This window comes from Streptomyces sp. NPDC050422 (assembly GCF_044458665.1).
Lineage (GTDB): Bacteria > Actinomycetota > Actinomycetes > Streptomycetales > Streptomycetaceae > Streptomyces.
Genome location: NZ_JBITIE010000012.1, coordinates 169,828 through 225,128, shown reverse-complemented (window position 1 = coordinate 225,128; position 55,301 = coordinate 169,828). Strand labels below are relative to the sequence as shown.

General features: G+C 69.4%; 54 protein-coding genes, 1 tRNA gene and 1 pseudogene (2 of these 56 only partly in view). 23 read left to right on the top strand and 33 right to left on the bottom strand.

Translation table 11 applies throughout. The features are described from left to right. Positions 1–1,375, top strand: partial view of an MFS transporter gene (locus tag ACIBJG_RS20920; RefSeq protein WP_399309227.1) — the 3' portion only. 152 nt of this gene lie to the left of the window's left edge; 1,375 of the gene's 1,527 nt are visible here — the last part of the coding sequence; its start codon lies beyond the left edge, outside the window; it ends in the stop codon at positions 1,373–1,375. Here ACIBJG_RS20920 and ACIBJG_RS20915 read toward each other — a convergent pair. The 4 genes from ACIBJG_RS20915 to ACIBJG_RS20900 all read right to left on the bottom strand — a co-directional run bounded on the left by ACIBJG_RS20915 (position 1,355) and on the right by ACIBJG_RS20900 (position 7,137). Beyond that, complete coding sequence (locus ACIBJG_RS20915; protein WP_399309225.1) at positions 1,355–3,031, bottom strand: AMP-binding protein; 1,677 nt, start codon at positions 3,029–3,031, stop codon at positions 1,355–1,357. The genes ACIBJG_RS20920 and ACIBJG_RS20915 overlap by 21 nt on opposite strands. Before the next feature lie 26 nt (positions 3,032–3,057). Then, positions 3,058–3,648, bottom strand: a complete 591-nt coding sequence (locus ACIBJG_RS20910; protein WP_399309223.1) for a lytic polysaccharide monooxygenase — start codon at positions 3,646–3,648, stop codon at positions 3,058–3,060. A 158-nt stretch (positions 3,649–3,806) separates the two neighbouring features. After that, entirely contained in the window at positions 3,807–5,705 is a 1,899-nt protein-coding gene (locus ACIBJG_RS20905) for an SPFH domain-containing protein (RefSeq protein WP_399309221.1), read from the bottom strand. A 25-nt stretch (positions 5,706–5,730) separates the two neighbouring features. Continuing rightward, entirely contained in the window at positions 5,731–7,137 is a 1,407-nt protein-coding gene (locus ACIBJG_RS20900; protein ID WP_399309219.1) for a peptidoglycan-binding protein, read from the bottom strand. Positions 7,138–7,321: 184 nt separating this feature from the next. Here ACIBJG_RS20900 and ACIBJG_RS20895 point away from each other — a divergent pair. The 3 genes from ACIBJG_RS20895 (at position 7,322) to ACIBJG_RS20885 (ending at position 11,790) form a co-directional block, all read left to right on the top strand. Next, positions 7,322–7,395: transfer RNA gene (locus tag ACIBJG_RS20895), tRNA-Lys, on the top strand. Between the two features lie 550 nt (positions 7,396–7,945). Next, a complete protein-coding gene (locus ACIBJG_RS20890; RefSeq protein ID WP_399309218.1) occupies positions 7,946–9,859 on the top strand; it encodes a glycosyltransferase in 1,914 nt (637 codons plus the stop codon). Next, positions 9,856–11,790 carry a galactose oxidase-like domain-containing protein gene (locus tag ACIBJG_RS20885; protein ID WP_399309216.1) on the top strand — a complete coding sequence of 645 codons (1,935 nt, stop codon included), beginning with the start codon at positions 9,856–9,858 and terminating at the stop codon, positions 11,788–11,790. The genes ACIBJG_RS20890 and ACIBJG_RS20885 overlap by 4 nt, the downstream gene beginning before the upstream one ends. Positions 11,791–11,826: 36 nt before the next feature. Here ACIBJG_RS20885 and ACIBJG_RS20880 read toward each other — a convergent pair whose 3' ends face one another. The 6 genes from ACIBJG_RS20880 to ACIBJG_RS20855 all read right to left on the bottom strand — a co-directional run bounded on the left by ACIBJG_RS20880 (position 11,827) and on the right by ACIBJG_RS20855 (position 17,956). Next, positions 11,827–12,867 (bottom strand): glycoside hydrolase family 6 protein, encoded by a 1,041-nt coding sequence (locus tag ACIBJG_RS20880; protein ID WP_399309378.1) that lies wholly within the window; start codon positions 12,865–12,867, stop codon positions 11,827–11,829. Between the two features lie 353 nt (positions 12,868–13,220). Continuing rightward, positions 13,221–13,961, bottom strand: a complete 741-nt coding sequence (locus ACIBJG_RS20875) for a class F sortase (protein ID WP_399309214.1) — start codon at positions 13,959–13,961, stop codon at positions 13,221–13,223. 1 nt (position 13,962) lies between these two features. Next, entirely contained in the window at positions 13,963–14,523 is a 561-nt protein-coding gene (locus ACIBJG_RS20870; RefSeq protein WP_399309213.1) for a hypothetical protein, read from the bottom strand. A 123-nt stretch (positions 14,524–14,646) separates the two neighbouring features. Further along, positions 14,647–15,435 (bottom strand): HAD-IIA family hydrolase, encoded by a 789-nt coding sequence (locus tag ACIBJG_RS20865; RefSeq protein ID WP_399309211.1) that lies wholly within the window; start codon positions 15,433–15,435, stop codon positions 14,647–14,649. A 118-nt stretch (positions 15,436–15,553) separates the two neighbouring features. After that, positions 15,554–16,636, bottom strand: coding sequence for a hypothetical protein (locus ACIBJG_RS20860; RefSeq protein WP_399309209.1), 1,083 nt, complete (start codon positions 16,634–16,636; stop codon positions 15,554–15,556). A gap of 150 nt (positions 16,637–16,786) precedes the next feature. Next, positions 16,787–17,956 (bottom strand): ROK family protein, encoded by a 1,170-nt coding sequence (locus ACIBJG_RS20855; RefSeq protein WP_399309207.1) that lies wholly within the window; start codon positions 17,954–17,956, stop codon positions 16,787–16,789. A 56-nt stretch (positions 17,957–18,012) separates the two neighbouring features. Between ACIBJG_RS20855 and ACIBJG_RS20850 the strand changes: the two genes are divergently transcribed. Together ACIBJG_RS20850 and ACIBJG_RS20845 are read left to right on the top strand one after the other, a co-directional pair. Then, complete coding sequence (locus ACIBJG_RS20850; RefSeq protein ID WP_399309205.1) at positions 18,013–19,176, top strand: Gfo/Idh/MocA family oxidoreductase; 1,164 nt, start codon at positions 18,013–18,015, stop codon at positions 19,174–19,176. Beyond that, entirely contained in the window at positions 19,173–19,652 is a 480-nt protein-coding gene (locus ACIBJG_RS20845; protein WP_399309203.1) for a heme-degrading domain-containing protein, read from the top strand. The genes ACIBJG_RS20850 and ACIBJG_RS20845 overlap by 4 nt, the downstream gene beginning before the upstream one ends. A gap of 275 nt (positions 19,653–19,927) precedes the next feature. Here the strand turns inward: ACIBJG_RS20845 and ACIBJG_RS20840 are convergent, their stop codons facing one another. The 4 genes from ACIBJG_RS20840 to ACIBJG_RS20825 all read right to left on the bottom strand — a co-directional run bounded on the left by ACIBJG_RS20840 (position 19,928) and on the right by ACIBJG_RS20825 (position 22,757). After that, entirely contained in the window at positions 19,928–20,788 is an 861-nt protein-coding gene (locus ACIBJG_RS20840; protein ID WP_399309201.1) for a fumarylacetoacetate hydrolase family protein, read from the bottom strand. Between the two features lie 136 nt (positions 20,789–20,924). Then, positions 20,925–21,695, bottom strand: coding sequence for a YidC/Oxa1 family membrane protein insertase (locus tag ACIBJG_RS20835; RefSeq protein ID WP_399309199.1), 771 nt, complete (start codon positions 21,693–21,695; stop codon positions 20,925–20,927). A 130-nt stretch (positions 21,696–21,825) separates the two neighbouring features. Then, positions 21,826–22,161, bottom strand: coding sequence for a DUF6412 domain-containing protein (locus tag ACIBJG_RS20830; RefSeq protein WP_399309197.1), 336 nt, complete (start codon positions 22,159–22,161; stop codon positions 21,826–21,828). Between the two features lie 65 nt (positions 22,162–22,226). Then, positions 22,227–22,757: a winged helix-turn-helix transcriptional regulator gene (locus ACIBJG_RS20825; RefSeq protein WP_399309195.1), complete on the bottom strand. Its 531-nt coding sequence runs from the start codon at positions 22,755–22,757 to the stop codon at positions 22,227–22,229. 144 nt (positions 22,758–22,901) lie between these two features. Between ACIBJG_RS20825 and ACIBJG_RS20820 the strand changes: the two genes are divergently transcribed. Next, the gene (locus ACIBJG_RS20820) at positions 22,902–24,305 is read left to right on the top strand and encodes an MFS transporter (RefSeq protein ID WP_399309193.1); all 1,404 of its coding nucleotides are present in this window, start codon (positions 22,902–22,904) and stop codon (positions 24,303–24,305) included. 10 nt (positions 24,306–24,315) lie between these two features. On the opposite strand, the gene ACIBJG_RS20815 is transcribed toward ACIBJG_RS20820, so the two are convergent. From ACIBJG_RS20815 to ACIBJG_RS20805, 3 genes are all read right to left on the bottom strand, one after another. After that, a complete protein-coding gene (locus ACIBJG_RS20815; RefSeq protein ID WP_399309191.1) occupies positions 24,316–25,821 on the bottom strand; it encodes a sodium:solute symporter in 1,506 nt (501 codons plus the stop codon). Further along, complete coding sequence (locus ACIBJG_RS20810; RefSeq protein WP_018105675.1) at positions 25,818–25,976, bottom strand: DUF3311 domain-containing protein; 159 nt, start codon at positions 25,974–25,976, stop codon at positions 25,818–25,820. The genes ACIBJG_RS20815 and ACIBJG_RS20810 overlap by 4 nt, the downstream gene beginning before the upstream one ends. A gap of 63 nt (positions 25,977–26,039) precedes the next feature. Beyond that, positions 26,040–26,732, bottom strand: coding sequence for a class E sortase (locus ACIBJG_RS20805; RefSeq protein WP_399309376.1), 693 nt, complete (start codon positions 26,730–26,732; stop codon positions 26,040–26,042). A 219-nt stretch (positions 26,733–26,951) separates the two neighbouring features. On the opposite strand from ACIBJG_RS20805, the gene ACIBJG_RS20800 reads away from it, so the two are divergent. Further along, positions 26,952–27,953: an SEC-C metal-binding domain-containing protein gene (locus tag ACIBJG_RS20800; RefSeq protein WP_399309189.1), complete on the top strand. Its 1,002-nt coding sequence runs from the start codon at positions 26,952–26,954 to the stop codon at positions 27,951–27,953. A 51-nt stretch (positions 27,954–28,004) separates the two neighbouring features. On the opposite strand, the gene ACIBJG_RS20795 is transcribed toward ACIBJG_RS20800, so the two are convergent. Further along, entirely contained in the window at positions 28,005–28,544 is a 540-nt protein-coding gene (locus ACIBJG_RS20795; protein WP_399309187.1) for a hypothetical protein, read from the bottom strand. Positions 28,545–28,745: 201 nt separating this feature from the next. On the opposite strand from ACIBJG_RS20795, the gene ACIBJG_RS20790 reads away from it, so the two are divergent. Continuing rightward, positions 28,746–29,249, top strand: coding sequence for a GNAT family N-acetyltransferase (locus ACIBJG_RS20790; RefSeq protein ID WP_399309185.1), 504 nt, complete (start codon positions 28,746–28,748; stop codon positions 29,247–29,249). A 52-nt stretch (positions 29,250–29,301) separates the two neighbouring features. On the opposite strand, the gene ACIBJG_RS20785 is transcribed toward ACIBJG_RS20790, so the two are convergent. Continuing rightward, positions 29,302–30,027, bottom strand: a complete 726-nt coding sequence (locus ACIBJG_RS20785) for a S1 RNA-binding domain-containing protein (RefSeq protein ID WP_399309183.1) — start codon at positions 30,025–30,027, stop codon at positions 29,302–29,304. Positions 30,028–30,120: 93 nt separating this feature from the next. Further along, positions 30,121–30,684 carry an NADPH-dependent FMN reductase gene (locus ACIBJG_RS20780; protein ID WP_399309181.1) on the bottom strand — a complete coding sequence of 188 codons (564 nt, stop codon included), beginning with the start codon at positions 30,682–30,684 and terminating at the stop codon, positions 30,121–30,123. Positions 30,685–31,056: 372 nt separating this feature from the next. On the opposite strand from ACIBJG_RS20780, the gene ACIBJG_RS20775 reads away from it, so the two are divergent. From ACIBJG_RS20775 to ACIBJG_RS20765, 3 genes are all read left to right on the top strand, one after another. Next, on the top strand, positions 31,057–31,587 hold the full coding sequence (locus ACIBJG_RS20775) for an SMI1/KNR4 family protein (RefSeq protein WP_399309179.1): 531 nt from the start codon (positions 31,057–31,059) through the stop codon (positions 31,585–31,587). Positions 31,588–31,816: 229 nt separating this feature from the next. Next, positions 31,817–32,332 (top strand): hypothetical protein, encoded by a 516-nt coding sequence (locus ACIBJG_RS20770; protein WP_399309177.1) that lies wholly within the window; start codon positions 31,817–31,819, stop codon positions 32,330–32,332. A gap of 89 nt (positions 32,333–32,421) precedes the next feature. Further along, a complete protein-coding gene (locus ACIBJG_RS20765) occupies positions 32,422–35,568 on the top strand; it encodes a DUF3427 domain-containing protein (RefSeq protein ID WP_399309175.1) in 3,147 nt (1,048 codons plus the stop codon). Positions 35,569–35,586: 18 nt separating this feature from the next. Here the strand turns inward: ACIBJG_RS20765 and ACIBJG_RS20760 are convergent, their stop codons facing one another. Then, entirely contained in the window at positions 35,587–36,114 is a 528-nt protein-coding gene (locus ACIBJG_RS20760) for a hypothetical protein (protein ID WP_399309174.1), read from the bottom strand. Positions 36,115–36,587: 473 nt separating this feature from the next. Here ACIBJG_RS20760 and ACIBJG_RS20755 point away from each other — a divergent pair, with 473 nt between their 5' ends. Both ACIBJG_RS20755 and ACIBJG_RS20750 read left to right on the top strand, forming a co-directional pair. Then, on the top strand, positions 36,588–38,345 hold the full coding sequence (locus ACIBJG_RS20755; protein ID WP_399309172.1) for a DUF262 domain-containing protein: 1,758 nt from the start codon (positions 36,588–36,590) through the stop codon (positions 38,343–38,345). A 90-nt stretch (positions 38,346–38,435) separates the two neighbouring features. Continuing rightward, positions 38,436–38,574: pseudogene (locus ACIBJG_RS20750) on the top strand (IS5/IS1182 family transposase); the annotation flags it as partial. Between the two features lie 480 nt (positions 38,575–39,054). Here the strand turns inward: ACIBJG_RS20750 and ACIBJG_RS20745 are convergent. Then, the gene (locus ACIBJG_RS20745; RefSeq protein ID WP_399309170.1) at positions 39,055–39,249 is read right to left on the bottom strand and encodes a DUF397 domain-containing protein; all 195 of its coding nucleotides are present in this window, start codon (positions 39,247–39,249) and stop codon (positions 39,055–39,057) included. Further along, entirely contained in the window at positions 39,249–40,094 is an 846-nt protein-coding gene (locus ACIBJG_RS20740; RefSeq protein ID WP_399309168.1) for a helix-turn-helix domain-containing protein, read from the bottom strand. Before ACIBJG_RS20740 ends, ACIBJG_RS20745 begins: the two co-directional genes overlap by 1 nt. A 329-nt stretch (positions 40,095–40,423) precedes the next feature. On the opposite strand from ACIBJG_RS20740, the gene ACIBJG_RS20735 reads away from it, so the two are divergent. Further along, positions 40,424–40,960, top strand: a complete 537-nt coding sequence (locus ACIBJG_RS20735; RefSeq protein WP_399309166.1) for an ATP-binding protein — start codon at positions 40,424–40,426, stop codon at positions 40,958–40,960. Between the two features lie 71 nt (positions 40,961–41,031). On the opposite strand, the gene ACIBJG_RS20730 is transcribed toward ACIBJG_RS20735, so the two are convergent. After that, positions 41,032–41,280 carry a helix-turn-helix transcriptional regulator gene (locus ACIBJG_RS20730; RefSeq protein WP_399309164.1) on the bottom strand — a complete coding sequence of 83 codons (249 nt, stop codon included), beginning with the start codon at positions 41,278–41,280 and terminating at the stop codon, positions 41,032–41,034. Positions 41,281–41,646: 366 nt separating this feature from the next. On the opposite strand from ACIBJG_RS20730, the gene ACIBJG_RS20725 reads away from it, so the two are divergent. After that, complete coding sequence (locus ACIBJG_RS20725; RefSeq protein ID WP_399309162.1) at positions 41,647–42,705, top strand: hypothetical protein; 1,059 nt, start codon at positions 41,647–41,649, stop codon at positions 42,703–42,705. A 217-nt stretch (positions 42,706–42,922) separates the two neighbouring features. Here the strand turns inward: ACIBJG_RS20725 and ACIBJG_RS20720 are convergent, their stop codons facing one another. Together ACIBJG_RS20720 and ACIBJG_RS20715 are read right to left on the bottom strand one after the other, a co-directional pair. Continuing rightward, the gene (locus tag ACIBJG_RS20720; protein ID WP_399309161.1) at positions 42,923–43,423 is read right to left on the bottom strand and encodes a DinB family protein; all 501 of its coding nucleotides are present in this window, start codon (positions 43,421–43,423) and stop codon (positions 42,923–42,925) included. A 39-nt stretch (positions 43,424–43,462) separates the two neighbouring features. After that, on the bottom strand, positions 43,463–44,089 hold the full coding sequence (locus tag ACIBJG_RS20715; RefSeq protein WP_399309159.1) for a class I SAM-dependent methyltransferase: 627 nt from the start codon (positions 44,087–44,089) through the stop codon (positions 43,463–43,465). An 87-nt stretch (positions 44,090–44,176) separates the two neighbouring features. Here ACIBJG_RS20715 and ACIBJG_RS20710 point away from each other — a divergent pair, with 87 nt between their 5' ends. Beyond that, the gene (locus tag ACIBJG_RS20710; protein ID WP_399309157.1) at positions 44,177–44,785 is read left to right on the top strand and encodes a helix-turn-helix domain-containing protein; all 609 of its coding nucleotides are present in this window, start codon (positions 44,177–44,179) and stop codon (positions 44,783–44,785) included. Positions 44,786–45,074: 289 nt separating this feature from the next. Here ACIBJG_RS20710 and ACIBJG_RS20705 read toward each other — a convergent pair whose 3' ends face one another. Further along, positions 45,075–45,386, bottom strand: coding sequence for a hypothetical protein (locus ACIBJG_RS20705; RefSeq protein ID WP_399309155.1), 312 nt, complete (start codon positions 45,384–45,386; stop codon positions 45,075–45,077). Between the two features lie 558 nt (positions 45,387–45,944). On the opposite strand from ACIBJG_RS20705, the gene ACIBJG_RS20700 reads away from it, so the two are divergent. The 3 genes from ACIBJG_RS20700 to ACIBJG_RS20690 all read left to right on the top strand — a co-directional run bounded on the left by ACIBJG_RS20700 (position 45,945) and on the right by ACIBJG_RS20690 (position 48,477). After that, complete coding sequence (locus ACIBJG_RS20700) at positions 45,945–46,640, top strand: hypothetical protein (RefSeq protein WP_399309153.1); 696 nt, start codon at positions 45,945–45,947, stop codon at positions 46,638–46,640. 124 nt (positions 46,641–46,764) lie between these two features. Further along, positions 46,765–47,646, top strand: coding sequence for an MBL fold metallo-hydrolase (locus tag ACIBJG_RS20695; RefSeq protein ID WP_399309151.1), 882 nt, complete (start codon positions 46,765–46,767; stop codon positions 47,644–47,646). 51 nt (positions 47,647–47,697) lie between these two features. Further along, on the top strand, positions 47,698–48,477 hold the full coding sequence (locus ACIBJG_RS20690) for a hypothetical protein (protein WP_399309149.1): 780 nt from the start codon (positions 47,698–47,700) through the stop codon (positions 48,475–48,477). A gap of 212 nt (positions 48,478–48,689) precedes the next feature. Here the strand turns inward: ACIBJG_RS20690 and ACIBJG_RS20685 are convergent, their stop codons facing one another. The 4 genes from ACIBJG_RS20685 to ACIBJG_RS20670 form a co-directional block, all read right to left on the bottom strand. Then, the gene (locus ACIBJG_RS20685) at positions 48,690–49,256 is read right to left on the bottom strand and encodes a GNAT family N-acetyltransferase (protein ID WP_399309147.1); all 567 of its coding nucleotides are present in this window, start codon (positions 49,254–49,256) and stop codon (positions 48,690–48,692) included. Between the two features lie 414 nt (positions 49,257–49,670). Then, positions 49,671–50,285, bottom strand: coding sequence for an HAD family hydrolase (locus tag ACIBJG_RS20680; RefSeq protein ID WP_399309374.1), 615 nt, complete (start codon positions 50,283–50,285; stop codon positions 49,671–49,673). A 65-nt stretch (positions 50,286–50,350) separates the two neighbouring features. Then, positions 50,351–50,623, bottom strand: coding sequence for a hypothetical protein (locus ACIBJG_RS20675; RefSeq protein WP_399309145.1), 273 nt, complete (start codon positions 50,621–50,623; stop codon positions 50,351–50,353). Positions 50,624–50,653: 30 nt separating this feature from the next. After that, positions 50,654–51,652, bottom strand: a complete 999-nt coding sequence (locus tag ACIBJG_RS20670; protein ID WP_399309143.1) for a redoxin domain-containing protein — start codon at positions 51,650–51,652, stop codon at positions 50,654–50,656. Positions 51,653–51,829: 177 nt separating this feature from the next. Between ACIBJG_RS20670 and ACIBJG_RS20665 the strand changes: the two genes are divergently transcribed. After that, positions 51,830–52,453, top strand: a complete 624-nt coding sequence (locus ACIBJG_RS20665; protein ID WP_399309141.1) for a histidine phosphatase family protein — start codon at positions 51,830–51,832, stop codon at positions 52,451–52,453. Positions 52,454–52,582: 129 nt separating this feature from the next. On the opposite strand, the gene ACIBJG_RS20660 is transcribed toward ACIBJG_RS20665, so the two are convergent. Continuing rightward, positions 52,583–53,308: a helix-turn-helix domain-containing protein gene (locus ACIBJG_RS20660; RefSeq protein WP_399309139.1), complete on the bottom strand. Its 726-nt coding sequence runs from the start codon at positions 53,306–53,308 to the stop codon at positions 52,583–52,585. Positions 53,309–53,531: 223 nt separating this feature from the next. Here ACIBJG_RS20660 and ACIBJG_RS20655 point away from each other — a divergent pair, with 223 nt between their 5' ends. Together ACIBJG_RS20655 and ACIBJG_RS20650 are read left to right on the top strand one after the other, a co-directional pair. Further along, positions 53,532–54,200, top strand: a complete 669-nt coding sequence (locus ACIBJG_RS20655) for a DUF4097 family beta strand repeat-containing protein (RefSeq protein WP_399309137.1) — start codon at positions 53,532–53,534, stop codon at positions 54,198–54,200. 101 nt (positions 54,201–54,301) lie between these two features. Then, a complete protein-coding gene (locus ACIBJG_RS20650; protein WP_399309135.1) occupies positions 54,302–54,844 on the top strand; it encodes a GNAT family N-acetyltransferase in 543 nt (180 codons plus the stop codon). Positions 54,845–54,855: 11 nt separating this feature from the next. Here the strand turns inward: ACIBJG_RS20650 and ACIBJG_RS20645 are convergent, their stop codons facing one another. Beyond that, on the bottom strand, positions 54,856–55,301 hold the end of the coding sequence (locus tag ACIBJG_RS20645; RefSeq protein ID WP_399309133.1) for an erythromycin esterase family protein. The gene runs 769 nt beyond the window's last position; only the last 446 of its 1,215 coding nucleotides appear in the window; the start codon falls outside the window, past its right edge; it ends in the stop codon at positions 54,856–54,858.

Sequence of the window (55,301 nt, the reverse complement as noted above, 5' to 3'; positions counted from 1 at the left end):
CGCCCCCAGCGCCACCCAGCAGCTCTGGATCTTCGATGTGTACGCCTTCGCGCTGGCCGGTCTCCTCATCACGATGGGCTCGCTCGGCGACCGGATCGGGCGTCGCAAGCTCCTGATGTTCGGCGCGGTCGCGTTCAGCACCGCATCGGTCGGCGCCGCCTACGCCACCAGCCCGGAGATGCTCATCGCGGCCCGGGCGCTGCTCGGGATCGGCGGGGCGACGCTGATGCCCTCGACCATGGGCCTGGTCCGGAGCATGTTCCGCAACGACCAGCAGCGCGGCCGCGCCATCGGTATCTGGTCCGGCGCCATGGCGGGCGGGATCGCGCTCGGCTCGGTGCTCAGCGGCGTCATGCTGGAGCACTTCTGGTGGGGTTCGGTCTTCCTGGTCAACGTGCCCGCGATGGTGCTGCTGCTGATCCTGGTGCCGGTACTGGTGCCGGAGTTCAAGGACCCGAACCCCGGGCGCTTCGACTTCCTGAGCGTGCCCCTGTCCATGGGCGCGGTACTGCCGGTCGTCTACGGGGTCAAGGAGACCGCCGCCGAGGGGCTGGGCCTGCGCAACATCCTGATCATCGCCGCCGGGCTCGCCGTCGGGTGGGTCTTCGTCCGGCGTCAGCGCGCCCGCACCGACGCCCTGATCAGCCGGGAGCTGTTCCGCGACCGGAACTTCGCCGCCGGGATCGGCCTGAACGCGCTGGCCGCGTTCGCCATGATGGGGTCGTCGTTCTTCACCACGCAGTACCTGCAGTCGGTGCTCGGGATGAGCACCATGGAGGCCGCGCTGTGGAGCCTGGCCCCGTCACTGGCGGTGGGCGCGGCCGCTCCTGCGGCCACCGCGATCGCCCAGCGCACCGACCGCGCCCGGGTGATCAGCGCCGGCTTCGTCATCGCCGCCGCCGGCTTCGGTGTCCTCGCCCTGTCGGGTACGGACTCGCTCGCCGTCCTGCTCATCGGCTCGGCCGTGATGAGCTGCGGGATCGTCACCGTGATGGCGCTCGTCTCGGACCTGGCCATGTCCACCAGCCCGCCGGAGAAGGCGGGCTCGGCGGCCTCGCTGCTGGAGACGGGACAGGAGTTCGGCGGGGCGATGGGGATGGCGCTGCTGGGTGCGGTGGCGACCGCCGTCTACACCGCGGACATGCCGGACGCGGCCCCGGAGGTGGCCCGCAAGACGCTGGCGGGTGCGGTGTCCACCGGTGACGGCTCGCTGATCGCGGTCGGCCGGGACGCCTTCGTGCACAGCATGCAGTACGCCTCCGTGGCCGGGGCGCTGCTCCTGCTGGCCGGTGCGGTGCTGGCGGTGACACACCTGCGGCGGACGGCCGCCGCAGAGCCCTCCCCGGAGCCCTCCTCAGAACCCTCCACCGTGTGAGGACAGCAGATCATGGCGCCCGTGCTCCTCGTACTTCCGCACCAGCGGGCCGAGTTGTCCCTCGCCGAAGGGTACGTACGCGCCACCGCTCCCGTTCCACCACAACGGCCCCCCGGACCAGAATCCCTCGCGCCGCAGCCCGACCCGGTGCACCTTGTTCGTCGCCGTCACCGGCATCGACCGGACGACGCGCACGAACCGGGGGGCCATCTTCGTCCCCAGGTCGGGCTGGTCCCGGAGGAAGGCGCCGAACGCCTCCGGATCGAACGGCACCCCGTCGCGCAGCGCCAGCGCCGCCATGACCTGGTCCCCCGCGACCGGGTCGGGCACGGCGTAGACGGCCACGGCCGCCGCGTCGCTCCAGCGGGCCAGGATGTTCTCGATCATCGCGGCCGCCAGGTTCTCGCTGTCGACCCGCAGCCGGTCCTCGGTGCGGCCCGCGAAGTACAGGAAACCGTCGGCGTCGCGGAAGAACAGGTCCCCGGTCCAGTACCAGCCGTCGCGCACCCGGGCGGCGTCCGCCGCCTCGTTGCGCCAGTACCCCTCGAAGGGGGTGCGGCCCCGGTTGACCAACTCGCCTATCGCGGCGGCCCCGTTGAGCAGGGTGCCGCCGGAGTCGAAGACCGCGGCGACCCGCTCCCGGCCGCTCGAAGGGTCGACGACCGCGAGATCGTCACGGTCCGAGGCCCGGCCGATCGCACCCGGCGGGGTGTCCGGCGTCCGCTGGATCGCCGCGCCGCCCTCCGAGGAGCCGTACCCCTCGACCAGCCGCACCCCGAACCGTTCCCGGAAACGGGCCGCGTCCACGGCGCCCGCCTCGGTGCCGAAGCCCATCCGCAGCGGGTGCTCACGGTCGTCGGGGCGTTCGGGGGTGGCCAGCAGATACTGCACGGCACGGCCGACATAGGTGAAGTACGTGGCGCCGTGCCCGCGTACGTCGTCCAGGAAGCCGGACGCGGAGAAGCGGCGGCGCAGAGCGACGGAGGCACCGGCGGACAGGGCGGGGGCCCAGTCGGCGATCACCGCGTTGCCGTGGAACATCGGCATGCAGATGTAGTGGACGTCCTCGCCCCGGATCGCGAAGTGATCGACGAGCGACCGCCCGGCCGCCGCCAGCCGCCCCTGGGTGCAGATCGCGGCCTTGGGCGCGCCGGTGGACCCCGAGGTGAAGTACAGGAGCATCCGGGTCGCGGGGGCCGGCCGCTTCAGGACGGTGTCGCCGGGCCGCGCACCGGCGTAGGGGGCGAGGAGGGCGGCGTACGCGTCGGTGTCGGTGACCAGGACGCGTACACCCGGCAGCGCCAGGCCGTCGAGCAGCGGCAGGTGGGTGCGCTCGGTGATCAGCACCCGGCATTCGGTGTGCAGGATGTCGCGGGCCAGTTCGGCGCCGCGGCGCGTGGGGTTGATGCCCGCGACGGCGGCCCCGGCCAGGGCCGCCGCGCTCAACCACAGCGGGAATTCGGGGGTGTTGTCCAGCAGCACCCCGAGGTGCGGTTCACTGCCCGCCGGCAGCAGATCCGCCAGGAGCGCGGCCCGTGCGGCAGCACCCGAGGCGACCTGATGGTGAGTGAGGAGGGTTCCCTCATGTCTCAACCCGGGCCGGTGGTCGCCCCATTGGCGCTGAACGAGCTCCGCGACGGTGCCTGCGCTCCCCATGGCGCCGCACGGTAACCGACCAGGCGTCAGAACTGAACATCCGAGCACGAGTAGAACGCGTTCGCCGTGTCGGCGACGTTCCACACGCTGAGGATGATGTGCTTCCCGGTCTTCTGGGTGGGGATGGTGCCCTGCTGGGTCAGGGTCGCCGGCGGCTGCTTGCCCCCGTACGGCACCGTCATGAACGGCTGCGACTCCAGGGACGCCCTGGTGAGCGGCTTGGTGGGGTCCCAGCCGTCCTTGGTGATGTAGTAGCGGAAGTCCGTCGTGGCGTGCCGGGCGGTGAACTGCCAGCGGAAGCTGAAGCCCTGGCCAGCGGTGACGTTCGTGGCGGGCCAGTTGCCGCCGCGCGGGTCGTCGAGCTGGGCGAACTCGCCGTGCCCGGCGGAACAGATCGCGCCGTCGGCGGGACCGGCGGCCGGGAAGCCCTTGGGGCCCTCGACGCTCTGCGGCTCCCACTGGATGTTGCCGCAGCCCGTCACCGTGCCGTTGGCACAGAGCTTCTGACGGCTGATGGGGTTGTCCGTGTAGCCATGGCTACTGGCACTGCTGGTCGCGAACATCGAGACGCCCGCTACCGCAAGGCCGACCAGGGCCGCGCTTGCCTTCATACGCATTGCTGCCGCTCCTCGGAGACGTGGGGGAGGTTCCATGAGCACTGCTACGCGCGTGTTGTGCGGTCTAGACCAAGGCCTAGATTATTGACGCGGCATGAACATGTCCAGACCAATGAGAGCTGGATTCCGGTTGTCTCCGAGGTGCCGGGCAGAAAGCCTCAGGCGCTCTCCCCACCGGTGCGGCCGGTGTAGAAGGCCACCGTCAAGTCCTTGACCAGGGACTTGCGTTCGTAGTCGTCGAGCTCCACGAGGCCCCGGGCGGTCAGCCGGCTGACGGTGTCGTCCACGGCGTCCACCACCGAAGTCAGCACGCTGTCGCGGTGCTTGGCGTCGATGGCCGCGATCCGGCGCCGCTGCATGGCCGCCGCCACCTCGGGGGCGTACTCGATCCCGGTCGGCTGCGCGGAGTACACCTCGACGCCGACCGGTTCGCAGTCCGCCTTCAGCATCCGGGTCAGCGCGTCCCCGACCGCCTCCGCGTTGCGCAGGGTGTGCGCGTCCTCGTGGAAGGCGTCGGCGGGCAACTGGGACAGGACGCGCGCCATGGCCGCCTCGACCTGCTCGCGCAGGTACTCCTCGTGGTCCTCGATCCCCAGCGTCGCCCGCACGGTGTCCTCGACCCGCCACACGACGAGGACGACGACCCGCAGCGCGGTGCCGTTGGCGTCCATCGCCGGAAGCGGCTCGCTGCGCCAGTGCCGCAGCCGTACGTCGACGCGGCGGCGCAGCAGCAGTGGGCTGACCCACATCAGCCCGGTCCGCCGCACGCTGCCGCGGTACCGGCCGAAGAGCGTGAGCACCCAGGTGTACCCGACCCGTCCCCGGCTCAGGCCGCCGAACGCGAAGAGCACCACGGTCACCAGCAGGGCGAGGCCCGCGCAGGTGCCGAGGCCGAGTCCGTCGTACGGGCGGGGGTCGACCCCGAGCCGCGACAGCACCCGGGCCGGCAACGCGCCGGTCCACCACAGGGCCCCGCCGATCACGGCGATCCCGCCGAAGCCGGTGAGCAGGGCGACCCAGCCGGGCAGTGACGGCCCCGGCCGTTCGCGGAGCCGGGGGTCGGCGACCGGTGCGGGCCGGGTCGAGGGCCGCACCTGCGGGGTCCTCGGCACCGGCGGCCGCCGGACACCGGCCGGCTGCTCGCCCGCGGGGGCCTTGCGCACGACGGTGGCGGGAAGCGCCGCGGCGTCCGCGCCGCTCTCGGGCCCCTCGCGGAAGAGCAGGTGCACGGGGATGGAGGCGGTGCGCTCGTTGGCGATGACCGCCTGGTGCCGGCCGGTGTCCACGCGGGTGTCGGTGCGGAACTCACCGGTGTCCTCGCCGGTGGGCGTCAGGGAGAGGGAGGCGGGGGCGAGCCCCGGCCCGGGAACGGACGCGGAGACCTCGGCGGCCTCGGAGGGGGCGGGGGGCTCGGGGACCTCGCGGGCCGACCTCGCAGACCTCGCCGACCCGTACGACTCGGAGGCGGCGCCGCCCACCATGACGAGCACACCGGTCTCGGCGACGGATGCCGCCACCGAGTCCTCCGGCGCATCGGGCGCACCAGGTACGCCCGGCAGCACCGGAGCGCTCGCCGCCACGCCCACGGCCGGGACCGCGATCGCGACCGGCGCAGGGACCACGACGGGCGCCGGGCCCGCGTCCACCGCCGGACCCGCGTCCACCGCCGGGACCGCGTCCGGCGCAGGGCCCGGGTCCGCAGCCAGCACCGAGACGGACGCCGAGGTCGCGCCGAAACCGGAGCCCCGGCGTTCGCGGGCTGCCTCGCCCGGCACCAGGTCCAGCACGAGGTCGACCACGGAGTCCGGCCCGGAGCCCTCGGCCACGACGGGCGTCCCGAGCGCGGGCGCGCCCGGCCCCGCGTCCTTCTCGTCCTCCACCGCCCAGCCGCCCGACCCGGCCCGCTCCCCCGCCGCGGCCCAGGCGTCCGTGACCCGGCCCGCTCCCTCCGGGCCCACCCATTCCCGTACCGGGACCGCCCCGTACCTCTCCTCCCCGTACTCCGGTTCCTCCCGGTTCTCCGGGTTCCCGGAGCTGTCCGACACCGTGGATCGCATTCCCGCCTCCGTCATGTGCGTCGTGTCACGCGAAGAGTCGCCGCCAGGTCTCCGGACCCGGATAGCCGTCGGCCTCCGTGCCCCGCCAGCCCTGGGCCTTCTGGAAGGCCTCGACATTGCGTCGGTCCGCCTCGGTCCACCGAGGGCCGGGGCCCGACAGGTAGTACTTGCCGTATCCCTTCTTCACCAACTGTCTGCCGAGCTTGTCGACATGGCTGTTGGACTGACCCGGCCGGAAATAGCCCCGTCCGGGGAAGCCCGGGACCGATGTGGAGCCGCCCGCGGCGGGGATGTCGTGGCCGGTTCCGTTCACCAGCAGGCGCCAGGTGTCGGGGCCGGGGATGCCGTCGGCCTCCTTGCCCTTCCAGCCCTGGGCCTTCTGGAACGCCTGGGTGGCCAGCCGGTCGGCGCTGCCCCAGGCGGGGCCGGGGCCGACCTTGTAGAAGCGCTTGCCGCCCCGGTCGACGAGCATCTTGCCGAGCCGGGTGACGTAGTCGTTCTTCGCTCCGGCGCCGAACTTCGCGGCACCCGGGAACAGCGTCTTCGTCGAGCCGCTGCCCCCGCTCCCGCTCGACAGCCCCTTGTAGCGGTAGGCGACGTAGCTGCCCGAGTTGGTCCAGTACGCCATGGGTGTCGTCTGCTTGCGGGTGTGCGGCTTGGTCTGCTCGTACGCCGTGTAGTGGGTGTGCGTGTAGTCGGTCCAGCCGCCGAAGATCGTGACGTGCGAGCCCTTCGCGGGGTCGGCCGGGTTGTGGAAGAGCAGGATGTCGCCGGGCTGGAGCTCCTCCCGGGCGATGCGCGTCCCGTAGGTGGCCAGGCTGCCGGTCCACTCGTTGCCGGCCAGGTTCCAGGCCATCGAGACATAGCCGGAGCAGTCCTGGCGGTACCCGTCCGACCAGTACGTGGCCATGCTGTACGGGACCTGCGCGGTGACCCACTTCTTCGCGCGGTTGATGATGTCGGCACGGGTGGTCGTGCGCAGCGTGGGCGTGGACGCCTGGGACGCCGGTGGGCCGGAGGCCCCCGTGCCCCGCAGTGGTCCCGGTCCGCCCTGCGGGCTGTCCGGCCCGGGCTCGACCGGACCGGCCGCCACGTCGTCGGCCGCCACGTCGTCGGCCGCCACGTCGTCGGCCGCCACGTCGTCGGCCGCCACGTCGTCGGCCGCCACGTCGTCGGCGGCCGCGTCGGCCGCCCGGCCCGGGTCCGTCACCGGGGCCGGGTCCGCCGCCGCGCCCGCCGCCTCGGCGAGACCGGCGCTCAGCACCACTCCGGCAGCGGTGACCAGCACCATCGCGCGCCGCGCGCCGTGCGCGGCCGGATGTCCTCCGTACCGGGTCGGCAGTCCGGCGGCTGCGGTGCGCCGTTGGACGGCGCATCCCGCACAGGTGCAGTCGATGGCGGGTACGTACTCCTCGAAGGCCGGCACAGTCATGCGATTCCCCTCCGCACTCGTCAAGATCCTTGGGCGCATCTGTACGGGCGTCAGTGTCTCAACTCTCCGGACATAACGCATTTTGACGGATAGAAGAGTAAAAACGACCATCCGACAGGCCGTGGCGAAGGGGAAATGGTCAGGAGCACGGCCGGAGATCGGGTAGAGTTCTCCAGGTCAGCAGGCGCCGCTAGCTCAGTTGGTTAGAGCAGCTGACTCTTAATCAGCGGGTCCGGGGTTCGAGTCCCTGGCGGCGCACGCAGAGTCAAGGCCCCCTCACCACGCGTGAGGGGGCCTTGTTCGTGCTCGCGCCATCCCGACCGCGCCACACAGGCGTCACACCGCGAACACTTTGCTCACGCACAGCTCACGCCCGCTTGACGGACAGCCATCACTCGACGGACCGACGGCGCACCGATCCTCACCCGCGCCCCCATACGCCCCGACACCACCTCTTCACAAGAGCCCCACAAATCGCGCGTATGAGCGGGTAATAACCCCTTTCGCCCTTGCGGTCACGGCTGGGGTCAGCCAGTCTGTCTGGGAGCCATCGACGCCAACCACGCCGATGGAACGCATAGTTGGGGGAATCGGAGAACGGCATTCCGGTTGTGACCGATGCGAGGGGGAGGCGTCGTGCACAAGCAAACGCCGAACAGGCATCATGCAACCGGAAGGATGCCGTTCCCTGTCTCAGGAATGGTGACCCGCCACTGAGCCGTCGGTCGCGTTCCAGGGGGACACGCGGCGGGCGAGAGAAACGACCGACCGACCACGCAGCCCCGCCTGCGTGCCAGGGGGATGACCCATGACGTCGACGCCGCCAGGCGCCCGGCAGGACGACGACCCGTCCCGGACGACTCAGCTCCGGATACCCGCGCAGCTGCGGTCCGGAGGCCAGCGGCGGCGACAGAGGAAAGCGCTGCCACGGTACGACTACGAGCACTACAGCCGGCTCGCCGGGCCTCTGACCCAGCCCGACCCCGCCCGGCCGTACACCGTGAAGTACCGCTCGCTCCTCTCCCAGGAGCCCCACCGGATACGCGCGGCCCTCCTGCTGGGGGCCGCCCCGCTCGTCTCCCTCGGCCTGTTCGCCTGGCTGATGCAGCCCGAGCACTGGACGCAGCGCGACCCGAACCTCAAGAACGACACGCTGTTGATCCTCGACATCGTGATGCTGGTCTCGATCGGCCTGATCGAGCTCTTCCGCACCCTGAACGTCCTCTCCAACGCGCACGCCACCCTGGTGGCGCGCGACCCGGTCCCCGTCGTGCCGGAGACCGGCACCCGCGTCGCCTTCCTCACCTCGTTCGTCCCGGGCAAGGAGCCCCTGGAGATGGTGACGAAGACCCTGGAGGCCGCCGTCCGCATCCGCCACCGCGGGCTGATGCACGTCTGGCTGCTCGACGAGGGCGACGACCCGGCGGTGAAGGAGGTCTGCCGGCGGCTCGGCGTGCACCACTTCTCCCGCAAGGGCGTGGCGCACTGGAACCAGGCCAAGGGCCCGCACCGGGCGAAGACCAAGCACGGCAACTACAACGCCTGGCTCGACGCCCACGGTGACGCGTACGACTTCTTCGCCTCGGTCGACACCGACCACGTACCCATGCCCAACTACCTGGAGCGGATGCTCGGCTACTTCCGCGACCCGGACGTCGGCTTCGTCATCGGCCCGCAGGTCTACGGCAACTACGACTCCTTCGTCACCAAGGCCGCCGAGTCGCAGCAGTTCCTCTTCCACGCGCTGATCCAGCGCGCGGGCAACCGCTACGGCGCCCCGATGTTCGTCGGCACCAGCAACGCGGTGCGGATCTCGGCCCTCAAGCAGATCGGCGGCCTGTACGACTCGATCACCGAGGACATGGCGACCGGCTTCGAGATGCACCGCGCCCGCAATCCGCACACCGGCCGCAAGTGGCGCTCGGTCTACACCCCGGACGTACTGGCCGTGGGCGAGGGCCCGACCGCGTGGACGGACTTCTTCACCCAGCAGCTGCGCTGGTCGCGCGGGACGTACGAGACGATCCTCAAGCAGTACTGGAAGGGCTTCTTCTCGCTGCCCGCGGGCAAGCTCTTCAACTACACCATGATGATCATCTTCTACCCGATGTCCGCCATGAACTGGATCCTCGCGGCCCTCAGTTGCGCGCTGTTCCTGGGCATGGGCGCCTCGGGTGTGCAGATCGACCCGACCGTCTGGATGATGCTGTACGGCAACGCCTCGGCGCTCCAGATCGGCCTGTACATCTGGAACCGCCGGCACAACGTCTCGCCGCACGAGCCCGAGGGTTCCGGCGGTCTCGCCGGCATGATGATGTCCGCACTCTCCGCGCCGATCTACGCACGCTCCCTGATGGACGCCGTGCTGCGCCGCAAGAGCTCGTTCGTGGTCACGCCCAAGGGCGACTCCTCCAGCCCGGACACCCTCTTCGGGACCTTCCGCATCCACCTCTTCTTCATCCTGGTCTTCGCCGGCTCCATCGCGGCGTCCTTGGTCCTCGGCCACAGCCACCCGGCGATGCTCACCTGGGCCGCGCTGGCGCTGCTGATCACCGCGGCACCGATCTTCGGCTGGCGGTACACGATGCGGGCCGAGAAGAAGAAGCGCCGCGCGGGCCCGCCGCCGCCGAGCGGACCACCCGCCCACGCCCAGCAGGAGAAGCCCCACTGGGCGGGCAACGAACAGACCATGCAGATCGCCCTTGGGGGACGTAAACCATGAAGTACCGTCCGAACCGCCGTACCCGCCGCATGGCGATCACTACGGCGGTGGTTCTCGCGCTCGCGGGAGCGAACGGGCCGTGGCTGTACCGCGTCAGCACCGAGCGCTACCACGAGTACAAGATCAACCAGGCGGATTACAAGGCGTCCAACGGTCACTGGGACTTCCTGGACATCCCCTCCGAGTTCCGCGTCAACACGATCCACGCCGCGCTGCTGCACACCGGCAAGGTGCTGCTCGTCGCGGGCTCGGGCAACAACCAGAAGAACTTCGACGCGAAGAGCTTCCGGTCGGTGCTGTGGGATCCGGAGACCAACGCCTTCAAGAACATCCCCACGCCCAAGGACATGTTCTGCGCCGGTCACACCCAACTGCCGGACGGCAAACTGCTCATAGCCGGCGGCACCAAGCAGTACGAGAAGCTCAAGGGTGACGTCACCAAGGCCGGCGGCCTGATGATCGTCCACAACGAGGACCCGGACAAGCCCATCACGCTGCCCGCGGGCACCCGGTTCACGGGCAAGGAGAACGGCAAGACCTTCGTCACGAAGGACCCCGTGCTGGTGGAGAAGGCGACCAAGGTGTTCGACAAGAACACCGGCGCCTTCCTGCGCAACGACCCCGGCCTCGGCCGGATCTACGTCGAGGCGCAGGAATCGGGTACGAAGCACGAGACGGGCACCGAGGACAACTACCGGATAGCGGGCCTGTCCGGCTCCGACACCCGTAACGTCTACGGGATCGCCCAGAAGCTCGCCATGGACAAGAAGGACTTCCAGGGCATTCGCGAGGCCTTCGAGTTCGACCCGGTGGCGGAGAAGTACATCACCGTCGACCCGATGAACGAGGCCCGCTGGTACCCGACGCTCACCACGCTCGAGGACGGCAAGGTCCTCGCCCTCTCCGGCCTGGACGAGATCGGGCAGATCGTCCCCGGCAAGGACGAGATCTACGACCCCGAGACCAAGAAGTGGGAGTACACCGGCATCGTCCGGAAGTTCCCCACCTACCCGGCGGTCTTCCTGCTGAACGACGGCAAGCTCTTCTACTCCGGCTCGAACGCCGGCTACGGCCCCGCCACCGTCGGCCGCGCCCCTGGCGTCTGGGACCTGGCGACCAACAAGTTCACCAAGATCCCCGGCCTGAGCGACCCGGACAAGATGGAGACCTCGGCGACCGTACGGCTGCCCCCGGCCCAGGACGAGAAGTTCATGGTGATCGGCGGCGGCGGCGTCGGCGAGTCCGACAAGTCCAGCGAGAAGTCCCGGCTCGTCGACCTCAAGGACGCCGACCCGGAGTTCAAGGACGGCGCCTCCCTGGACGAGGGCACCCGCTACCCGAGCGCGTCCCTGCTGCCCGACGACTCGCTGCTGGTCACCGGCGGCTCCAACGACTACCGCGGACGCGGCGGCTCCGACGTGCTGCAGGCGCGGCTGTACGACGCGAAGTCGGACACGTACAAGCGGGTCGCCGACCCGGCGGTGGGCCGCAACTACCACTCGGGGTCCGTGCTCCTGCCCGACGGCCGGGTCATGATCTTCGGCTCCGACTCGCTCTACTCCGACAAGGCCAACACCCGGCCCGGCGTCTTCGAGCAGCGCATCGAGATCTACACACCGCCGTACCTGTACCGGGACTCGAAGCCCGAGCTGACCGCCGGGCCGAAGAGGATCGAGCGCGGTGGCACTGCGGTGTTCACGACCAACCAGGCCTCGTCCATCAAGTCGGCGAAGCTGATGCGGCCGAGCGCCGTCACCCATGTCACGGACACCGACCAGCGCTCGGTGGCGCTGGGCCTGAAGCAGACGGACGGCGGGATCTCGGTGACGGTGCCGGCGAACCGGGCGCTGGTTCCGTCGGGCTGGTACATGCTGTTCGTCACCGACGACAAGGGCACACCGTCCGAGGGGACGTGGGTGGAGGTGCCGTAGCCGCCGGACGCGGCACCGCACCGGACGCGCCCCGTCCTATGCGGTGCCGCGGGCCAGGCCCAGCGCGTACTCGGGCCACCACGCGCCCGCCTTCGGGCCGCCCCGGCAGTCGCCGTCGGACTCGCCCGGCCGCTTGATCCAGAGGTACGCGTCGACCAGGTCGTCACCCGTGGACGTCGTCGGCGTCTCGCCGAGCGCCCGTCCCGGAGGATTGCACCAGGTCTCCTCGGGGGCGCCGCCGGTGTACGGGCCGTTGCCGTTGCGGCTGGTGTCGATCACGAACGGCTTGTTGCCGACCTTCGCCGACAACTGCTTGCCGAAGTCCTTGCTGACCGCGGTGGTCTGGAAGTTGGAGACGTTGACCGCGAAGCCGTCGGCCGCGCCGATGCCCGCCTGCTGCAGCGGCTGGAACAGGGCGTCCGGGGTGTGCCAGCCCGCGTTGCCCGCGTCCAGGTAGACGTGCGTGCCCGGCTGCTTCTTCAGCCGCTCCACCGCACCCTTGAGCAGGTCGTAGCGCTCCTCGTGGAACTCCTGCGGGGTGCACCCGTCGACCAGGTGCAGCACCGCGTCCGGCTCCAGGATCACCGTCGCGCCGCGGTCACCGATGCCCTTGGCGACACTCTCCAGCCAGGCGCGGTACGCGTCGCCGTCGGCGGCGCCGCCCTTGGAGAACTGTCCGCAGTCGCGGTGCGGGATGTTGTAGAGGACCAGCAGCGCCTCCCGGCCGGCCTTCTCGGCCGCCTCCGTGAAGCCCTTCGCCTCGGCCTCCGGATTGTCCGTGCCGACCCACTCGCCGACCGGCTGCTGGGCGATCCGGCGGATCAGGGCGGCTTCCTTCTCCTTGCCGTCCTCGGCGTAGCCGGCCACCTGCCGGGCGGCGTTCCCGTCGGGGTTGACCCAGTACGGATCGGTGCCCTTGGGCTGCTGGCCGATGGCGGCCGGGTTCTTGCCGCCGCCGGATCCGCCCTTACCGTCCCCGTCGCCGGAGGAACTGCATCCCGCAAGCAGGAGCGCGGCACCTGCCGCGACCGCGCACGCTCCCCGCATGCCGAACCGGCCGTTGTGACTGCCGTACATCTGCTCCCCCTCGGGTGCGACGGCGGTGCACTGTCGCATCGCCGTCCATCCTGGCACAGGGCCCGGGAACGGCCCGGGCCCTCACCACTTCGTCGAAGAGCTGTTACGGCGGGTTCACCACACTCTGCCCCGCCTGTCCGCGTGCGGAGGGTGACCGGTTATCGACGTAACGTCAGAAACCCGCTGGGCGCCCCGAGTTCGGGCCCCTACAGTGGGTCGTGCGGCGGACCCGGACGCCACCGACCTCCCGTGTCCGCGCCGGGCCACTCCCGCGGCCCGCGCCCCGCGGTCGAGGACCGGCCCGGCCGGCGCCCGGAGAACCGGGCAGCCGGCCGGGCCGGGTACCGAAGCGATCAGCCGCCGGCCGGTGCGCCCGCCTGCGCGTCCGCATTCCCCTGGGCGTCCTTCTCCGCCTTCTCCGCCTTCTCCTGCGATTTCTCGCCCGTGAGGTAGGCCGAGACGACCACGTTGGCCGTGTACGACTGCGACGCACGGTCGTACGTCCCGCCGCAGGTGATCAGCCGGAGCTCCGCCCGGCCGTCCTTGCGGGGGCCGTACGCCTTCTGGGCGTTGAAGCGTGCGCGGGTGAAGACCTGCACGTCGTCGATGGTGAACTCGGCGACGGTGCCGTCGGTGCGGGTCACCTCGACCTTGGCTCCGGGGCGGGCCGCGCTGAGCCCGTAGAAGACGGCCGGCTTGGTCTCGGTGTCGACGTGGCCGACGAAGAGGGCCGGGCCCTTGGCGCCGGGCTCGGTGCCGGCCCCGTACCAGCCGACCGTCTGGGGCGTGTCGAAGGACGGTGGTTCGATCGCCCCGTCCTTGTCCAGGCCCCGGGAGACGACGGGTGCCCGGATCCCGATCGACGGGATCTCGACGCTCCGCGGCACCACGCCCTCGATAGGGTCGTGGGCCGGGGGCAGCGGTACGCCGAGGGGCCGCCCGACCGCGGCCACGTCGCCGGTGGTCGGCGCGGAACTGGCGCCGGAGCCTCCGGTGATGCCGCGGCCCCAGAGCCACAGACCCAGCAGGAGTACGGCCCAGGCCACTCCGGTGAGCAGCCTGCCGTGCCCCGCCGAGTGGTCCGAGGCGGACACGTCAGTCGGTGGCCGGGCGGCGTCGTCGCGCGCTGCGGAAGGCGACGGCGACGGCCGCGACGGCGGCCAGGGCGAGGCCGACCACGGCGTGAACGGTGCCGGGACCGTCCTGCTGGGCGGCCTGGTCGGCGAGTACGGCGGTGCCTCCGCCACCCGCGCGAACCGGGGCCAGGGGCATCGGCCGGCTGCGGTGGACGACGGTCAGGACGGCGGACGCCTTGGCGTGCTTGTCGCCCTTGCAGACCACCTGGACGTCGTAGTCGCCGGGCTCGGCGTCCGAGCGGACGCGGGCCTCGGCGAAGAGCGTCCTGTCGTCACCGGGCGAGAAGCGCGCCTCGGAGACGAACGCATCGGAGCTCCCCTTGGCCTCCTTGCCCTTGCAGCCGGCGACCTCCAGGTCGATCTCACCGCCCGGCGAGACGGAAGCCGGGGAGAGGGTGAGCGTGGCCCGGGACCGTGAGTCCTCGTGGTCCGAGTCGGAATTGGCCAGTGCGACGGAAGCGGGCATCAGGGTCGCCGCAGCCACTGCGGCGGCACAGAACGTGAGGGGTATTGAACGCATCGTGAACCTCCTTATGGCAGGTTCACGTGTGCCGCGGCTTTCCGCATCCGCAGGGGCGGGGCACTGGGCCGGTGGAGTGCGGGGAAGCGGCCGCAGCGGCCCGCTCCCCCGCCGCCGACCGGGTCAGCCCACGTCGATCAGGTCGACCAGGTCGGCGATGGAGTCGACGACCGTGGACGGCCGGAACGGGTACTTGTCGATGTCCGCCACCGTAGTGAGACCGGTCAGCACCAGGAAGGTCTGCATCCCCGCCTCCAGACCGGCCAGTACGTCGGTGTCCATCCGGTCGCCGATCATGGCGCTGGACTCGGAGTGGGCGCCGATCGCGTTCAGCCCGGTGCGCATCATCAGCGGGTTGGGCTTGCCCGCGAAGTACGGGGCCTTGCCGGTCGCCTTGGTGATGAGGGCGGCGACGGACCCGGTCGCCGGCAACGGGCCCTCGGCGGACGGGCCGGTCTCGTCCGGGTTGGTGCAGATGAAGCGCGCCCCGTGGTTGATCAGCCGGATCGCCTTGGTGAGCGCCTCGAAGGAGTACGTACGCGTCTCGCCGAGGACCACGTAGTCGGGCTCGTGGTCGGTGAGGACGTAGCCGATGTCGTGCAGCGCGGTCGTGAGCCCCGCCTCGCCGATGACGTACGCCGTGCCGCCGGGCCGCTGGTCGTCCAGGAACTGGGCGGTGGCGAGCGCGGAGGTCCAGATGTTCTCGACGGGGACGTCGAGGCCCATGCGCTTCAGCCGGGCGTGGAGGTCGCGCGCGGTGTAGATCGAGTTGTTGGTGAGGACCAGGAAGGGGAGCCCCGAATCCCGCAGCCGCTTGATGAAGGCGTCCGCGCCGGGGATCGGGGTCCCCTCGTGGATGAGGACTCCGTCCATGTCGGTGAGCCAGGACGAGATCGGCTTGCGCTCTGCCATGTGGGACTCCAGTTGCCGTACGCCAGGTGCGGGGACGCCGGCGGCACCGCGTTGTGCAGCGCCGACGTCCCCGATTTTAGAGGGTCCGGCAATTGGGGGGTAAGGGGATGACCGGCGGTCAGCGCGGGGCGCGGCGGGTCCGGCGGGCCCTGATGACGATGGCTCCGCCGCCGATGAGGAGACCGGAGACGGTGAGGGCGGACAGCGGGACCGGCACCGGTACGGAGATCCCGGTCCTGGCGAGTTCCGGGACTCCGGCCGGATCGTGGCCGGGTGCGACCGGGCGCGGGGTGCCGGTGGTCCCGGTGGTGGGGTTGGCGTCGGGCCGTGCGGGGACACGGCCGGTGAGGCCGTCGTCGTCCTTCTCCTTGCCCACCTCGCCGCTCTCCTCGGGTTCGTCGGCCGGGTCGTCGTCCCTGGCGGTGGTGCTGCCGTCGTCCTCGACCACGGTGAACGGGTAGTCCTCGGACTCGCCGACCCACTCCCCGTCGAGGCCCTTGCTCGCCGAGTCGCCTGCGGTGCGCTGTCGCTGGACGATGGCGGCGTTCGCGGTGATCCGGCCGGGGCTGGTGTCGGAGGTGAACGCCAGCCTGACCTGGACGGTGACGGTCCGGCCCGCCGGCACGGTGAAGCCGGGGAAGGCGTCGTCGCCCTCGCCGCCGAAGACGCCGATGTGCTCGTCGCGGTCGGTCGTCTCCCAGCTGACGCGGTGTTCGACGCCGGGGTGGGTGCGCTCGGAGAACTCCAGCTGGATCTGGTCCGAGGTCAGGGCGCGGTCCTCGTCGGTGAGGACCAGGACGGGGTGGATGGCGCGGCAGGACTCCGCGGTGGTGTTGGTCAGGTCCAGGAACCAGGTGCCGTAGCCGCCGCCGGACGCGTAGGTGTCCGGGCCGCCGTGGATCCGGGTGTCGATCGGGAAGTCGGTGGCCCCCGCGTCACCGCAGGCGGGCCGCTGGTCGGCGGCGACGGCGGCCGGTGCGGAGGCCGGGGTGAGGTTGGGCGTGGTGGCCGTGTTGCGTTGCGGGGCGGCGGAAGCGGTCGCCGGGCCGCCGAGCACGACGGCGGGCATGACGCTCGCCGCGGCCAGCCCGAGCACGAGGCCGTGCCGGGGGCGGCTGCCCGCAGGGGGCGGCGGCGACGGCGGGCGCGGCGGGACGGAGGGTTCGGGGGACGGGTTCGCCGGGGGCGGTGTGGGGGGCATCGTGGGGCAGCCTTCACTTCTCGCGAAACGGTCGGCGCGCCCCGGGCCCCGGAGTTCACCGGTTTGGAACGGGACGGTGCCATGCGGACCCCGTCCGCTCGCCGCAGACATGCCGCAGGGTCGCCCGCCCGGCGGCCCCGAACCCCTCGATCAGCCCAGTTCCGTACGCTCGGGGAGCGGGTCGACAGGGCCCGCCGCCCGGTCTCCGCCCGCCCGCTCCCCGGCCGCGCCGCCGACGCGGCCGAACAGCGGGGCGAGGATCAGCTGCGCCGCCCCTTCGGCGACCGGCCGGTCCCCTCCGCCGGCGGCGACGACCGGTACGGGCGCCCCGTCGGCCCCGCCCTGCCGGGCCCGTTCGTCGAGCACCGCGCGTACCCCTCGGACGTACGCGTCGGGTTCGGCTGCGACGGTGCGTCCGCCCAGTACCACCCGGTCGATGTCGAGCAGCCCGACCAGGTTGGCGGCGCCGGTCCCGAGCACCCGCGCGGCCTCGGCGACGTCGCCCCGGCCTACGGCCGCCAGGCAGAGCGCCTCGATGCAGCCGCGTCCGCCGCAGCTGCACGGAGCCCCGTCCAGCTGGACGGTCTGGTGGCCGAACTCCCCCGCCCCGGTACGGGCCCCCCGGTGCACCGCCCCGCCGAGCACCAGGCCGGAGCCGAGGCCGGTGCCCAGGTGGAGGTAGGCGAAGTCGGCGGGGGCGGGGGCCTGAAGGGCGAGCCCGAGGGCCGCGGCGTTGGTGTCCTTGTCGATGACGACGGGCAGCCCGGTCCGCGCGGCGAGGGCGTCCCGGAGCGGGTAGCCGTCCCACTGCGGGAACCCGGTGACGCGGTGCAGTACCCCGCCCCGGTGGTCGAGCGGCCCCGGTACGGCGACGCCCACCCCGAGCACCGCCGGCGCGCCGTCCCCCCGCACGGCGGCGACCGCCCCGGCCGCCGCCCCGAGCACCTCGTCCGCCGGAGCGCCGAGGTCGAGCGGTCCCGTGCGGCTCGCGGTCACCGTGCCCGCGAGGTCGACGAGCACCGCGGTCAGCTCGTCGCGGTCCAGGTGCAGCCCCACCGCGTGTGCGGCGTCCGGCACCAGTCGCAGTACGGTGCGCGGCTTGCCGCCGGTGGAGGCGCGGTGCCCGGCCTCGGCGGCCAGCCCCTCCCCGCGCAGCCGGGCGGTGATCTTGCTGACGGCCTGCGGGGTGAGCCCGGTCCGTCCGGCGAGTTCGAGCCGGCTGATGCCGCGCTCACCTGCCGCCCGCAGCAGGTCCAGCACGAGCGCCGCGTTGTGGCTGCGCAGTGTCGGCAGGTTCGCGCCGCTGTTGCTCCTGTTCACGGACCCATTGTCTCCCGCGCTTGCACTTTGGCAACAGCGTTGCGAAAGTGGAACGCATGACTGCCCACGCGACGCACGAGACCTCCGGAACGGCCCCGACACCCCTGCGCGTCGGACTCGTCGGCTACGGCCTGGCGGGCTCCGTCTTCCACGCCCCGCTGATCACCGCGACCGAGGGCCTGGTCCTGGACACGGTCGTCACGTCGAACGAGGAGCGCCGGGAGCAGGCCCGCGCCGAGTTCCCCGCCGTGCGGTTCGCCGCCTCGCCGGACGAGCTGTGGGAGCGCGCCGACGAGCTCGACCTGATCGTGATCGCGTCGCCGAACAAGACCCATGTCCCGCTCGCGACGGCCGCGCTGAAGGCCGGTCTGCCGGTGGTCGTGGACAAGCCGGTCGCGGGTACGGCCGCCGAGGCCCGGGAGCTGGCGGCGCTGGCCGGGGAGCGCGGGCTGCTGCTGTCGGTGTTCCAGAACCGGCGCTGGGACAACGACTTCCTCACCCTGCGCTCGCTGATCGCGGACGGTGAGCTGGGCGAGGTGCAACGCTTCGAGTCGCGCTTCGAGCGGTGGCGCCCGCAGCCGAAGGGCGGCTGGCGCGAGTCGGGCGATCCGCAGGAGATCGGCGGGCTGCTGTACGACCTGGGCAGCCATGTCGTCGACCAGGCACTGGCCCTGTTCGGTCCGGTGGCTCAGGTGTACGCGGAGTCGGACGTACGCCGTCCGGGCGCCGCGGCCGACGACGACACGTTCCTCGCGCTCACGCACACGAGTGGGGTCCGCTCGCATCTGTACGTGAGCGCGACGACGGCCCAGCTCGGCCCGCGTTTCCGGGTGCTCGGGTCGACCGCCGGCTATGTGAAGTACGGCCTCGACCCCCAGGAGGCCGCCCTGCGCGAGGGCGTACGCCCGACGGGGGGCGGCGGGCCGTGGGGCGTGGAGGACGAGGCGCTGTGGGGCCGGCTCGGCTCGGGCGAGTCCCCGCTCACGGGCGGCGGCGCCCCGGTCCGTACGCTGCCGGGCGACTACCCCGCGTACTACGCGGCGGTCGCCGACGCGCTGCGCGGGAAGGGCGAGAATCCGGTGACCGCCCTCCAGGCCGCGGCCGCGCTGGACGTGCTGGAGGCCGCCCGCCGCTCGGCACGCGACGGCGTCACGGTCACCCTGCCCGCCCCCTCCGCGTCCGTCTCCACCGCTCACGCCACCGAGGAGCAGTCCGCATGAACCCCACCGCTCCGACCATCTCCGAGCTGATCGCCCAGGAGCGCCGGCTGACGCTGCCGCACTTCGGCTACGACGACGCGTACGCGCTCGGCGGCCTGCTCGTCGCCCTGGCCCGGGAGCGGCACGCCCCGGTCGCGATCGACATCCGGCGCGGGGCGCAGCAGCTGTTCCATGCCGCGCTGCCGGGTTCGAGCGCGGACAACGACGCGTGGATCGACCGCAAGCGCAAGGTCGTCGAGCGGTACGGCGAGAGTTCGTACCTGGTCGGGACGCGGTTCCGGGCCAAGGGGACGACGTTCGACGAGTCCTCGCGGCTGGACCCGGACACGTACGCCGCGCACGGCGGTTCGTTCCCGATCGCGGTCGAGGGCGCGGGCGTCATCGGCTCCGTCACGGTGTCGGGACTGCCGCAGGCGGAGGACCACGCGCTGGTGGTAGAGGCGCTGGAGCAGTTCGCGACGAAGATCAGCGCCTGACCGGTTCCGGTACGCGCGGAGGGGTGGGGGCTGCCTGACGACAGCCCCCACCCCTCCGATCTTTACGCACCCAACGTCGACGCCGCGCGCGTAGCCAACCAGCGCCCTCACGCACGGAGCACCCCAGCGCCCTCGCGGACGGAGCACCCCAGCACCCTCGCGCATCGAGCCGAGCCTGCGAATCAGCCCAGCCCGGCAAAATCAAGCCCGTCCGGCGATTGAGGACAAGGCGGCCCCCGGGCGCACCCGGGACCAGGGACCGCCCCGCCCGCCCCCTACGCCCCCTTCAGCTCCTGCCGCTGCCGCCCCAGCCCCGCGATCTCCAGCTCCACGACATCCCCGGCCCGCAGATACGGCTTCGGCTCGGGCTGCCCCATCGCCACCCCGGCCGGTGTGCCGGTGTTGATCACGTCGCCCGGGTAGAGCGTCATGAAGTGGCTCAGGTAGCGCACGACCTCGCCGACCGGGAAGATCTGGTCGGCCGTCGTGCCGTCCTGCTTCAGCTCTCCGTTGACCCAGAGCTTCAGCGGCAGGGCCTGCGGGTCGGCCACCTCGTCGGCCGTCACCAGCCAGGGGCCCAGCGGGTTGAACGTCTCGCAGTTCTTGCCCTTGTCCCACGTGCCGCCGCGCTCGATCTGGAACGCGCGCTCGGAGACGTCGTGCGCCACCGCGTATCCGGCGACGTGCGCGAGCCCGTCCTCCGCGGAGTCCAGGTACCGGGCGGTGCGCCCGATGACGACGGCGAGCTCGACCTCCCAGTCGGTCTTCTCGCTGCCGCGCGGCACGAGCACGGTGTCCTCGGGCCCGACGACCGTGTCCGGCGCCTTGAAGAAGAGGATCGGCTCGCCCGGGATCTGGGCGCCGGTCTCCGTGGCGTGGTCGTGGTAGTTCAGCCCGATGCACACGATCTTGCCGATCCGGGCGAGCGGCGGACCCACCCGCAGCCCCTCGGCGTCGAGCGCGGGCAGCTCCCCGGGCGCGGCCGCGGCGGCCCGTACCCGGGCGAGCGCGTCCTCGTCGGCGAGCAGCGCGCTGTCGATGTCGGTGACGATCCCCGACAGGTCACGCAGGGTTCCGTCCTCGTCCAGCAGCGCCGGTCGTTCCGCGCCTGCCGTACCCACACGAAGCAGCTTCAACGGTCTTCTCCCCTAGGGTCTTGATCGGGCCCGTCGGATGGGTTGCGGCCATCGCAGGCTTGTCCGATCCTCCAAGACATCGGATCACTCCGCAAGACCCTGTTCACACACTGGACCGGAGCACTCGCGTCCCGGACTACGCCGCCGTGGCCATGGCGGCACCGGCCGCCGGCATGTCGCGGTACAGGTAGGCCCGCTCGATCGCGGTCCAGGTGGTGCTCGTGACGACGTACAGCGCGGCGGCCAGCGGCACGAAGGCCACGGTGAAGAGGGTGAAGAAGGACATCAGCGGCATCACCTTCGTCATCGCACCCATGCCCGGGACCGGCTGTCCGTCGGGGCCGGCGGCCGGGGTGACGGGGTTGGCGGCCATCTGGCGCTTGGTCCGCCCGTAGTTGAACGTGGCGACGGCGGCGACGATCACGAACAGCCCCACGTACACGAGGCCCTGCGCCCCGAAGATCCCGCCGTCCGCGATCGCGTCGTGCCAGCGCTCACCGAGCGGGGCGCCGAGGAGTTGGTGGCCGAGGAGTTCGTTGGCGTCGTCGCCGATCTTCGTACTGGAGAAGAGGTGGTAGAGCAGGAAGAAGGCCGGCATCTGCAGGAGGCTCGGCAGGCAGCCGGAGAGCGGGGAGACCTTCTCCTCCTTGTGCAGCTCCATGAGCGCCTTCTGCATCCGCTCGGGGTTCTTCTTGTGCTTCTTGCGCAGTTCGGCGATCTGCGGCTGGAGCCGGCGCTGCGCCTTCTGTCCGCGCGCCGCGGCCCGGGACAGCGGGTGCACGGCGAGTCGTACGAGTGCGGTGAACAGGATGATCGCGGCGGCGGTTGACGCGTTCTGGAAGAGCGGGTGCAGCGCGTCGGCGAGGGCGCCGACCAGGCTGGCGAATGCGGACATGAAGGCGGACATGGATGAGCCCTCCGGGGGTCTCGTCGTGCCGGGAAGTGGATCAGCTTCGGCATGACGATCCGCGCGGGGCGCCCGTACGTACGCGCACATGGCGTACGCACCTGGGGCGGAGAAGAGGGAGGAAAGAGCCCTACGCGGCCGTCAGGAGGACGTGGCCGGGGGCTCGGGGGCGTCGGCGCCCCTTGGCGTCGGGGTCCCGTTGCGGCAGGAACGCGGTGCGTTTCTCCCGGTCGCGCATGGCGGTACGGACCCGGGTGCGGGGCACCGGGACGGCGCAGCGCGCGCTGATGACCGAGCAGGCGACGAGCGCGGTGCCGGCGGCCGCGGTGGCGGCGAGTGCGACGGCGGCGGAGAGGCTGCCGCCCTCGGCGAGCAGGACCTCGGTGAGGAGGAAGAGCAGGAGCCCGGCGGGCCGCAGGACCCGGGCGAGGACACCGCGCATGCGGTTCATGGCGCTCGCGACCATGGCTCCTCCCCCTCCCACGCCTCCGGCGTCCGCACGGGCGCGCGCGAAACTTCAACCGTTAACCGTTATACACGATCGGCTTCCAGGGGCATGAGGAGTCGGCGGGGCGTGAGCAGCGCGCGGCTGACCGGATTGTCGGTGTCCCTGTCGAGCCCGTCGCCGGGCCTCATCTCGATGTCCTCGGGCGGTACGGGGACGGAGCAGGCCGGGCAGGTGCCGTACGCGCCCAGTTCCGTACCGCAGTCGGCGTGGACGAAGACACGCATCGGGAGGGTGCCGGGGAGATGCTCGCGCGCCCACATCCCGAGGGTGCCGAGAACGGGCCAGAGCGCCTTGCCACTGTCGGTCAGGACGTACTCCTCGCGCGGCGGCGACTCCTGATAGCGGCGCTTCTCCAGGACCCCGGCATCGATGAGGGACTGGAGCCGGGTGGCGAGGACGGCGCGCGGGATGCCGAGGTGCACGAGGAAGTCGTTGTACCGGCGTACGCCGTAGAAGGCGTCGCGCACCACCAGGAGGGTCCAGCGCTCGCCGACCACTTCGAGTGCGCGGGCCATGGAGCACTGCTGGTTCGCGTAGTCCTTGCCGAGTGCCATGGGATCACTTTACTCCTTCACGGTTCGATGAATGAACTGACCGTGCTAGCGTCGGCACCGTCGACGCGAGTTCATTCACTGAACCCACTACGGAAGTGCCGCGACCCGATCGCGCAACGACCGTGCGAACCCCGGAGCGATGCCATGGCCCAGCCCGTACGCCCCCGCCCCGCGCCACCGACCGGCTCCGCACCCCTTACGCCCGCTCGCCCGCGCCCCGGACCGACCCTCGCGATCACCTCCGTCGCGACCGCCGTGGCGCTGATGAACTACACCGCGCCGATGACGACGCTCCCCGGCATCTCGGCCGCCCTGGCCACCCCGCCCTCGGGCCAGGCCTGGCTGCTCAACGGCACCCCGCTCGGTCTCGCCGTCGTCCTGCTGGTCGCGGGCAGCCTCGCCGACGACTACGGCCGGCGCAGACTGTTCCTGATCGGCACGCTCGCGCTCGGCCTCACCACCGCACTCGGTGCCCTGGCGACCGACACACTCACGTTCACCCTGGCCCGGGTCGCCCAGGGGGCGGCGAGCGCCGCGATCCTGGCCACCAGCCTGGGGCTGCTCGTCGGGGCGTTCCCGGCCGGTGCGGCCAGGATCAGGGCGACGGGGGTCTGGGGCGCGTTCGTGAGCGTCGGAATCGCGCTCGGCCCGCTGCTGGCCGGGTCGCTCGGCTCGGTCGACTGGCGGCTGACGTACGTCGTACTGGGCCTCGCCGCCCTCCTCACAGCCGCCTTCGCCTTCCGTACGCTCGACGAGTCCCGGGCCCCGCGCGGCGGCCGCCCGGACCTGGCGGGCGCGGCGGTGCTGGGACTGTCGATGACGGCGCTGCTGACCGCGCTGACGCTCGGCCGGGACGGCTGGCTGCGCGCCCCCGTCGCGCTGCTGCTGCTCGCCGCCGTCGCGCTGGCCCTGGTGTTCCTCGCGGTGGAGCGCCGGGCATCGGCCCCGCTGATCGATCCGGCGTTGCTGCGCAGCCGCCCGTTCCTGGCCTCGTCGGCCGGCGGGCTGTTCACGGGCCTCTCGGTGATCGGCCTGTTCAGCTTCCTGCCGACGCTGCTCCAGCGAGCGCTCGGGCTGTCGACGATCGACGCGGCGTGGCTGTTCCTGCTCTGGTCGGGCACCGCGTTCGTCGTGGCCCTGCAGTCGCGCCGGCTGGCCGGCCGGGTGCCGGCCCGCCACCAACTGGCCGCGGGCTTCGTCCTGCACGCGGTGGGGGTGGTGTCCCTGCTGGGCACGCTGGACGCCGGAGGGCGTCCGGACGCGACGGTGTGGCTCAGGCTGATCCCGGCCCTGGTCGTGTCCGGCGCCGGCAGCGGTCTGCTGAACGCCGCGCTGCCCCGGCTGGCGATCGAGTCGGTGCCGCAGGAGCGGGCGGCGATGGGTTCGGGCGCGAACAACACCGCCCGCTACATCGGCTCGTCGGCGGGCGTCGCCGTGACGATCGCCGTCGCGACGACGGGCTCGGGCGCGGACGGCGCGATGCTGCTGTCGGTGGGGCTGGCCCTGGTGGCGACGGTCAGCGTCCTGCTGCTGCGGGACCGGAGCTGACCGCGCGCCCTCACCCCGCCCGAACGAGCTCCGCCTCGTCCTCGATCTCGTCCCGCGCGAGCACCTCGTCGTCCGGCCGTTCGTCGTGCTCGCGCGGACCGGCGTACGTCACCGCGAGCGCGACGGCCAGATTGGCGCCGAGCGCGACGATGCCGGCGTTCACCCCCCACACCGGGTCGTTCTCCGTGAACACGAACCCGCACACCACACCCACCCCGACGACCAGCCCGCTCATCGCCCCGAGCAGCGTCAGCCGTCGCCACATCAGCCCCAGCAGCACCATGGGGAGCAGCTGCGCCATCCCCTCGTACGAGATCAGCGAGAGCCGTACGAGGGTGTTCGGCGCGGTGTACGTGAGCAGCAGCGCCAAGCCGCCCGCGATCACCACGACCAGCTGCGCCGCACCCTTCTGCCGCTGCTCCCAGCGCGGTACGAGCGAGAGCACGCTGCGTCCCCACATCGTGCCGATGACCAGCATGAAGACGGCCATCGGCACGATCGAGGAGAGTGCGGCGGCGACACCGATGATCCCGACCGACCAGGCGGGCAGCGAGTCCACGACGAGCTTGAAGAGCGCCAGGTTCGACTCGGCCCCGACCAGCCCGGGGACGACGAAGAGGGCCGCCATGCCGAGCAGCATCGGGACGAAGAGCAGGACGTTGTAGGCGGGCAGCCACATCGCGTTGCGCCGGAGCACGTCGGCGTTCTTCGCACCGAGGTAGCCGGCCACGGTGGTCGGGAAGATCACGACGGTGAGGGAGTTGAGGAACGAGGTGGTGATGAACCATGCCTGCCCGAGACCGCTGTCCCCGTGCCCGGGGAAGGTCAGCCACTCGCTCTTCTCGGTGACGAGCCGGTCGAGGAAGGGCCCGTAACCGTCGAAGTAGTGCAGCGGTACGTAGATCGCCAGGAAGCCGAGCGTGGCGATCACCATGACGTCCTTCAGCACGGACACCCACGCGCTGCCGCGCAGCCCGCTGACCACGACGAAGCCGGTGGTGACGGCGAAGGCGATGAAGTAGGCCCAGTTCAGGCTGATGGCGCCGTAGGAGATCGTCGAGACGACGACGCCCATGCCGGTGATCTGGAGCTGGATGTACGGGAGCAGGAAGACGGTCGCGAGGACGGCGACGAGCGCGCCGAGCCAGGGCCGGCCGAAGCGGTGCGCCACCATGTCGGTGATCCCGACGAGACCGTGCCTGCGCGCGTACGCCCAGAGCATCGGACCGACGACATAGCCGACGGCGTACCCGCAGGACATGTACGCGACCACGTACAGGACGGGCGCCCCGTAGTTGTAGCCCCAGCCGGCGGCGCCCAGGTAGCTGAAGCTGGTGTAGCCCTCACCGGCCATGAGCACCCAGATGAAGACGGTCCCGAGGCTGCGCCCGCCCACCGACCACTCGGCGAGCCCACCGCCCTTCGTCCCGCGCCGCCCGCGCACGGCGAGCAGCCCGAGGGCCACGGTGGCGACCATGAAGACCCCGAACACGGAGGTCGCGACGGCGGCGTTCACCGGCGGTCACCCCGCCGGGTCAGCCATACGGCGACGGGGGTGAGCAGGGTCGCCCCGAGCAGCCAGAAGAAGAGGAACGGCAGCCCGAGAACGACGGGACGGACCCGGTTCACGAACGGCAGCGCCCCCAGGTAGAGCACGTAGGGGACCAGCAACCACAACAACTGCGGACGTCGTCTCAGCACGTCGGAGAAGCTTAGACCTCACACGTGGTGCGCTCAGCGCCCCCGCACATCCGTCAGCTTCCCCCACACCACCAGCCGGTACCGGGAGGTGAATTCGGGCGTGCACGTCGTCAGGGTCACGTACGACCCGGCCACCCGGTAGCCCACGTACGGCTTCACGTTGCTGCGCGGCACGGTGGCGATGACACCGCTGTCGCCCGGCTGTGTCCGGGCGAGGGTCTTGTCGACGGTGTACGTGTACACGGCGTCCCGGGTCTCGACGGTGATCCGGTCACCGGACCGCAGGCGGTTGATGTGGCGGAACGGTTCGCCGTGGGTGTTGCGGTGCCCGGCGAGCGCGAAGTTCCCGGCGCCGCCGGGCTGCGCGGTGCCGGGGTAATGGCCGACGTACCCCTTGTCCAGGACCCCGTGCTTGCTGATGCCCTGGGCGACGGGCGCGGTCAGCCCGATGCGCGGGATGCGGATGACGGCGTACGCCTGGGACCGGCGGGGCGCGGACGCGGCGGCGGGCGCGTCACCGTCCGCCGCCCCCACGGCGGGGCTGTCGTCCGCCGGTTCCTGGGACGCCGACGCCGACGCCGGCGGCGCCGAAGCCTCCGCCTCCTCGGGCTCCCCCCAGTCCCGCTGGAGGGCGTGCACGGTGTCGGCGGCCTCGGCGCGGGCCTGCCGGTTGGTCCACCACAGCTGATGGGCGACGAGCAGCAGCAGGACGACGCCGAGGGTCATCACCAGCTCCGCGCCCGTCCACAGCCCGCGCGCGGCCAGCCGCCTCCCGCGCCGGTCCCGCTGCACCACCACCGGTATCCGCTCACGTATCCGCTGACGCACGGGCCGCACGATAGGCCCAGGGCCCGTAACTCACCAGGGCCGGAACAGGCCTCCGTACCACACCTCTCCACACAGCACCCCTCCGTACAGCGCCTCGGCGGCAGTACCGTGTGGTCCATGCGCCCCGACACGCCTGCCGACCACACCACCGAAGCCGAGCGCCTGCTGCGCACCGCGGCGCAGTACCCGGAGGACCACGAACCGCTGCTCCTCCAGGCGGCGGCCCATCTGGAACTCGCCGGCGACCGCACCCGTGCCACCACGCTCTACGACGCCCTGCTCAGCGACCCCGACACCGAACACCCCCACCTGGTGAAGGCCCTCAACGCCGCCAACCTGTGGGAGTACGGCCACGAGGCCGAGGCCCGCGCGATCATCGACGGAATCCGCGCGGCCGCCCCGCAGGAGGCGGCCCCGTGGGAGATCGCGGCCGAGACCCTGGAGGCCCACGACGAGCTCGAAGCGGCCCACGACTACTTCTCGACGGCCCTCACCCTGCTCATCGCCCCGGGCGAGGACGTCCCGTACGCCACCCAGTCGCTGCTGACCGGCCGCCACCGGGTCCGCCGTCTGATGGGCGTCACGCACGACGCCTGGGACGAGCTGGCCGACACCCTCCACACGGCGGCCGTCCCGCTGGACGAGCTCCACGACCCGAAGCGGCTGTGGGCGCTCGGCTCCTCGGACCCGGGCGAGCTCCGCGCCGAGATCACCCGCCTCCGCGCCGAACTGGGCACGTACCGCACGGCCCTGTCCCGCCCGTTCCCGGTGGCGGTGCTCCACTGGCCGGAGCCCGAACTGCGCGAGCTCCTCACCGCGTACCCCGGGCTGGCCACGGAGTACACCTCCCACGCGGACCACCAGGCCCGCCTGGAGGCGGCCCTGCGGGACCTCCATGCGGCGGGGACCCCGAACCTCGGCATCGTGACGGGCACGGTCCCGTCGTACGAGGCGTTCGCCGCCTCCGAGGCCGCCTCCCCGGCCGACCCAGACCTGCTCCCCCAGTACGCGACGACCTTGGCCGCCCGCGGCCGCGCGGTCTCCTGGCCGCCGGCGAAGAGCGCGGCGTGCTGGTGCGGCTCGGGGCGGTCCTATCGGGACTGCCACGGGGGCGCGTAGCCGTCGTACGGGGCGGGGCCGCGGCCCTGCCCCCCGCCGCTCCTGCCGAACCTAGTGCCGAGGCGGACGGGCGGCGCTCCGGGGCAGGCGGCGGTCGAGGATGGTGCGCAGCCGGTCGGTGTCGTCCCTGCCCAGGGCGCGCTTCGGCAGATAGTGCACCACGAGCAGGTAGGGCGCGGGCGACAGCAGGACGAATCCGGCAGCGGTCTCCACGTACCCGCCGAGGCTTCGCCAGCCCCGGCGCGTCGTCATGTCAGCGCCCGCGAAGCACACGGCATCGTCGGAGTCGCCGACGGTAACGGTCCAAGGGCCCATCGTGGCGCCCATCTTGGCGTGCCTCGTCGCCAGGACGCCCGCCCTGGCGACGAGGCCGAGCAGGCAGCCGAGGAAGGCGCATCCCGCCACGGAGAGGGTGCCCGAGATCAACCAGGCCGACGCGGCGAAGATCACCGGCACCAGCAGTCTCTGCAGCCGCCCCCTGATCCCCCGCATCCTCCCGCGTGCGCGGAATGCGTCGGACCAGTCCGCCCGGCCCAGCTCGTACCTCAACTCGACGACGGTGCTCTCCGTCGTACTTCGCGCCTCTGTCATGGCCCCACTCCTTCCCCAGTGACGAGCCGCGATCGTAGCGGGCGAGCAGCCCTCGGCCCAGTTCGAGGACAAACAGCCCGCACCTCATCCGGTGGGCGGTGACAACGGTCGCTCGCAGACGGTCGAGCCCGGGTGACCGGGCACCGGCGCCGCCCACAAAACCCCAGGCACCCTGCCGGTCCGCCCGCGTACCCTGCCGCCATGCCCGAACTGCAGCGCCTGCGCCCCGACCACGCCCCCGCCCTCCTCGCGTTCGAGGAGGAGAACCGCGCGTTCTTCGCGGCCTCGGTGCCGGACCGCGGCGACGACTACTTCACCCACTTCGCCGCCCGCCACGCCGCGCTCCTCGCCGAACAGGCCGACGGTGTCTGCCACTTCCACGTGCTGGTGACGGAGGACGGCGAGGTGCTGGGCCGGTTCAACGTGGTGGACGTGGCGGACGGCGCCGCGGACCTGGGCTTCCGCCTGGCCGAGAAGGCCACCGGCCGCGGCCTGGCCACGGAGTCGGTCCGCCAGATACTCAAGGCGTGCGAAAGGACGTACGCCCTGACGACGGTGCGCGCGGCGGCCGCGCTCACCAACACCGCCTCCCGCATGGTCCTGACCCGAAACGGGTTCGTCCCGACGGGAGAGGAACTGCTGCTGGGAGGGAAGCCCGGGACCGGTTACGTACGGGAGCTGACCGGCGGGCCGTCCAGACGCTGAGGGATCGCAGGGGGTGGGGCCGGTGGCCACCGAGCCGATCGCGGCCCCTGCCTCAGGAGTCGTGGGCGCAGAGCCTGACCGTGTGCCGCTGGAGGTCGACCTCCGCGACCCGCACCCTGATCCGCTCCCCCTCGGCGACAAGCCGGCCCGGTCCTCCAGGGGACGCGCCGGGCATCTCGGAGACGTGCAGGAGCCCCTCGATGCCGGGGCCGAGTCGCACGAAGACGCCGAACGGGACGATCTTCGTGACCGTCCCGGAGACGACGCGCCCTTCCTGCGCGGCGAACGGCACGAAGGGGTCGTCCAGCAGGGCCTTCAAGGAGAGCGTGACTCTGCCGTCACGCGTCTCGGACATGATCACCTCACCGGTGACCCGTTGACCGGCCTGCACCGCTTCCGAGGGGTGATCGATGCGGGACCACGTAAGGTCAGGCAGGCGGACGAACCCGGTGCGGAGGCCTGCGGGTTCGCCGTCGAGGTGGACGAAGACCCCGAAGCCGTGCACCGCTGACACGGTTCCGGAGACGACCTGACCTGGCTGAACGGCCACCAGGTAGGCGCGGAGCTCCGGGTTCTCACAGGAACGGGCCGAGAGCGTCAACTCCCCTTGTCGGCGGCCGATTTCCTCGGCATCGATCTGCTGGCCGACCGCGAGGACCCGGGATGGGTGGTCGACGCGCCTGATCGACACCTCATGTTCGGGAATGCGGCCGACTTCGGCGTCCTCCGCATCCGGCTCCCCGACGAGGACCAGCACGTCCGCTCCATCGAACTCCACGACTCGCACGCTCCGCACGGGACCGGGCCGCAGCGTATTGATCAAGGACTGGAGACGAGGATCGGGGGCGGACTCGGCACACATGGGCGGATCCTAGGCCCGGTCGAGCTCGGAGGCCCGTCCGTGGAGCCCGGCCAGCAGCCCAAGAACCTGGCTGAGCTGCTCGCGGACCCCGGGATCGGTGAAGAGTCCGTCCGCGCCGACCATCCGAGGGGCCACCTGAATCCTCGCGCAGGCCGACTCCACGATGGCGGCACCGGTGTAGCCGAGCACCGTCCGAAGCGTGACCTCCGCGCCCTGGCCACGCCCCGGGGCGGCCGCGTTCACCCAGGCCACGGGCTTGTCGCAGATCTCGGTGCCGCCGACCGTCCAGTCCAGCAGGTTCTTGAACGAGCCCGGCAGAGTGCCCGCGTACTCCGGGGTACAGATCAACACCGCAGCCGCCTCGCTGATGGCCGCGCGCAGCCCAACCACGGGAGCCGGCAGCGGATCGGTGTCATCGTCGGGGTTGAAATGCGGAAGCTCCGCCAAGCCGTCGTAGAGGACGGTGCGCACCTGCGAGGGGGCCACGGCCTGTGCGGTGCGCAGCACGGTCTCGTTGGACGAACCGGTGCGCAGGCTTCCGGACAACAAGAGGATCAGAGGCAGCGTAGGCATACAGCCAACCTACCGATCCCTTCGAGATCGGGAACCGCCCGACGAATCGGTCCCGGACACGGGCACGCTGCGCCCGAATGTCTTCGCCCTGGACGACGGCCCCAACACGGCCTGACCGGGCGTACCGGAGGCGGTGCACCGACGGTTCCCCTGCCTCCCCGTGGTCGGCTACGAGCACGGGGAGGATCCGGCGCTCGCCGTCCGCCACGGCTTCCGGCCGGTCGCTCCGCTGCGGATCAGGGTGCGGGGCTGAACCGTGTTCCGTACCCGGGCCAGGCGGGCGGCCGCAGGCCCACCGGGCTACGGCCGGTCGCAGCGCGGGGCAGGCGGCCGTCACCTGGTGATGTCAGTAGCCGTGTCTAGTCTTCGCACATGACCGAGACGACCGGTGACGACGACCGCAGCTTCCCGCCCGCCCTGGCCGAGGTGGGCCGGACGAAGTTCCCTTACGAGGACGACGACAGCATCGACTTCGAGCCGTACGAAGCCTTCGAACCCGCCGAAAAGACTACCGCCTGGCTCCGCCAATGGACCGGCGACGACGAGCTCGACGGCTCCGCCTACCGCGTCTTCGGCCAGGACGGGACGGGCGGCCTCGCCGCCCTCTGGCTCGCCCGCCCCGGCCTGCCGCTCGCCGACCAGCCGGTGGTCTTCATGGGCTCGGAGGGGGAGAACGGCGTGGTGGCGGGCAGCCTCTCCGACTTCCTGTGGGTCCTGGCCGACGGGCTCGGCCCGTGCGAGGTCGTCGTGTTCCAGGACCACGCGTCGCGCCCCGACGCGGCCCTGACCGAGCTGGCCGAACGCCACGCGACGACGCCGCGCCGGCCGGCCCGGGAGATCATCGCGGCGGCACAGGCGGAGTTCCCCACGTTCGAGGAGGACCTGGAGAAGCTGTGCCGGTGAGGTGAGCCGTCGGCCGGACGCGACGAACCCGCGTGCCGCCGCCGAGCGTCCCCCTTCGCCCGCACCGGCGACTGGCACCTGCTGGTGGCGGCGGCCGGTGAAGCACTGATGCGGGGGCGCCGAAGCCCGCACCCGTGCCGAACATGGCCGACTTACCTCTGGCCAAGGGTGCGGAGCCCCCCGACCATGGCCTCCTGAACGGCGGACCACCTCGGGGAGAGGCCACCACATGAACGCGGACGACCGGGGCGACGGCAACAGCCCTGGGCCCCAACGCTCTTGGGCCCGCGGCAACCCGGGCCCCGACGCCCCGCCGCGCCCGCCGAACCCGCCGCACCCGCCCGGCTCCGGCGCCGGCCTCCCCGTCGGCGGCCAGATGCCCGCCCCGGTCAGCAGCCTGCGCACGCTCATGATGGTGGTCGGCGGCCTCCAGGCGGTCATGGGCCTCGCCCTCGTGACCAACAGCACCGACATCGCCACGTCCCACTCGGGCGTGGTGGTCTTCGTCGGCCTGCTCATCATGGCGATGGGCACCTGGGGCATCCTCACGGCCCGCAAGTTCCCGACCCGCCACCCCAGCGTGCGCAATTCGGCCATCGCCTACGGCCGGGTAGCCCTGGCCTTCACAGTGGTGCTGCTGATGTTCCTGCCGGTCCTGATCCTGACCCTGGTCTGGCTCGTCCTCGCGATCCTGCTCGTCGTCCGGCCGAACCGGCCGGAGTGCCGGGCGTGGTTCGGGGGCTAGCCGCTCTCATCACGCCCGCTCGAGCAGGACTTGTCAGTCTCCCTTGATACAACTGCGTACATAGGTATCGCGATGAGGGGGAATCGGCCATGCCCAGCCAGGCTTCATCAGGGGACGCGGCGCCCGTTGCCGGGCTGCACGAGACGCTGATCACCCGGCGGCTCGAGGAACAACTGAAGCAGCTCGACGAGGCGGGTTGGCACGCGATCGACGGCATCGTGGGAGTTGAGTCCACGCCTCACGTTCTGTCCCGCCACATCGCGAACACCGTGCGTCAGGTGCTTCAAGGCCTCAAGCCCGCGGAACAGGTCGTGGCCGCGAACCACATCCTTGAATCTCTCAGCACTGTTGAAGGTGCCGCTGAGGGGGCTGATGCGGTCATCGACGGACCTCGGCAGCTGCTCGCAGTCGCAGAGCAGGAAGCTCCGGGCGTCTACGCCATCCGACCTGCCACTCCTCTCTCCGAGACTGCGCTCATCACGAACTCGCCCGAAGATCCAAGTTTGGGCTTTGAGATTCGAAAGGAATTGGAAACAGCTGACCGTGTGGACCTGCTCTGCGCCTTCGTGAAGTGGCATGGCCTGCGGGTACTTGAGCAGTCGCTGACGTCTGCCCGGGATCGCGGCGTGCCCATCCGAGTTCTCACGACCACGTACATCGGAGCCACAGAGCGTCGTGCGCTCGACCGCCTCGTCCGCGAGTTCGGCGCCGAGGTGAAGGTGAACTACGAGCTGCGCTCGACGCGCCTGCATGCCAAGGCGTGGCTCTTCCGTCGGAACAGTGGCTTCGACACCGCGTACGTCGGCAGCTCGAACCTATCGAAGGCCGCGCTCCTCGATGGTCTCGAATGGAACGTGCGCCTGTCGTCAATCGCCACGCCATCAGTGATGCGCAAGTTCGAGGCAACATTCGACGCCTACTGGAGCGAGCGCTCCTTTGAGTCGTACGACCCCGATCGCGACGCGCAGCGGTTGGATCAGGCCCTCTCCCACGCTGGTAGCCCCTCCGGCCAGCAGGCCCGCAATGTCATCACGCTCTCCGGACTCGAAGTCCGCCCGTATCCTCACCAGCGAGACATGCTGGAACGACTCGAAGTCGAACGCGCAGTTCACCGACGGAATCGCAATCTACTTGTCGCCGCCACTGGTACGGGGAAGACGGTGATGGCAGCCCTCGACTACAAGCACCTCCGGAAGAAGCTTGGCAAAGATCTCCGACTGCTCTTCGTTGCCCACCGCAAAGAGATCCTGGAGCAGTCCCTCCGGGTTTACCAGAACGTGCTGGTTGACGCGAACTTCGGTGAGCTCCTCTACAGCGGCGAAGTGCCCGATGACTGGAATCACGTCTTCGCGAGTGTTCAATCGCTCAACGAACGTGCCTTGGAGGGGCTGGCTCCCGATCACTTCGATGTCATCGTCATCGACGAGTTCCACCATGGCACCTCGACGACCTACCGAAGGATTGTGGAGCACTTCGCCCCAAAGGAGCTTCTCGGGCTCACGGCCACTCCCGAGCGGATGGACGGATTGGACATCCTGGGTGAGTTCTTTGACGGCCGGATCGCAGCCGAGATGCGGCTCTGGGAGGCGCTTGAGAACGAGCTACTGAGCCCGTTCCACTACTTCGGCATCAGCGACAACACTGACATGAGCGCCGTTACGTGGAAGCGGGGAGCGTACGACGTAACGGCGCTCAGCAATCTCTTCACGGGGAACGACGCCCGGGCCCGGCTCGTGGTCAAGGCCGTGAAGGACAAGGTCACCGCACCCGGGATGATGCGGGCTCTGGGCTTCTGTGTGTCTGTGGCGCATGCCCACTTCATGGCCGACTTCTTCCAGCGTGCCGGGCTCAACGCCGTCGCGCTATCCGGCGAGACCCCACCCCCGCAGCGCAAGGCAGCGCTCGAAGAGCTTCGCGCCGGAAGGCTCCAAGTCATCTTCTCCGTGGACCTGTTCAACGAAGGGCTCGACATTCCTGATGTCGACACCCTGCTCCTGCTCCGGCCGACCTCCAGCGCCACGGTCTTCCTCCAGCAACTGGGGCGTGGTCTACGTCGCACCGAGGACAAGGCCGTCCTCACCGTCCTCGACTTCATCGGTCAACACCGCAAGGAGTTCCGCTTCGAGGACCAGTTCCGTGCCCTGACCAACCTGACACGCAACCGCCTCCTCAGCAACATCGAGGATGACTTCCCCCAGCTACCTTCTGGCTGCCAGATCATCCTTGAGAGGAAAGCCAAGGCTCTGATCCTCAACAACATTCGAAATCAGATCGGGGTCAACGTCGTCCAGCTCGCTCGTGAGGTCGCCGCGTACGCGGAGCCGCGGCTCGCGGACTACCTCAAGGAGAGCGGCCGAGAGCTCAGGGAGCTCTACCGAGGTAGCGGAAACTCCTGGACGGGCCTCCTCCGCCGCACCAAGCTCCTCAATCCGACCGCTCCCGATGGTGAGGCCGCGCTCCTGAAGCGCGTATCCGCGTTCCTCCATGTGGACGACCCTGCGCGTGCCTCGGTATACACCAGGCTGCTCATGGAAGACGCCCCCACGTACGACCAACTCACCGCCCATGACCAGGCGTACGCCCACATGCTGTTCTTCTCTCTCTGGCCGTTGGGCGGCGATTTCGCGAGTTACCAGGAGGGCTTCGACACCCTGCGCGCGCAACACGCGTTCAGGGATGAGGTACGCCAGGTCTTGGGCCACGTTCTTGGCCTGACCGACCATCTACCCCTCCCGCTACTCGGTACGCACGCTGCCCTACCGCTGTCCGTCCACGCCTCGTACAGTCGCGAAGAGATCCTCCCCGCGCTGAACCAGTCCACCGTGGGCGGCTTCATGCCCGGACACTTCCGCGAGGGCGTGAAGTGGTGCGAGGCCATTCAGTCGGATGCTCTTCTCGTCACGCTAGAGAAAGACGAAAAGGACTTCTCTCCAGAGACGCGCTACAAGGACTACGCCTTGAATGATTCCCTGTTCCATTGGGAGTCACAGAACCAGACATCGGAGACGTCTCCGACGGGCCTTCGCTACCAGCGCCACAAGGAGAACGGCTCCCATGTGCTGCTCTTCGTGCGCCGCTACAAGAAGACGGACATCGGCGGCCCGCAGTCCTGGATGCTGTTGGGCCCCGCTGAGTACATCGAGCACAAGGGCAGCAAGCCCATGGGCGTCACTTGGTCGCTCCGTCACGAAATGCCGGCCGATGTTCTCGCATATTCAGCAATTTCAGCTGGCTGATCTCAGCCGACACTTCCCTCAGTTCTGAACATCTTGCACGACGGCGACGATCTCTCCCGCAAGGGAACTACCGACTTCGATCGCCTCTTGCACAACTGGAGCGCCCGCATTAAATATGGCGAATGCAGCCATCAGAGAAAGGAAAGCACGCGTCCACTTTCCTGCCGCTTCGGGATTCCTGCCCCCGACCACTGAGCCCGCTTGCGCAAGTGAACCAATCGCATGGCTGACCTCCCCTGAGACCCTCGCCTCGCCGAATAGATCAACATGCTCGATAAGCCACACCACATGTCTCAGCTGCGAAATCAATTGACCCTTGAGAGCGTCACCAAGGTCCTCGCTACTCATCCCCAAGAGGAACTCCACCCACTCTTGACACTGTTGAGATATCTCGCTCAAGTCAGCCCCCACCGGGGCGCCTTCGGATCCCGACAGATTGGCCGAAATAAGGTCGGCAGCAGATTCAAGGTGATCAAGAACATCCAGGTCTACGATTTGGGTCGCGGCGCGCCCATTGTCGGCCCAATTAACCTTGGGCTGAGTCACAGCACTCCACCACGCCGGCACATGCCTCATGAATCGATCACGAGATCGCTCCGGGAGAGCCTGCAGTTGGTGGATTGTGAGCGACAACAGATTTACTACTTCCGCATGTCTCTTACTGAACTCCGCCGAGCCCCAGTCAGCCTCAAGTGCCGTCACCCAACCTTCAGCGTATTGCCCTTTCCCCGAGTCGCGAACCCGGGTCAATATCGCGTGCAGGTGATGCGGGGCAGTGCTCTGAATCATGAATCCACCGTTGTCCTGTCCGTGTCGAGAAGAGGGGTGCAGTCCAGGCCAACCCAAAACCTAGCACCCACCCTCCACCCTGAAGCACTTCTCCGCAAAATGGTATGTCTGTGCACGAATCCAGACGGCTATATCAAGCCGTCCAGCCACGGATTGCCACTCCTGTCGACGCCCCTCCTCATCCCCAGCTATCCTCGCTCGAGTCCTCACTGGTTCACAAAGGAACGCTCATGGCAATCATCAAGCAAGCGGCTCGGCAGACTCTTGGGCAACTGATCGGGGCCAATAACCCTGCTGTCACCGTTCCCGACGATAGCCAAAGGCAGTATGCCTGGACCAAGAAGGAAGTAGATATCTACTGGTCAGATATCAAAAAGTTTAAAACAGCCCGTGATGGCGGCAAAGACTCGGCTTCCGAATATTTCATCGGCCCGATCGTGACGATCACAGATAAAAAGGTGAGTACAAGGTCACTCCTCGATGGACAGCAGCGTCTTACGACCTCCACCATTCTCATCGCCGCAATTCGCGACGCACTATGGAGCATAGGTTCCGTAGAGGGATCCTCAACAGCGAACAACTTGCACCGCGACTACATCGCACGTAAAGCTGGACGTCGCGATCCTATGGAATATTTCCTCGTCCTCTCTCTTTTTGATCGAGATTTCTTTCGCGACTACATCCAAGATTGGAACGAATCGACAGGGCGATGCCCTGGCGTCGAACGAGCCACTCGCCCCTCACACAAATTGATCAGCGAAGCCTATTCGAACTTCACTAGCAAGATCTCAGCAGAACTCTCGTCCTACGCCGATGATGAAGAAAGACTCGACTGGCTCGACGGTCTGCGAGAATGCCTAATAAATGGCCTCGTGTTCGTGGAGATTCAGACACCAACCTCTAGCGACGCCAATGAGGTTTTCGAGACCATTAATTCACGCGGGAAAGACCTTTCCACTGTTGATCTCGTGCGCAACTTCTTGATGGAAAAAAGCAAGAGCGAAACTGAGAAGCAGAGAGTCAATGACGCGTGGCGCGTCATCTTGGACGGTTTCGAGAAGCGTGAGGAAATCGAAAGGTTCTTGCGCCACTTCTGGGTATCGCGACATGGAGACGTGAAGTCCCATAGCCTATATTCGACTATTCGACAGAACTTGAGTCACCATTTTAATAGAATCCCACAATCCTACGGAGTTGGAGCCTTTTCCGCCGAACTCGAGGCCGCCTCCAATCGCTACATAGATCTAATTAATTGCAACACCGGAGACGCCGATTTCGACGCCTCGCTCACTGAAATTAAAAGCCTAAGCGCAGATGCCCTCTACCCGCTCTTGCTCGCAGCGTCAGAAAGAAGGAGTTATACAGATCTGCAAGACCTGATCGATGCGTCAATAAGCTACTACGTTCGCTGGACCGTCGTAGGGCGTCGTGAATCTACGCTCCTTGAAGAGAAGGTCTTTGGCGCGGCGAAAGCGGTTTCTGAAGGCACACAAATTGATTCCATAACTGGTCACATATGCGATTGGATTCCAGACGATGAGGCTTTCCGTGCCGACTTCATGGAAGCTTCGACCCCAAAATCCTCGCAATCAAGGTACCTGCTTGGAAAGATTGAAGCATACTTGCGAAACACTGCCGGCGTCGACGAAGTCGTTGTAGCCAACTCATCGATAGTGCACATAGAACACATATACCCCCAAAAGCCCGGCCCCGAATGGCGCCTCGACGAACACGAAACTTGGGTGAACCAAATAGGCAATTTGACCCTACTGAATGGAAGGAAGAACCAATCAATGTCAAACCTTCCCTACCCGCAGAAATCTTCCATCTATGAGGAATCCATCCTACTCGTAACAGCAGAAACGGGGACCTCGCGAATATGGAACTCAGAGACGGGTTGGTGGCGAGTCGAAGGAATCATGGAGCGGCAAGAAGATTTGGCAGCCCTGGCATTGAATATTTGGCCTAGCGGAAAGCGTTGGAATTAGGTCAGACTGTCACATCGAAGATTGATGGGCTGTGCTCGAGTTACCTCCAGGAAGGCGCCGACACCGGAACGTCGCAGATCCACAGTTCCTTCCGTTCATGTCACCGCTGGCCAGGCCGGGGACGCTCCGGCCTTCGAGGCCGATCATGGCCTGCATCGGGGTCCCGCGCACCGCCCTGGGAAGGCCACGAACCCGACCTGATGTTGTCCTCGGAGACGCGGCCTACTCATGGACGCCCAGGACTCCCGCTGTTCAGGGAGATCCTGGCTTAGGAATAGGACGACGCCTCGACTGCCTTCGCTCGGCAGCCCGAGCACGTCTCGGACCCTTTCGCAACGAACAGATGCCGGTAGGCCATCACTTGGCGTTGAGGGATGCCGCAGAGCGTCACCTCGTCCGCCGTCAAGGCGTGCCACAGAGCCGGGGCGCCTGTCTCCAGGCACGCCGTGAAGTTCGTCTGGGCAAGCCCGAGCTTGAACCTGAGGGGGCGGAGGTGGCGAGCAAGGTGCGGCATGACCCCCAACCTTCCACGTGGCCCGATCGACGTGAAGCCAAAGACACGCACCGCAGCCCCCCTGAGTGGTCAAGCTCGTGCAACGCACGGCGGCAGGGACGGTCAGTGTCGTCCATGGCGGGTTTGTGGTCTATCCGCAACCATGCGTCGATGGGCAGCTCGCGGGGGCTGCGACTGACCGAACGGAGCGCTGCGTCAGTGCAACTCGCCCTCACGTAGCGCTCCGACGAAGTGGGCCCACGCGCCAGAGCCGACGTGAAAGTCACCACTGCTCGGACGCTTGCTGTCGCGCACGAAGGTGCCAACGGTGGTGAGGGCAGCTTCAACGCACTCCGTGCCGCTGCCGCCGCTGTATGACGACTTGAACCACTGAGCGTCTTCGTGACCCATCACAGCTCCTCGCAAACCTGGTTCAGGAGCGCGGCGGAGGACTCGAGGTCCAGCGCCTGTGCCCGCAAGTACTCGAACGCCAACTTATAGCGTTCGAGTTCCTGCGGCTTCTCCATGAACAGCCCGCCGCCGATGATGTCCACGTAGACCACATCGAGTTCAGGCGTTGCCCCACCCAGGATGACGAAGCTGCCAACAGCCGCAGCGTGTGCACCTGCCGCGAACGGCAGGATCTGAATGGTGACGTTGGGCTCGGACGAGACGCCGAGCAGGTGTTGCAACTGGTCGCGCATGACCGAGGCACCCCCGACCATCCGGCGGATGACGGCCTCATCGATCACTGCCCAGAGGTGCGGAGGCTCGTCGCGCGTAAGAAGTTCCTGGCGCTTCATCCGGATGTCCACCATGTGATTGATCTCTTGGTCAGTGCATCGCATCTCTGAAGCGCGGTGAACTGCCTCTGCGTACGCACGCGTCTGAAGCAACCCGGGAACGTACATGCAGGCGTAGTGTCCCTCTCTCACCACCTCATCTTCGAGGGTGAGCATGAGGTTCATGGACTCAGGGATGGGATCAGCGAGGGAGCGCCACCAGCCTTGGATTCGAGCCCCCTTGGCCAGGTCAACCAACGAATCCCGCTCCTGGTCAGAGGCGCCGTACTCGCGACAAAGGGCATCTACGGCCGGCCACTTGACCGTTCCCTCCTTCGTCTCATACCGGCTCAGAGTGGCTTTTGAGATGCCTACGCGGGCGCCTGCGTCCTCCAAAGTGAGGCCCTTCGCCTCGCGGAGTCGGCGCAGATCGGCTCCCAGTTGACGCCTGCGCGTTGTCGGTCCAACTGGCATGTCTTCGGCCCTTCAAGTCGGTCTTCGAGAGGGTGCACGGGGACGAGTCTCGCAGGCAAGGTGGCGCACGCCGGGGGCGTGCGCCAACGAAGCGCGCCCCCGAAGGTGCAAGATGAGAGTTCCATTTTGAGAGTCCCGCTGTCACCGTATGGAGTGTGGCGGGTGCGTTGGGCGACCGCCGGTCAGCGCGAGAGGTGATCGGAATGAGTGGGTGCCGCTTTGGTGTCAAGCGTCAGAGGTGGGAACTTCCGTTCCTGGCTGAGGCGGAGGAGCTTGCTGGCCTGCGCCGAGCGATGCGTCTCCGCCTTGAACTATGGGGGCTCTCGTCGATGGCCTACACGGCTCAGGTCTGCGTAACTGAACTCGCGAGCAACGTGATCAAGCACGTGGGCCCGGGGACCTCAGCCAGCCTGACGGTAAGCATGAACGGGGGTTGCCTGCGTATTGAGGTGAACGACTCCGACGGGCAGCGACTTCCGACGCTCATCAGGACGGCCGGTCTGGACGAGCGAGGGCGGGGCATGCAGTTGGTGGAGGGAGTGGCTGCCCGGTGGGGAGTGATCGTGCGTGGCGCTTCCAAGACGACGTGGTGTGAACTCGCCACAGGTCTGAAGTCGGCCGACGGTCATTCCGCTGATGAACAAGTAGCCAGGGCGGAAGCGCTCCTGGGCCTCTGCGGGCTGGGGGAGCGCCGGGGGCCCTCACAGCCCGGGCGGATGAGTGCGAAGGAAGCCGCGGAGACAGCGACCGGCTTGATCACGGACCTTCTGCTCTGGCTGAGGGCACACGGCTACGACGCTGACGAGGCGCTTGACCGTGCGCAACTCCTCTTCGAGGTTGAATCCGAGGCGGAAGGGGCGGCGTGAGGTCGTGGGCGTAGCGCCCGGACCTACGGCTCGACGACGGACCGTCCGAGCCGTAGTCCGCCGCGACTCACCTACACGCCCGGAGTCGCGCGCCCCCGCCCCGGCCGAACGGCGAGCCAAGCCCTGATGGTGCTCTCCCGCCAGGCGGGCGAGCGGCCGAACTGAACGTCGGGGAGAGGGAAGTCCGCTGGTCTGAGGCGGAGTTCATCGGTCACGCGTCTGCGGGTGCGCTTGAGATACAGGCGGACGGTGGCTGCCGTGATTCCCACGATCTCCGCGACACCCCCGGTGTCGAGCAGTCGCTCGGGTGGGCTGTCCATGCCTCTCCTTTGCCTCCGCGTCGTGGAGGCAAAGATACCGAGCGGTTGGCGGACGGCAGCGGCGTTGCCCTTGTCGTACCTCTCTGATTCGCCACGCATTTGCCCCCTCGAAGGGATCATTCTTGTGTCGGGAGTCGCTCTTACCCAGACCTCCTGCCGCACCTCCCATCATGCGCCCGGCGCTTCCGCCCCGGCGTGCCTCCTCCCTCCCCTCCCTGGACAGTGATGCGCCGACTTCTCGACGCGGCCCCGTGCCGCGTCCCTCAGCCATGCCCGGACCCAGATTGGCAACTCGTCCCTGGCCCGTTCCAGGAGGTCTCCACGACCGCCGCCCGGCACGCCCAGCCCCGGGCGTGGTTGCGTGCTGTGGTGTGGCTGGTCGAGGAGGCCGGGCTCCATCCGAGGGCGGGCGAGGCGACGTTACGTATCGCGCGGGACCTGGCCGGGCGGATGGATTACACCGCCGGGACCGTGCTGTACGACCTCGACGGAACGGCTGCCCGCTGTGCTCTGTCGAGGGCGACGGTCAAGCGTCACGTCGGATATCTGCGGGAGTTGGGGGCGCTGGTCTGGGTACGGCACGGGTCGCGACGCAATCTGCGGCTTCCCGGGCGTCCGTACGCGGGTACGGCAACGATCTACGCGGCCACCATCCCGTACGCCTACGACCGGGCGCACGGCAACCGCGTCGAGGGTCGGGGCTTCGGGGCCCGGGTGGTCGGGGTGCCGGTGCCGCCCGTGCGCATGGCAGCGGCGGGCGGTTCCGGCCGCCGGGTGCGTGAGCCCCAATCTCTCGCCGCCCGCCCCCGCAAACCCGTAGCTGAGGCAGACGAGTGGTTTAAGGACACCCCGCGCAGGCGCGCGAGGCCGCGGCCCGCCTCCCGCCCCGGGAACTCGATGCCGAGAAGCCCGCTACAGGTCGCCGCCGACATCCGGATCGCCGCTCAGGTCCGGCCGCACGTCCCCTGGACGCAAAGCGAGACGTTACGTCGACTCGCCTACGCGCTACGGCCGTTGATCGACCAGGGCCTCGGCGCCCACGACATCGCCGCCGAGCTGACCTCCTGGTGGATCAGCTGGCGGCCCGCGCGCCCCGCCGCGTACATCACCGCGCAACTCCGTGACCGGATGACTGACGCTCCGCACGAAGACCAGTCGGCCGAAACTGCCCACCCGCACACCGCCGAGCCCACCGGAAACCCCGCATGGCAGGCATGGCTTCGACAACGCGCCACGGCACCGGAGTTCCACGAACCGCAGCGCACCGACGACGACCGCCGCCACGCCCGCCTCCACGGCTGGGACCGATGGGCGGAGATCGCCGACCACTACGCCACGGACCCCGACGACGCCCTGGACCTCTACGGCACCCGCCTGTGCGGCTACGCGGTCAAACGCGGTTCACGTGCTTGGGCGAGGCGGTGAAACAGATGCGTCGTGACGGCGCACCGATTCTCGGCCGGTCCTACGGGCTCGACTTCGGAGTGCGCTTGGGGTTCGCATTCGACCTGGCCTTTTTTGAGCGTCTCGCTCGTGGTGGAGACGTCGATGATCAGGTGCGTCAGCAGCACGGCCTCGGGGAACGGCGCGAGGTGGCTGCGGTCTTCGGCCGAGATCTTCTTGCGCGACGGGCTGGGCTGGTTCAGCGGCCGGTCGAGCCGTCGATCAGCTCACGGAGGATGTCCGCGTGGCCCGCGTGACGGCCGGTCTCCTCGATCATGTGGGTGAGTGCCCAGCGGACGCTGGGAGCGGGGCGGTCCGGCTGTGGCCGAGGGACCGGTGCGCCGAGATCGGTGCACCGGTCAAGTACTTTGTTCGCGCGCTCGACCGTGTCCCGGTAGCGGGCCACGACATCGGCCACGCTGTCCGTCGGCGCGGCCTGGAAAGTCGCCTTCCAGTTGGTGACATCGTCCCCGAGGAACATCGAGCGCTCGACGAAGACCAGATGGTTGAGCAGGCCGAGCAGGTTCGTGCCCGACGGCACTGCGGCCGTACGCACCCGGGGTTCGGGAGCGCCGTCGACCTTCGCGGCAATCGAGGTCCGGAGGTAGTCGAGGAATCCGCGCAGGACCTCGGTCTCGCTGTTCGTGGTCCGGGGCGGTGGGGTGTCGCGGCGGCGATTGTGGGGCGTGGTGCTGGGCATAGGGGACTCCTTGCCTTCGAAAGGGGCTGGTCGCCCGGTTCAGACAGTGCGGCGGATGAGGAGGACGTGGTCGGTGACCTCGGCGGTCTGCCCGTCCGGGCCGGTCGCGATCCGGTGGGGTGTGTCGGCCCGATCGACCGTCCATGTGGCCGGGTCCAGATCGATACCTGCGGCGACTTCCCGGGGGCTTGGGTACCGGATGTCGGGATCCGGGTTCCACGACCACGGCGCGGCCGAGCCGTGGTCGACGACCAGCAGTCGCCCGCCTGCGCGCAGTGCGTACGCGGCCGAGCGCAGGACGGTTGCCCGGTCCAGGTCGAAGGGGGTGTGCAGGTAGTGGGCGCAGATCAGGTCGAATCCGCCCGGAGGAAAGGACTTGTGCACGTCGTGCCGCACGGCGATGACACGGTCGCCCAGGCCATGTGAGGAAGCGAGGGCGGCGAGCCGTTCGACCGCCACGGCCGAGATGTCGGCGGCGGTGACGTGCCACCCCTGGCCGGCGAGCCACAATGCGTCGCCGCCGTCGCCGCACCCGAGGTCCAGTGCGTCACCGGGCGGCAGGCCCGTCAACGTCTCGGTCAGTCGAGCGTTCGGCTGCGGACAGTTGGCTTCCCGCCGCCCCGCGTAGACCCCGTCCCAGAATTCGACCGCATCGGTGGTGTTCATCAAGCCTCCCTTGTGTCGGTGCGCGCTCAGTCTCACCGGACGCCCACGACGTGGCACGGAATCTTGCGGTTACGGCAAGGTGGCCCCATGGATGACCTTCATGACGACGACGTGCTCGACGCGGTGGGGCCGCGGCTTCGTGCACTGCGTCGTGACCGCGGCATCACCCTTGCTCACCTCGCGGCGACGACCGGCGTGTCGGAGAGCACTCTGTCCCGGCTGGAGAACGGGCAGCGCCGGCCCAGCCTGGAGTTGCTGCTGCCGCTGTCCCGTATCTACGACGTTCCGCTGGACGACCTCGTCGGCGCCCCGCGCACCGGCGACCCTCGGATCCACCTCAAGCCGATGAAGCGGTTCGGCATGACCTTCGTGCCCTTGTCGCGGCGGCCAGGCGGGGTACACGCGTTCAAGATGATCATCCCCGCCCAGCCGGAACGACTCGAACCGACCCTGAAGATCCACGAGGGGTTCGAATGGCTCTATGTGCTCAGCGGTCGCCTGCGGCTCGTGCTCGGCGAGCGCGATCTGACGTTGCCGCCCGGTGAGGCAGCGGAGTTCGACACGTCCTTGCCGCACTGGCTGGGCAGCGCCGATGGCGGCGTGGTCGAGCTTCTCATCCTGTTCGGCCTGCAAGGGGTTCGTGCGCACGTGCGCACGAACCCTCAGCGATCGTCGCAGGACGGGAACCAGCGGTGAACCAGAGGATTGTCCGTTCGCGTCGGCAGCGAGCCTCCCACGCGCAACAGCTGGGGTCACCACGTCATGTGGTGGCTGGGCTCGGGCCCTACGGTGGCTCGAAGCGGTAAGCCGGCCGGAGCGCGGGCGTAGTGCGTGACCGGTGCGGCAGCCGGTGCGTTCCGGCCTCCGCAGTGGAACCGGCGCAACTGACGCGGGCTGTCGAGGCGTTCCCCCATGAGCGGCTGGCTCGCGGCTCGTGCCGGACCGGCCTCACCGCATATCGGAGCGTCGCGCCCGCGGCTCGGTACTACTTCCTCCGGCCGGCCTCGATCGTGAACACGGCTGTCAAGCATGCCGCAGCGGCGGCCATAGAGCCGAAGAAGATCCCGTCGAAGAGCAGGCTGTTCGCGCCCTCGACCCTGCCGTCCTCGTGGGTGCAGGACTTCTCGAAGGGAAAGCTCGCTGTGTGCACTGCCCCACAGTGGTTCTGCAGATCCTCGTTGAGCATGTTCGCCTTGACCCAGGACAGCCCCCACAGGAGCAGGAAGACGCCCACGCATGCACACACGGCGCCCCACAGCCGGTTCAGAAGGGCATCGGGCGTGCCGGCTCTCGTCATGCGGTGGAGCGTACCGCCACCATTCGCCCAGCAAGCGCCCGCTCAATCAGCACACAGCGGGACTGGCAGGGCATACGGCGGTTTGCCTCCGCTGCCTGCCGGTCGGCGTGGCGTCCGCCTCCCTCTCCTGCCAGGGCCTGTCCCCCGACCGGGAGCGTGGGATATAGTTGATCTTGAGGGCGAGGACCGTTTCGGCGGTGCGTTGCCTGTGCGTTGGTCGTCCAAGGAAAGACGCCCCGCTTCCTGCGGGGAAATGCAGGTGCAAGGCCTGCCCAGCGCTCCACTCGAAGCCCCGTTCCTGCCACGGCAGGGACGGGGCCTTTCACATGGGCTCTCCCGGTCGGCGCTCGGAGGTTGGCGGGTGAGTCGGCTGGGGATCACCTCGCAGCCCCCTGTGTGTGAGTCGTCGCCGCATCAATCCTGTGAACGATCCCGGGCGGCCCGGATGCTGAGCGCCGACCGCCCGCCCCGCGATGCCCAGGCCCCCTCCGGCCGTGCACTGTTGCTCAGAGGAAGCGGCTCGCTGCATGGTGAGGGGACGCGGATGCGGGAGGGCACGTGGAAGAGTCACAGTGGGACCAGCGGCGGATCTCGACCAGCGGTAGGACTCTGCGATGGCCAAGAGCGCTACTCGTACTCGCCCTTGTCAATCTGGCCTGGGAGATCGTCAAAGCCAATCTGAATACAGACGTCCGCGACGACTGGCCGTGGCGGCTCACAGTGCTGGACGCCTCGACATGCGCAGCCGTCGTAGCTCTGCTGGCCGGCATCATTGTGACCCGAGCTCAGCTTTCCCAGACCATGCAGCCTGTGCTGGGTTGGTCCGGAGTCAAGGGGCGCAGTAGCGAACTGGCCGATTCGCTGCGGACGGTCTCCCTGCTCAACGCGGGCGGGGGCAGAGCCGTGGTCCGCTCCGTCGCCTACCGGATCCAGGCGTCCTCGGCATGTTCGGACAATGTCGTCATCCCGTCCGGCTGGGTGCCCCGGGCCACGGCCATCGGGTCACTGGCCTCGCTGGGGCTCCACAGAGGTGACGACTACGTCATGTTGCACCTCGGTTCGGGTGCGGCCGTGCCGATGACCAACGCCAGGAAGGAAGGTATGGAACTGCTGGCCCTCGGCCCCAAGGCTCTCGAGAAGCTTTCCGTGCTGGACATCAGAATCCAGGTCATAGACGTTCTGGGAGACGTCTACGAAAGGGACTTGCAGTGCATTCGGCCGATTCCCGAGGCCGCCCGTGTGAGGGTTGTCTGAGCGCTGAATGGTAGATCAGCCGAGTATGCGCGCAGCAGGTTCCGCTCGGTTGGGCGTCAGCGCCTGCCCCGGACGAGATGTGCGCCGTCCCCGGCCTGCCGGGGCGATGTTCCCAGGAGGCGCCATGGACCGAAGTACGCAGCTCGTCAATTTCGGGCCCGAGGCCCCCGAGCCTCGTGTGCTGGACGTCGACTGGATCCACGGATCGCCGTCTGCGAAGCACAACAACGATCCCGACATCCAGGTCCACGCATACGACGAGCACACGTTCGTCCTGCGCCAGAACATGGCGGTCAACTACGAGGCCCCGTTCCTGTTCCTGATCTTCGGGAATGCCCGAGCCGTGCTCATCGACACTGGAGCCACAGAGTCCGCCGCGTTCTTTCCGCTGCGCCGGGTCGTCGATGACCTGTTGGAGCGATGGCTGACCCAGCACCCCCGGGACGACTACACGCTGCTAGTCCTGCACACCCACGCCCACGGGGACCACATCGCGGGCGACTCCCAGTTCGCCGACCGCCCTCACACCGTGGTCGTTCGGGGGGACCTGGACAGTGCCTGGGAGTACTTCGGATTCGCGGACGACCCCGACCGGGTGGCCCTGGTCGACCTCGGCGGCCGAGTGCTGGAGTGCCTTGCCACCCCCGGCCACCATGAGGCGGCCGTCACGTACTACGACCCGTACACCGGGGTTCTGCTCACCGGCGACACGGTCTATCCCGGGCGGCTGTACGTAGCGGACTGGGCCGCCTTCGGCAGTACGGTCGACCGCCTGATCGCGTTCGCCGGCACCCGGCCGGTCACCCACATCCTCGGCTGCCACATCGAAATGACCAACGAGCCCGGCGTGGACTATCCGGTCCTTACCACCTACCAGCCGGACGAGCCGCCGTTGCAGATGACCACCAGTCAACTGCGCGACATCCGCACGGCGATCGATGAGATCGGCGACCGACCGGGCCGGTATCCCTACCCCGGATTCGTCATCTGCCACCGCGGCGAGTAGGCAGTCCGTCCTGGTCGGCATGCCGTGGGCCCAGTAGCCGAAAGATCAAGCGTGGGGTTCGTCCTCCCCCACGAACGGCACGGCCAGCACCGAGAGCACGGACAGCACGCCGAGTGCCCCGACGAGGGCGCCGCGCCCATCAACAAGGCGTTCAGGATCGTGGAGCACCCCGTCAGGGCGTCTTCGGTTTCGGCGAGCACGTCGGCTTCGGCTTCCGCCACGGCTTCGGCCTCCCCCTCGGCCGCGGCCACGACGTCCCCGCCCGCCACCGCTTCGGCCTCCCCGTCCGCGACTCCCACGAAGAAGCCCGTCGTCATGGCGACGGTGAGCACCTACGCCGGGTGGAACCTCGCGAAGGCCGTGGCAGATGCCCACGGTCACCACGTCAAGTCCGTGTCGTACGCGGACGCGAGCGAGCTGAAGCGCTCCGTGGTGCACACCTCCAACTGGAAGGTGTGCTCGCAGAGCCCGTCCGCCGGTACCTACAGCACCTCCACCGAGCTCGCGTTCAAGATCGTGGAGGCCGCCGAGTCATGTGCGCACCCGCCGCGCGCCTCGTCCAGCGGTTCGTCGAGCAGCGGCGGGTCCTCCTCATCCGGCGGCAGCGGCGGTAGCAACAGCAGTGGCGGCGGCTCCAGTTCGGGTGGGAGTACGACGACGGGCGGCGGCTCCTCCACGACACAGGTGTGCAGCATCCGGTCCAACGCCGGCAACTGCTACCGCGCCGGGCAGTTCTGCCGGAACGCCGACGTCGGGTCGTCGACCACGGACGCGGCCGGGCGAAGGATCACGTGCAGCTATCAGTCCAGCGCGAACCGGTGGCACTACTGAGCCGTCCGCCAGGCGCCGGGGCACGAAGTCCTTCGGGTCGGTCCGCGACGGTGAACTACGGGGAGTGAAAGCCGCATTGCTCGGCCGGTCTGCCGAGCAATGCGGCCTCACGGCCTCGCGGCTTCGCGGCTTCTCCCGTTGCGGGCTGCACGGGCTCGCTCGTCCCTGCCGCAGCGAGCGGGCCACTCAGCTCATGGCGGCCTTCCGCGACATCACCGCACCGACGGCCGCTCGTGGCTCGCCCAGTACTCGTCGGCGGTGATACCGAGCAGCACCACGTCGTGGTAGCCACCGGCGAAGAACTCGTGCCGGCGCAACCGTCCCTCCTCGACGAAGCCCAGCCTGCGGTACAGGGCGAGGGAGGCGTCGTTGAACGCGTAGACCTCGACCTCGCACTTGTGGTGGCGCTGCTCGGCGAACATGTAGGTGAGGACGAGCTCCGTCGCGTCGGCCGCGTACCCCTTGCGGCGGTGATCGCGGGCGATCTCGATGCCCGTCCGGAAGCGTCCCGCGCGGGCGTCGGTCTCTCCGACCGTCACCGATCCCGCGAACGCGCCGTCGGCCAGCCCCTCGACCACCAGGCGGAACGCCTCGCCTCCCGGCGGCCGCCCGGCCCTCTCGGCGGTCCACGCGCGGAAGCTCTCGGCGGAGCGTGGAGGTTCGACCAGGTCCGCGTTGCGGGTGTCCACGGTGTTGCGGGCCAGGTCGCGAAAGCCCTCCCAGTCCTCGGGCTCGACACCTCGCAGGCGTACCTTCTCGCCCGTCCACATGTCTCCCATGCCACCTTCCGGTTCCTCGTGGGTCGCGGCCCCGCTGCCTCGCTGCCTCGCTGTCGGCAGGGGGCCTCTGCGTGCCCTGATAGTCCGCTGCCGTCACGACGTACAGGCACGCGACGGCCGCACCCACGCCAGACAACGGCCAGCACGACCAGCGCGCAGCCGAGCGCCCCTGCCGTGCCCGCGTTCGCCGCCCAGCCGAACCGCTCGGCGTGCTCGGCCTGCTGGAGTGCGTCGTCGTAGTCGTAGTCGTAGTCGCTTTCGTCGTACCAGTTGTGGTGGGCCATGTTCCCCCCCTCGGCCGGAACATACCGCTCGGTCGTCCCCCCGGAACCCGAGGGCGCCTCTCCGACACCCGGCCGCCCGTACAGGATCCGATACGAACAGCCGCGCCGAGGTGGGGCGTCGCACGCAGGCTCAGCGCAGTCCCGCGTCCACATGTGCCGCGATGCGCGCGATCGTTCCGGCATTGTCCTCAAGCAGGTGCGCCTGCATGCCCACCGCCCGGGCCGCCTCCACGTTGACCGCGAGGTCGTCGATGAAGAGGCAGCTCTCCGGCTGCACCCCCAGGGCTGCGCACGCGGCCTCGAAGGCGCGTGGGTCCGGCTTCTCGATGCCGAGTTCGTGTGAGTAGACGATCTCCTCGACCAGCTCGTCGAACCGGTACAGAGCCGTCTCCCTCTCCCGGGCACCGACGAAGCTGTTGCTCAGGATGCCCAGCCTGCACTTTCCGCGGAGGCCGCGTACATAGGCGATGAGTTCCTCGTTGGGCGAGCCCAGGTATTCCGCCCAGGCGTCCGCCATCAGCGCTTCGACCTGGGGCGCGTCGAGCCCCAGGCGGGTCGCCAGTTGCTCGTGCACCTCTCCTTCGCTGATGCTTCCGACGCTCCCGGCCTGCCACACGTCGCTCATCCGCTCGTGCACCGCGCCCGGCGCCAACTGCAGTCGTTCTTCCCAGCGTTGCACCCATCCCGTCTGCGGTGTGAGTTCCAGCACTCCGCCGATGTCGAGAATCACGCAGGGCGCCGTCACCGTCGATGCCGCGGTCACGGTCGATGCCGATGTCGATGTCACTCGGGCTCCTCCTTCATCCATACTCAACTGCTCCTCGGCCGGTCGAACCACATCGTCGCCACCGACGGCACCAGGCAGGCCCAGAAGAGCACGATCGGGACCGTGCGTTCCGTCCAGGGGATCCGGGTGATCAGCAGCGCACAGAGCATCGCCCACGCCGCTTGGCCCAGGACAACACGGGGCCAGGTCGGACGCCGGACGAGCGAGGGCAGATTGACCCGGATACCGGCGCGCAGGCGGGGGTACCGCAGCAGGGCGCCCAGGGCCCGGACGACCGCGGTACGCAGGCTCTGCATGAGAGGGGGTCGTCCGGCATGATCCACACCCTAATCCCGCCGTGGAACAGCTCCGGAGGCGCTCGGCGAAGACGCCGGGTTGTCCTGGAGCCATCGCAGCACCTGTTGGGCGTGCGTGTTCGGCGGGAAGACCGGATAGAAGACGTGCTCGATCACGCCGTCGCGAAGGACGAGGGTGAGGCGCTTGTGGAGCGGCGCCCCGTCTGCTTCGAACGTCGGCATCCCGAGCGCGGCGGCGAGGCGGAACCCGGTGTCGGAGAGCATCGGGAACGGCAGTCGGAGCCGGTCCACGACCTCCTTCTGGTAGGCGGTGTCCTGGCTGGAGAGGCCGAACACGTGGGTCGCGCCCGCGGCCTCGAGGTCGTCGTGGTGGTCGCGGAAGTCGCACGCCTCACTGGTGCATCCCCGTGCTCCGGGGATGGTGTTCCAGCCTTCGGGGAGATCGGCGTCGGGGCGCCCGGTGAGCGGGTAGCAGTAGATGACCGACCGGCCCTCTCCCAGTGCGCGCAGCGCGACGGTGCCGCCTGCGGTGTCGGGCAGTTCGAGGTCCGGCACCGCCCGGCCGGGGAGGTGCGCGGCCGCCCCGTCGTCCTCGGGGACGGGGAGGTCCGGGGGGAGATCGGTCAGGTGACGGCTCACGGTGTCCCCTTCGGCCCCGGAGCTGCGGGCGTGGCTGTTGCGGTGGGCGGCCTCGTGCAGGTGCCGGGCCAGTACGGACCGGCGGGCGGTGAGTTCCTCGATCCGCAGGGTCAGGTCGTCGATGGCGTCGCGGTAACCGGCCAGCGAGGACGGGCAGTCGTCCGCGTGGTCCCGGCCGTTGCTCAGGCATTCGAGGAAGGGGCGCGTTCGCTCGACCGGAATCCCCAGCCGGTTGAGTTCCCGGGCCTCGCGCACCAGGCGGGCGTCGTGTGCGGAGTAGTCCCGGTAGCCGTTCGCGAGCCGGGCAGGCGTGATCAGCCCCAACGACTCGTAGTAGCGAACCGTCTTCGTCGTCACATCCGCGCGCCGCGCGACCTCGCTGATCCTCATGGTCCGATGAACGTAAACCCTGCCCCCGGGGGCAACGTCAAGCCCCCGTCGGAAGAGGCCCTCAGCCCCCGCCCCCTCTCTACGACGCCTTCGTCCGCGGCAGGAACCGCACGGCCGCGCGACGGCGTCCGTCCAGGCATGCGCAAGATCACCCGACCCTGATCGAGGATCTCCCCCATGACCGGAACAGCCACCCGCTACCTCTACGTCACACGGCACGGAGAGGCTTCACCGGACGAGAGCGAGCTGACCGGCATCGGCCGCCGACAGGCCGTACGGCTGGGCGAGCGGCTCCGGCGCAGCCCTCTCACGGCCATCCACCACGGCCCGCTCCCCCGGGCGGCGCAGACCGCCCAGCTGATCCGCGAGCAGCTCGGCGACGTGCCCCTGCAGGTGTCCGAGCAGGCCGGCGACTACCTCCCGTACCTGCCTCAACGGCACGAGCTGCCCCCGGTGCCGGCCGATGCCATGGTCGCCCGGCTGGCCGAGTTCCCGGCCGAAGAGCGCGAGCAGGGGCCGGAGTTGGCCCGAGCGGCTCTGGCCCGGTTCACGGGTCCTGTGGACGGTGACGAGCCCCGCCATGAACTGGTCGTGACGCACAACTTCCTCGTCGGCTGGTTCGTGCGGGCCGCCCTGGACGCTCCGAAGTGGCGCTGGATGGGGCTCTACCACGCCAATGCGGCGCTGACCGTCATCCGGTACGAACCCGGCCGGCCCGCCTCCGTACTCCTCTACAACGACACCGGGCACCTGCCCACGGAACTTCGCGCGGACGCGTTTCCGCCCGACCTCCACATCTGAGGGCGGGGCGCGGCAGGGCGGGGCGCGGCAGGGCGGGGCGCAGCGGGGCGGGGCGGATGAGGCGCGCGCCGCAGCCCCGTCCGCGGCTGCGGCGCGCGCTTCGCGCTCGACTCCCGCTCCGGCCGCCCGTCAGGTCGGTGGCGTCTCCTCCGGTCTCGTGTGGAGGATCTCGCGGGCCTGGTCCGCCGCGCGGGCGATGCTCTCGGAGACGAAGTCTATGAAGCGGGCGATGTTCTCCAGGCGCGCGGCGGCCGGGGTGCCCGAGCCGAGGATGCCTACGCCCTGCCGGGCGACCTCGCCGAGGTGGGCGGTGGCGCGGGCGCTGGCCATCGTCGACTGGTAGAGGACGTCGTCGTCGACGATGTAGCGCTCGCGGCGGCCTTCCTCGCGTTCCCGGCGGACGAGGCCCTGGCTCTCGAGGAAGGCGATCGCCTTGGAGACGGACGCCGTACTGATCTGGAGGCGCCCGGCGAGTTCGGCGGCGGTAAGACTGCCCATGTCGGTCATGTAGAGGCCGGCCAGCACGCGAGCCGTCATTTTCGGCAGACCCGACTGCATGAAGACGGTGGCGAACACCTCCTCGTACGCGCGCACGGCGTCGGCGTCGCGCCCGTGGGCCTGCGGAGGCGTGCGGGGGTCCGGGGGCGCGACGCGCTTGCGGCGGTGGGCGCGCTGTTCGGTGGAGCGGTGAGCCAGGTCGGCGCGGTAGGCGGGGCCGCCGTTGCGCATCACCTCACGCGTGATCGTCGAGGTCGGACGGTCGAGGCGTCTGGCGATCTCCGCGTAGGCGAGCCCGTCAGCCAGTCCCAGCTCGATCTGCCGGCGTTCCTGCTCGGTGAGTCTGCCTCCCGGCATCGCGGTCTCCTTCGTGGTCCGTCGGGTGACCAGCTTAGCGTTCACTCCCGACCCATTGCAACGCATGGGCGGTCAGGCGTTGCATTAGAGCGCAAGAGCATTGCAACGAAATACGAGCCCTGGCCTGCATTTATGGGAACGAGGCGCAACTAACTCATTGCCACTTATCAAAACGCAACGTAGCTTTCCATCATCGGAAACACCGAGCCGAAGGAAAGAAACCATGCAGAAGTTCGCCACCCCCGCCCAGGTGACCGCCCTCCTCGACATCACCGCCGGCCGCATCCAGTTCATCGGCGCCGACCGTGCCGACACCACCGTCGAAGTCCGCCCCTCGAACGCCTCGAAGAGCCGCGACGTGAAGGCGGCGGAGCAGACCCTGGTCGAGTACACCGACGGCGTCCTGCGGATCACGACCCCGGAGGCGAGGAACCAGATCCTCGGCGCCTCCGGCTCCATCGAGGTGACCGTCCAACTGCCCGCCGGATCCCGGGTCGAGGCGAAGGCCGCCGGTGCCGAGCTCCGCGGCGTCGGACAGCTCGGTGACGTCGTCTTCGAGAGCGCGCAGGGGTCGGTCAAGCTCGACGAGGCCGACAGCGTGCGCCTCACCCTCCAGTCCGGCGACGTCTCGGTCGGCCGCCTCGGCGGCCCCGCCGAGATCAGCACCCAGAAGGGCGACCTCCGGATCGCCGAGGCCGTGCGCGGCACGGTCACACTGCGCACCGAGCAGGGCGAGATCTCGGTGGGCGCCGCCCGCGGTGTCTCCGCCTCGCTGGACGCCGGCTCCTCGTACGGCCGGATCCACAACGCACTCAGGAACGCCGACGGCGTGGCCGCGCTGAACATCCACGCGACCACCTCCTACGGCGACATCACCGCCCGCAGCCTGTAACAGTGGGGTGTGCCCCTCGCGAGAGGGGCACACCGGCGGCCCCGGCCACCCCCACCGCGTCGCCCCTCCCATGCCACCAGGACCAGGACAGCGGGACTCCCATGAACTCCACGTCGATTCGCCTGATAGAGCCGTCCGACGGCCCCGCCCTCGCCGGCCTGCACACCCGGGACCAGCAGGCGTACGCGCGCTGGCTGCCCCCGAGGCCGCCGGAGTTCTACACGCCCGACGGACAGGCCTCGGTCATCGAGTCCCTGCTGGCCTCCCATGGCAGCGGGCTCGCCTGGCCCGGCGTCGTGGTCTCCGACGGGGCCGCCATCGGGCAGGTCAACATCAGCTCGATCCTGCGCGGCCCGTTCCAGAAGGGCTTCCTCGGCTACTGGGTCTCGTCCCTCCATCAGGGACTCGGCCACACGAGCCGTGCTGTCGGCCTCGTCCTGCGGGTCGCCGAGGACGAGTTGAACCTGCACCGACTGGAGGCGCACACCCAACTGGAGAACCTCGCCTCCCAGGCCATCCTCCGCAAGCACGGATTCACCTCCTGGGGCACCGCCCATGAGCACTTCTACGCCGACGGCGCATGGCGCGACGAGGTGTTCTGGGAGAGGATCCTGGGCGACCGGCAAGGTGGGCCCGCCGCTTGACGCACCGTCACTCAGCTGTGGCGGACGTCCTTGACGAACACCATCCCGTCACTGCCCGCCAGGTGGGCCGGGTCGAACGTGGCGTAGCCGAACCAGGGGGACTCGCGGTGCGTGGGCATCATGTCCCCGAGGGCGGAGGCCAGTCGGCGGGCGTCGATGACGTACTGGTCCTCCGGAAGCGCGTACAGGATTCCCTCGACGGTGTCCGGGGGCGGCGTGCCCACTCCCTGGTGCCTGATCGTGCCGAGGGCCGTCGCCACGAAGGCGTACGCGTCCGCGAGTTCGGTGCTCACCAGCGCACCGGCGCTCCACCACTCCAGCGGCTCCCCACCCATCCGCATCGAGCTCTTCTCCCGCTGGAGATGGGCGTTGTGGGCGTGGACGAGCACCGGCCCCCGCGCAGCGAGGGCGAGGAGGTTGTCGGCCATCATCCGGTCCCGTACGCCCAACAGGCGGG

Bases quoted from the DNA above. Each gene is read 5' to 3' on its own strand.
- ACIBJG_RS20795 (WP_399309187.1), bottom strand. From the start codon at position 28,544: ATGACAGAGGCGCGAAGTACGACGGAGAGCACCGTCGTCGAGTTGAGG.
- ACIBJG_RS20835 (WP_399309199.1), bottom strand. From the start codon at position 21,695: ATGTCCGCCTTCATGTCCGCATTCGCCAGCCTGGTCGGCGCCCTCGCC.
- ACIBJG_RS20845 (WP_399309203.1), top strand. From the start codon at position 19,173: ATGAACCCCACCGCTCCGACCATCTCCGAGCTGATCGCCCAGGAGCGC.
- ACIBJG_RS20915 (WP_399309225.1), bottom strand. From the start codon at position 3,031: ATGGGGAGCGCAGGCACCGTCGCGGAGCTCGTTCAGCGCCAATGGGGC.
- ACIBJG_RS20860 (WP_399309209.1), bottom strand. From the start codon at position 16,636: ATGCCCCCCACACCGCCCCCGGCGAACCCGTCCCCCGAACCCTCCGTC.
- ACIBJG_RS20775 (WP_399309179.1), top strand. From the start codon at position 31,057: ATGACCGAGACGACCGGTGACGACGACCGCAGCTTCCCGCCCGCCCTG.
- ACIBJG_RS20660 (WP_399309139.1), bottom strand. From the start codon at position 53,308: ATGCCGGGAGGCAGACTCACCGAGCAGGAACGCCGGCAGATCGAGCTG.
- ACIBJG_RS20880 (WP_399309378.1), bottom strand. From the start codon at position 12,867: ATGTACGGCAGTCACAACGGCCGGTTCGGCATGCGGGGAGCGTGCGCG.
- ACIBJG_RS20890 (WP_399309218.1), top strand. From the start codon at position 7,946: ATGACGTCGACGCCGCCAGGCGCCCGGCAGGACGACGACCCGTCCCGG.
- ACIBJG_RS20755 (WP_399309172.1), top strand. From the start codon at position 36,588: ATGGCAATCATCAAGCAAGCGGCTCGGCAGACTCTTGGGCAACTGATC.
- ACIBJG_RS20805 (WP_399309376.1), bottom strand. From the start codon at position 26,732: ATGACCCTCGGCGTCGTCCTGCTGCTGCTCGTCGCCCATCAGCTGTGG.
- ACIBJG_RS20715 (WP_399309159.1), bottom strand. From the start codon at position 44,089: ATGAACACCACCGATGCGGTCGAATTCTGGGACGGGGTCTACGCGGGG.
- ACIBJG_RS20820 (WP_399309193.1), top strand. From the start codon at position 22,902: ATGGCCCAGCCCGTACGCCCCCGCCCCGCGCCACCGACCGGCTCCGCA.
- ACIBJG_RS20670 (WP_399309143.1), bottom strand. From the start codon at position 51,652: ATGAGGATCAGCGAGGTCGCGCGGCGCGCGGATGTGACGACGAAGACG.
- ACIBJG_RS20735 (WP_399309166.1), top strand. From the start codon at position 40,424: ATGGCCTACACGGCTCAGGTCTGCGTAACTGAACTCGCGAGCAACGTG.
- ACIBJG_RS20655 (WP_399309137.1), top strand. From the start codon at position 53,532: ATGCAGAAGTTCGCCACCCCCGCCCAGGTGACCGCCCTCCTCGACATC.
- ACIBJG_RS20695 (WP_399309151.1), top strand. From the start codon at position 46,765: ATGGACCGAAGTACGCAGCTCGTCAATTTCGGGCCCGAGGCCCCCGAG.
- ACIBJG_RS20800 (WP_399309189.1), top strand. From the start codon at position 26,952: ATGCGCCCCGACACGCCTGCCGACCACACCACCGAAGCCGAGCGCCTG.
- ACIBJG_RS20720 (WP_399309161.1), bottom strand. From the start codon at position 43,423: ATGCCCAGCACCACGCCCCACAATCGCCGCCGCGACACCCCACCGCCC.
- ACIBJG_RS20705 (WP_399309155.1), bottom strand. From the start codon at position 45,386: ATGACGAGAGCCGGCACGCCCGATGCCCTTCTGAACCGGCTGTGGGGC.
- ACIBJG_RS20730 (WP_399309164.1), bottom strand. From the start codon at position 41,280: ATGGACAGCCCACCCGAGCGACTGCTCGACACCGGGGGTGTCGCGGAG.
- ACIBJG_RS20740 (WP_399309168.1), bottom strand. From the start codon at position 40,094: ATGCCAGTTGGACCGACAACGCGCAGGCGTCAACTGGGAGCCGATCTG.
- ACIBJG_RS20830 (WP_399309197.1), bottom strand. From the start codon at position 22,161: ATGGTCGCGAGCGCCATGAACCGCATGCGCGGTGTCCTCGCCCGGGTC.
- ACIBJG_RS20900 (WP_399309219.1), bottom strand. From the start codon at position 7,137: ATGACTGTGCCGGCCTTCGAGGAGTACGTACCCGCCATCGACTGCACC.
- ACIBJG_RS20850 (WP_399309205.1), top strand. From the start codon at position 18,013: ATGACTGCCCACGCGACGCACGAGACCTCCGGAACGGCCCCGACACCC.
- ACIBJG_RS20865 (WP_399309211.1), bottom strand. From the start codon at position 15,435: ATGGCAGAGCGCAAGCCGATCTCGTCCTGGCTCACCGACATGGACGGA.
- ACIBJG_RS20665 (WP_399309141.1), top strand. From the start codon at position 51,830: ATGACCGGAACAGCCACCCGCTACCTCTACGTCACACGGCACGGAGAG.
- ACIBJG_RS20685 (WP_399309147.1), bottom strand. From the start codon at position 49,256: ATGGGAGACATGTGGACGGGCGAGAAGGTACGCCTGCGAGGTGTCGAG.
- ACIBJG_RS20790 (WP_399309185.1), top strand. From the start codon at position 28,746: ATGCCCGAACTGCAGCGCCTGCGCCCCGACCACGCCCCCGCCCTCCTC.
- ACIBJG_RS20885 (WP_399309216.1), top strand. From the start codon at position 9,856: ATGAAGTACCGTCCGAACCGCCGTACCCGCCGCATGGCGATCACTACG.
- ACIBJG_RS20905 (WP_399309221.1), bottom strand. From the start codon at position 5,705: ATGCGATCCACGGTGTCGGACAGCTCCGGGAACCCGGAGAACCGGGAG.
- ACIBJG_RS20675 (WP_399309145.1), bottom strand. From the start codon at position 50,623: ATGCAGAGCCTGCGTACCGCGGTCGTCCGGGCCCTGGGCGCCCTGCTG.
- ACIBJG_RS20910 (WP_399309223.1), bottom strand. From the start codon at position 3,648: ATGCGTATGAAGGCAAGCGCGGCCCTGGTCGGCCTTGCGGTAGCGGGC.
- ACIBJG_RS20770 (WP_399309177.1), top strand. From the start codon at position 31,817: ATGAACGCGGACGACCGGGGCGACGGCAACAGCCCTGGGCCCCAACGC.
- ACIBJG_RS20825 (WP_399309195.1), bottom strand. From the start codon at position 22,757: ATGGCACTCGGCAAGGACTACGCGAACCAGCAGTGCTCCATGGCCCGC.
- ACIBJG_RS20870 (WP_399309213.1), bottom strand. From the start codon at position 14,523: ATGCGTTCAATACCCCTCACGTTCTGTGCCGCCGCAGTGGCTGCGGCG.
- ACIBJG_RS20765 (WP_399309175.1), top strand. From the start codon at position 32,422: ATGCCCAGCCAGGCTTCATCAGGGGACGCGGCGCCCGTTGCCGGGCTG.
- ACIBJG_RS20745 (WP_399309170.1), bottom strand. From the start codon at position 39,249: ATGGGTCACGAAGACGCTCAGTGGTTCAAGTCGTCATACAGCGGCGGC.
- ACIBJG_RS20780 (WP_399309181.1), bottom strand. From the start codon at position 30,684: ATGCCTACGCTGCCTCTGATCCTCTTGTTGTCCGGAAGCCTGCGCACC.
- ACIBJG_RS20650 (WP_399309135.1), top strand. From the start codon at position 54,302: ATGAACTCCACGTCGATTCGCCTGATAGAGCCGTCCGACGGCCCCGCC.
- ACIBJG_RS20710 (WP_399309157.1), top strand. From the start codon at position 44,177: ATGGATGACCTTCATGACGACGACGTGCTCGACGCGGTGGGGCCGCGG.